54 protein-coding genes (2 of these 54 running past the window's edge) are annotated in these 56084 nt (G+C 73.1%); 32 read left to right on the top strand and 22 right to left on the bottom strand.

The features are described 5' to 3' along the window. Positions 1 to 542, bottom strand: partial view of a Gfo/Idh/MocA family protein gene (locus BS83_RS16235; RefSeq protein ID WP_037609162.1) — the 5' portion only. It extends 469 nt beyond the left edge of the window; 542 of the gene's 1011 nt are visible here — the first part of the coding sequence; it begins with the start codon at positions 540 to 542; its stop codon lies off the left edge, out of view. Positions 543 to 661: 119 nt separating this feature from the next. On the opposite strand from BS83_RS16235, the gene BS83_RS16240 reads away from it, so the two are divergent. Next, entirely contained in the window at positions 662 to 1294 is a 633-nt protein-coding gene (locus BS83_RS16240) for a hypothetical protein (RefSeq protein WP_157597201.1), read from the top strand. Positions 1295 to 1304: 10 nt separating this feature from the next. Here the strand turns inward: BS83_RS16240 and BS83_RS16245 are convergent, their stop codons facing one another. Further along, positions 1305 to 2546, bottom strand: coding sequence for an acyl-CoA dehydrogenase family protein (locus BS83_RS16245; RefSeq protein WP_037604516.1), 1242 nt, complete (start codon positions 2544 to 2546; stop codon positions 1305 to 1307). Between the two features lie 103 nt (positions 2547 to 2649). Here BS83_RS16245 and BS83_RS16250 point away from each other — a divergent pair, with 103 nt between their 5' ends. Then, positions 2650 to 3333, top strand: coding sequence for a TetR family transcriptional regulator (locus BS83_RS16250; RefSeq protein WP_084713565.1), 684 nt, complete (start codon positions 2650 to 2652; stop codon positions 3331 to 3333). Positions 3334 to 3575: 242 nt separating this feature from the next. On the opposite strand, the gene def is transcribed toward BS83_RS16250, so the two are convergent. After that, on the bottom strand, positions 3576 to 4121 hold the full coding sequence (gene def, locus BS83_RS16255) for a peptide deformylase (RefSeq protein ID WP_037604518.1): 546 nt from the start codon (positions 4119 to 4121) through the stop codon (positions 3576 to 3578). A gap of 136 nt (positions 4122 to 4257) precedes the next feature. Between def and BS83_RS16260 the strand changes: the two genes are divergently transcribed. The 5 genes from BS83_RS16260 to BS83_RS16280 all read left to right on the top strand — a co-directional run bounded on the left by BS83_RS16260 (position 4258) and on the right by BS83_RS16280 (position 9634). Next, the gene (locus tag BS83_RS16260; protein ID WP_051943131.1) at positions 4258 to 5514 is read left to right on the top strand and encodes a MurT ligase domain-containing protein; all 1257 of its coding nucleotides are present in this window, start codon (positions 4258 to 4260) and stop codon (positions 5512 to 5514) included. Between the two features lie 34 nt (positions 5515 to 5548). Beyond that, positions 5549 to 6277, top strand: coding sequence for a type 1 glutamine amidotransferase (locus BS83_RS16265; protein WP_037604519.1), 729 nt, complete (start codon positions 5549 to 5551; stop codon positions 6275 to 6277). 204 nt (positions 6278 to 6481) lie between these two features. After that, positions 6482 to 7507 (top strand): 6-phosphofructokinase, encoded by a 1026-nt coding sequence (locus BS83_RS16270; protein WP_037604520.1) that lies wholly within the window; start codon positions 6482 to 6484, stop codon positions 7505 to 7507. Between the two features lie 65 nt (positions 7508 to 7572). Further along, positions 7573 to 8571, top strand: a complete 999-nt coding sequence (locus BS83_RS16275) for a 2-hydroxyacid dehydrogenase (protein WP_037604521.1) — start codon at positions 7573 to 7575, stop codon at positions 8569 to 8571. Between the two features lie 97 nt (positions 8572 to 8668). Further along, positions 8669 to 9634 (top strand): cytochrome c oxidase assembly protein, encoded by a 966-nt coding sequence (locus tag BS83_RS16280; protein ID WP_051943133.1) that lies wholly within the window; start codon positions 8669 to 8671, stop codon positions 9632 to 9634. A gap of 25 nt (positions 9635 to 9659) precedes the next feature. On the opposite strand, the gene BS83_RS16285 is transcribed toward BS83_RS16280, so the two are convergent. Further along, the gene (locus BS83_RS16285) at positions 9660 to 9884 is read right to left on the bottom strand and encodes a hypothetical protein (RefSeq protein ID WP_037604522.1); all 225 of its coding nucleotides are present in this window, start codon (positions 9882 to 9884) and stop codon (positions 9660 to 9662) included. A 95-nt stretch (positions 9885 to 9979) separates the two neighbouring features. Then, positions 9980 to 10702 carry a TetR/AcrR family transcriptional regulator gene (locus BS83_RS16290; RefSeq protein ID WP_037604523.1) on the bottom strand — a complete coding sequence of 241 codons (723 nt, stop codon included), beginning with the start codon at positions 10700 to 10702 and terminating at the stop codon, positions 9980 to 9982. Positions 10703 to 10800: 98 nt separating this feature from the next. On the opposite strand from BS83_RS16290, the gene BS83_RS16295 reads away from it, so the two are divergent. Together BS83_RS16295 and BS83_RS16300 are read left to right on the top strand one after the other, a co-directional pair. Next, complete coding sequence (locus BS83_RS16295; RefSeq protein WP_037604524.1) at positions 10801 to 12258, top strand: MFS transporter; 1458 nt, start codon at positions 10801 to 10803, stop codon at positions 12256 to 12258. 61 nt (positions 12259 to 12319) lie between these two features. Further along, on the top strand, positions 12320 to 13051 hold the full coding sequence (locus tag BS83_RS16300; protein ID WP_051943135.1) for a YoaK family protein: 732 nt from the start codon (positions 12320 to 12322) through the stop codon (positions 13049 to 13051). Between the two features lie 162 nt (positions 13052 to 13213). On the opposite strand, the gene BS83_RS41855 is transcribed toward BS83_RS16300, so the two are convergent. Both BS83_RS41855 and BS83_RS47575 read right to left on the bottom strand, forming a co-directional pair. Next, positions 13214 to 13807, bottom strand: a complete 594-nt coding sequence (locus BS83_RS41855; RefSeq protein WP_051943137.1) for a hypothetical protein — start codon at positions 13805 to 13807, stop codon at positions 13214 to 13216. Further along, positions 13797 to 15140 carry an SAM-dependent methyltransferase gene (locus tag BS83_RS47575; RefSeq protein ID WP_157597202.1) on the bottom strand — a complete coding sequence of 448 codons (1344 nt, stop codon included), beginning with the start codon at positions 15138 to 15140 and terminating at the stop codon, positions 13797 to 13799. Before BS83_RS47575 ends, BS83_RS41855 begins: the two co-directional genes overlap by 11 nt. 532 nt (positions 15141 to 15672) lie before the next feature. Here BS83_RS47575 and BS83_RS16315 point away from each other — a divergent pair. Further along, the gene (locus tag BS83_RS16315) at positions 15673 to 16155 is read left to right on the top strand and encodes a C40 family peptidase (RefSeq protein ID WP_037604525.1); all 483 of its coding nucleotides are present in this window, start codon (positions 15673 to 15675) and stop codon (positions 16153 to 16155) included. On the opposite strand, the gene BS83_RS16320 is transcribed toward BS83_RS16315, so the two are convergent. Together BS83_RS16320 and BS83_RS16330 are read right to left on the bottom strand one after the other, a co-directional pair. Then, positions 16148 to 17134, bottom strand: coding sequence for a Gfo/Idh/MocA family protein (locus BS83_RS16320; protein WP_232248363.1), 987 nt, complete (start codon positions 17132 to 17134; stop codon positions 16148 to 16150). The genes BS83_RS16315 and BS83_RS16320 overlap by 8 nt on opposite strands. A 330-nt stretch (positions 17135 to 17464) precedes the next feature. After that, entirely contained in the window at positions 17465 to 18628 is a 1164-nt protein-coding gene (locus BS83_RS16330; RefSeq protein ID WP_037604528.1) for an 8-amino-7-oxononanoate synthase, read from the bottom strand. 155 nt (positions 18629 to 18783) lie between these two features. Between BS83_RS16330 and BS83_RS16335 the strand changes: the two genes are divergently transcribed. After that, positions 18784 to 19698, top strand: a complete 915-nt coding sequence (locus BS83_RS16335; protein ID WP_037604529.1) for an SDR family oxidoreductase — start codon at positions 18784 to 18786, stop codon at positions 19696 to 19698. Between the two features lie 119 nt (positions 19699 to 19817). On the opposite strand, the gene BS83_RS16340 is transcribed toward BS83_RS16335, so the two are convergent. After that, positions 19818 to 20006, bottom strand: coding sequence for a hypothetical protein (locus BS83_RS16340; protein WP_037609176.1), 189 nt, complete (start codon positions 20004 to 20006; stop codon positions 19818 to 19820). A 5-nt stretch (positions 20007 to 20011) separates the two neighbouring features. Continuing rightward, positions 20012 to 20725, bottom strand: coding sequence for a hypothetical protein (locus BS83_RS16345; RefSeq protein WP_037604530.1), 714 nt, complete (start codon positions 20723 to 20725; stop codon positions 20012 to 20014). Positions 20726 to 20910: 185 nt separating this feature from the next. On the opposite strand from BS83_RS16345, the gene bioB reads away from it, so the two are divergent. Genes bioB through bioD form a run of 3 tightly spaced genes read left to right on the top strand, consistent with a single transcriptional unit; the run spans position 20911 to position 24035 of the window. Next, positions 20911 to 21981, top strand: coding sequence for a biotin synthase BioB (gene bioB, locus BS83_RS16350; protein WP_084713569.1), 1071 nt, complete (start codon positions 20911 to 20913; stop codon positions 21979 to 21981). After that, positions 21978 to 23270 carry an adenosylmethionine--8-amino-7-oxononanoate transaminase gene (locus BS83_RS16355; protein ID WP_037604531.1) on the top strand — a complete coding sequence of 431 codons (1293 nt, stop codon included), beginning with the start codon at positions 21978 to 21980 and terminating at the stop codon, positions 23268 to 23270. The genes bioB and BS83_RS16355 overlap by 4 nt, the downstream gene beginning before the upstream one ends. A gap of 42 nt (positions 23271 to 23312) precedes the next feature. Further along, entirely contained in the window at positions 23313 to 24035 is a 723-nt protein-coding gene (gene bioD, locus BS83_RS16360) for a dethiobiotin synthase (RefSeq protein WP_037604532.1), read from the top strand. A 476-nt stretch (positions 24036 to 24511) separates the two neighbouring features. On the opposite strand, the gene BS83_RS16365 is transcribed toward bioD, so the two are convergent. Next, positions 24512 to 25111, bottom strand: a complete 600-nt coding sequence (locus BS83_RS16365) for a hypothetical protein (protein WP_037604533.1) — start codon at positions 25109 to 25111, stop codon at positions 24512 to 24514. 85 nt (positions 25112 to 25196) lie between these two features. Then, the gene (locus tag BS83_RS16370; RefSeq protein ID WP_037604534.1) at positions 25197 to 25571 is read right to left on the bottom strand and encodes a hypothetical protein; all 375 of its coding nucleotides are present in this window, start codon (positions 25569 to 25571) and stop codon (positions 25197 to 25199) included. A gap of 238 nt (positions 25572 to 25809) precedes the next feature. Between BS83_RS16370 and BS83_RS16375 the strand changes: the two genes are divergently transcribed. Together BS83_RS16375 and BS83_RS16380 are read left to right on the top strand one after the other, a co-directional pair. Further along, entirely contained in the window at positions 25810 to 26592 is a 783-nt protein-coding gene (locus BS83_RS16375) for an ABC transporter ATP-binding protein (protein ID WP_037604535.1), read from the top strand. A gap of 11 nt (positions 26593 to 26603) precedes the next feature. Then, complete coding sequence (locus BS83_RS16380; RefSeq protein WP_037604536.1) at positions 26604 to 29174, top strand: ABC transporter permease; 2571 nt, start codon at positions 26604 to 26606, stop codon at positions 29172 to 29174. On the opposite strand, the gene BS83_RS16385 is transcribed toward BS83_RS16380, so the two are convergent. Continuing rightward, positions 29127 to 29405 (bottom strand): hypothetical protein, encoded by a 279-nt coding sequence (locus tag BS83_RS16385; RefSeq protein WP_037604537.1) that lies wholly within the window; start codon positions 29403 to 29405, stop codon positions 29127 to 29129. The two genes, BS83_RS16380 and BS83_RS16385, sit on opposite strands and share 48 nt — an antisense overlap. Positions 29406 to 29788: 383 nt before the next feature. Beyond that, on the bottom strand, positions 29789 to 30232 hold the full coding sequence (locus BS83_RS16390; RefSeq protein WP_408641009.1) for a GNAT family N-acetyltransferase: 444 nt from the start codon (positions 30230 to 30232) through the stop codon (positions 29789 to 29791). A 197-nt stretch (positions 30233 to 30429) separates the two neighbouring features. Here BS83_RS16390 and BS83_RS16395 point away from each other — a divergent pair, with 197 nt between their 5' ends. The 4 genes from BS83_RS16395 to BS83_RS16410 all read left to right on the top strand — a co-directional run bounded on the left by BS83_RS16395 (position 30430) and on the right by BS83_RS16410 (position 34334). Further along, positions 30430 to 31203, top strand: a complete 774-nt coding sequence (locus BS83_RS16395; RefSeq protein WP_037604539.1) for a class I SAM-dependent methyltransferase — start codon at positions 30430 to 30432, stop codon at positions 31201 to 31203. A 59-nt stretch (positions 31204 to 31262) separates the two neighbouring features. Next, positions 31263 to 32474, top strand: coding sequence for a type ISP restriction/modification enzyme (locus BS83_RS16400; RefSeq protein ID WP_051943140.1), 1212 nt, complete (start codon positions 31263 to 31265; stop codon positions 32472 to 32474). 131 nt (positions 32475 to 32605) lie between these two features. Beyond that, positions 32606 to 33766 carry an ROK family protein gene (locus BS83_RS16405; RefSeq protein ID WP_037604540.1) on the top strand — a complete coding sequence of 387 codons (1161 nt, stop codon included), beginning with the start codon at positions 32606 to 32608 and terminating at the stop codon, positions 33764 to 33766. 25 nt (positions 33767 to 33791) lie between these two features. Next, a complete protein-coding gene (locus BS83_RS16410) occupies positions 33792 to 34334 on the top strand; it encodes a GNAT family N-acetyltransferase (protein ID WP_037604541.1) in 543 nt (180 codons plus the stop codon). Positions 34335 to 34733: 399 nt separating this feature from the next. Here the strand turns inward: BS83_RS16410 and BS83_RS16415 are convergent, their stop codons facing one another. The 3 genes from BS83_RS16415 to BS83_RS16425 form a co-directional block, all read right to left on the bottom strand. After that, positions 34734 to 35453, bottom strand: coding sequence for a GntR family transcriptional regulator (locus BS83_RS16415; RefSeq protein ID WP_037604542.1), 720 nt, complete (start codon positions 35451 to 35453; stop codon positions 34734 to 34736). 110 nt (positions 35454 to 35563) lie between these two features. Beyond that, positions 35564 to 36028 carry an SRPBCC family protein gene (locus BS83_RS16420; RefSeq protein WP_084713573.1) on the bottom strand — a complete coding sequence of 155 codons (465 nt, stop codon included), beginning with the start codon at positions 36026 to 36028 and terminating at the stop codon, positions 35564 to 35566. An 18-nt stretch (positions 36029 to 36046) separates the two neighbouring features. Next, the gene (locus BS83_RS16425; protein ID WP_037604543.1) at positions 36047 to 36484 is read right to left on the bottom strand and encodes a VOC family protein; all 438 of its coding nucleotides are present in this window, start codon (positions 36482 to 36484) and stop codon (positions 36047 to 36049) included. A 101-nt stretch (positions 36485 to 36585) separates the two neighbouring features. Here BS83_RS16425 and BS83_RS16430 point away from each other — a divergent pair, with 101 nt between their 5' ends. The 4 genes from BS83_RS16430 (at position 36586) to helR (ending at position 43147) form a co-directional block, all read left to right on the top strand. After that, entirely contained in the window at positions 36586 to 37131 is a 546-nt protein-coding gene (locus tag BS83_RS16430) for a gamma carbonic anhydrase family protein (RefSeq protein WP_037604544.1), read from the top strand. A 37-nt stretch (positions 37132 to 37168) separates the two neighbouring features. Then, complete coding sequence (locus tag BS83_RS16435; protein ID WP_037604545.1) at positions 37169 to 37594, top strand: OsmC family protein; 426 nt, start codon at positions 37169 to 37171, stop codon at positions 37592 to 37594. Between the two features lie 226 nt (positions 37595 to 37820). Beyond that, a complete protein-coding gene (locus BS83_RS16440; RefSeq protein ID WP_037604546.1) occupies positions 37821 to 40634 on the top strand; it encodes an AfsR/SARP family transcriptional regulator in 2814 nt (937 codons plus the stop codon). Positions 40635 to 40963: 329 nt separating this feature from the next. Further along, complete coding sequence (gene helR, locus BS83_RS16445; protein ID WP_037604547.1) at positions 40964 to 43147, top strand: RNA polymerase recycling motor ATPase HelR; 2184 nt, start codon at positions 40964 to 40966, stop codon at positions 43145 to 43147. 28 nt (positions 43148 to 43175) lie between these two features. Here the strand turns inward: helR and BS83_RS16450 are convergent, their stop codons facing one another. Together BS83_RS16450 and BS83_RS16455 are read right to left on the bottom strand one after the other, a co-directional pair. Then, positions 43176 to 43820: a response regulator transcription factor gene (locus BS83_RS16450; RefSeq protein WP_037604548.1), complete on the bottom strand. Its 645-nt coding sequence runs from the start codon at positions 43818 to 43820 to the stop codon at positions 43176 to 43178. Then, positions 43772 to 45379, bottom strand: coding sequence for a sensor histidine kinase (locus tag BS83_RS16455; RefSeq protein ID WP_084713575.1), 1608 nt, complete (start codon positions 45377 to 45379; stop codon positions 43772 to 43774). The genes BS83_RS16450 and BS83_RS16455 overlap by 49 nt, the downstream gene beginning before the upstream one ends. A 323-nt stretch (positions 45380 to 45702) precedes the next feature. On the opposite strand from BS83_RS16455, the gene BS83_RS16460 reads away from it, so the two are divergent. The 5 genes from BS83_RS16460 to BS83_RS16480 all read left to right on the top strand — a co-directional run bounded on the left by BS83_RS16460 (position 45703) and on the right by BS83_RS16480 (position 52006). Further along, a complete protein-coding gene (locus tag BS83_RS16460; protein ID WP_408641010.1) occupies positions 45703 to 46296 on the top strand; it encodes an ABC transporter ATP-binding protein in 594 nt (197 codons plus the stop codon). A 132-nt stretch (positions 46297 to 46428) separates the two neighbouring features. Continuing rightward, a complete protein-coding gene (locus BS83_RS16465) occupies positions 46429 to 48780 on the top strand; it encodes an ABC transporter permease (RefSeq protein WP_051943141.1) in 2352 nt (783 codons plus the stop codon). A 318-nt stretch (positions 48781 to 49098) separates the two neighbouring features. Beyond that, positions 49099 to 50619: a DUF7405 family protein gene (locus BS83_RS16470; RefSeq protein WP_198035248.1), complete on the top strand. Its 1521-nt coding sequence runs from the start codon at positions 49099 to 49101 to the stop codon at positions 50617 to 50619. A 101-nt stretch (positions 50620 to 50720) separates the two neighbouring features. Next, entirely contained in the window at positions 50721 to 51638 is a 918-nt protein-coding gene (locus tag BS83_RS41860; RefSeq protein WP_051943142.1) for a DoxX family protein, read from the top strand. After that, a complete protein-coding gene (locus tag BS83_RS16480; protein ID WP_051943143.1) occupies positions 51635 to 52006 on the top strand; it encodes a hypothetical protein in 372 nt (123 codons plus the stop codon). Before BS83_RS41860 ends, BS83_RS16480 begins: the two co-directional genes overlap by 4 nt. 111 nt (positions 52007 to 52117) lie before the next feature. Here the strand turns inward: BS83_RS16480 and BS83_RS16485 are convergent, their stop codons facing one another. Continuing rightward, the gene (locus BS83_RS16485) at positions 52118 to 52705 is read right to left on the bottom strand and encodes a hypothetical protein (protein WP_037604549.1); all 588 of its coding nucleotides are present in this window, start codon (positions 52703 to 52705) and stop codon (positions 52118 to 52120) included. Between the two features lie 69 nt (positions 52706 to 52774). On the opposite strand from BS83_RS16485, the gene BS83_RS16490 reads away from it, so the two are divergent. Then, positions 52775 to 53560: an SGNH/GDSL hydrolase family protein gene (locus tag BS83_RS16490; RefSeq protein WP_037604550.1), complete on the top strand. Its 786-nt coding sequence runs from the start codon at positions 52775 to 52777 to the stop codon at positions 53558 to 53560. Positions 53561 to 53587: 27 nt separating this feature from the next. Next, positions 53588 to 54142 (top strand): SMI1/KNR4 family protein, encoded by a 555-nt coding sequence (locus tag BS83_RS16495; RefSeq protein ID WP_051943144.1) that lies wholly within the window; start codon positions 53588 to 53590, stop codon positions 54140 to 54142. 45 nt (positions 54143 to 54187) lie between these two features. On the opposite strand, the gene BS83_RS16500 is transcribed toward BS83_RS16495, so the two are convergent. Then, the gene (locus BS83_RS16500) at positions 54188 to 54562 is read right to left on the bottom strand and encodes a hypothetical protein (protein ID WP_037604551.1); all 375 of its coding nucleotides are present in this window, start codon (positions 54560 to 54562) and stop codon (positions 54188 to 54190) included. Positions 54563 to 54756: 194 nt separating this feature from the next. Here BS83_RS16500 and BS83_RS16505 point away from each other — a divergent pair, with 194 nt between their 5' ends. Further along, positions 54757 to 56084: the 5' portion of a GNAT family N-acetyltransferase gene (locus tag BS83_RS16505; protein WP_051943148.1), read on the top strand. It continues 52 nt past the right edge of the window; the window shows 1328 of its 1380 coding nt (coding positions 1-1328); its start codon is at positions 54757 to 54759; the stop codon falls past the right edge of the window.

Genomic DNA, 56084 nt, shown 5'->3' on the forward strand with positions numbered 1-56084 from the left:
ATGGCCGCCCCGCCCGCGAGCCCGTAGTCGTAGCGGATGTCGCCGAAGCGGGGCAGCGGAAAGCACAGGGCCGTCTCGATCCGGCGGACCTCCCCCAGCTCGCCGCTCGCGACGATCTCCCGCATCCGCTCCGCGAGGGGGTGGTAGCGGTAGTGGAAGGCCTCCATGACGACCAGTCCGCGCTCCGCCCGTGCCGCGTCGGCGGCGTCCGCGACGAGCTCGGCCTCGGCCCGGTTGGCGGTGAACGGCTTCTCGCACAGGACGTGTTTGCCCGCGTCGAGCGCCTTCAGGGTCCATTCGGCGTGCAGGCCGTTGGGCAGCGGCACGTAGACCGCGTCGACGTCCGGGTCGGCGAGCAGCTCGGTGTAGTCCGTGTGGACCGTGGGCACGCCGTGCCGCCTGGCGAACTCGGCGGCACGCACGCGGTCCCTGGCCGCGACGGCCACCACGGAGACCCTCGCGTTCTCCCTGGCGGGTTTGATCAGCGCGCTCGGCGCGATGGCGGCGGCGCCGAGTACGCCGATCCGCAGCATGGTCGACATGCGCGCCACTGTGTCAGACCTGTGCTGCGCCGTCGACGACCGTGTCACGGGTTCGCGCGGGCCCTGTCCCGGCGCGACGGCGGGGTGGGAGCATGTCGCGGCAGTCGAAGGGAGCGGTCGTGCGAAGAGGGGGAGCCGTGTTCCTGGTCGGGGTGGTGCTGTGCGCGCTGATGGGCGCCGAGCTGGGGGCGGTGCTCACCGGGGCGCTGCGGCTGGGCACCGGCGTGGGCGTGGTGCTGTTCGTCGTCGGACTGAACCTGGCCCCGTGGACCGGCCTGGTCGGCGGCGCGCTGCTGGCCGCGGGCTCGCGCCGCGGGAGGCCGGGCGAGGGCCCGGCCGCGTTCCGGACCGCCCCGGCGCGGATCGAGTCGGTCCAGGCGGGCGGCGAGGCGCCGGACCTCACCCTGCGGTTGGACCTCACCGTCGCCCCCGAGGGCGCCCCGGCGTACCGGGTCCACGCACGGACCGTCGTCAACATCATGGACCTGGACGACTTCAAGGCCGGCCGGATCGTCCAGGTCGACCACGACCCCGCCCGCCCCTGGGACGTACGGGTCCGCCGCCGCCCCGACGCGGCGGGGGCGACGCTCATCGCCCTGGCGAAGTTCGACCGCGCCCCCGAGCAGAGCCGGGCCACGCCGCCGCCCAGGACCGGCACGGGCCGCGCCCGCCGGGTGGGCGGGTACGCGGTCCTGGCCGGGTTCCTGGTCTCGCTCTGGCCGCTGCTGACCCTGTGGGGCCCGCAGCTGTGAGGTCAGCCGGTCAACGGATCGGCATGCCCGAGAGGGTGCGGGCGATGACCAGGCGCTGGATCTCGCTGGTGCCCTCGAAGATGGTGTAGATCGCGGCGTCGCGGTGCATCCGCTCGACCGGGTACTCACGGGTGAAGCCGTTGCCGCCGAAGATCTGGATGGCCTGGGCGGTGACCCACTTCGCCGTCTCGCCCGCGTAGAGCTTGGACATCGAGCCCTCGGCCGCGGTGAACGGCTGGCCGTTCGCCGCCATCCACGAGGCGCGCCAGACCAGCAGCCGGGCGGCGTCGATGCGGGTGCGCATGTCGGCGAGCGTGAAGGCGATGCCCTGGTTGTCGATGATCGGGCGGCCGAACTGCTCGCGGGTCTTGGCGTACTCCAGCGACTCCTCGTACGCCGCGCGGGCCAGGCCGATCGCCTGCGCGCCGACGGCCGGACGCGACGCCTCGAAGGTGGCCATGGCGGCGTTCTTGACCTGCTCCACCCGCTCGCCGCGGGCGACGGCGGCCGCGCGCTCCTTGGCCCTGGCCATCCGGTGGTCCAGCGCGTCCTTGCCGCCGAGCAGGCAGTCGCCGGGGACCCGGACGTTGTCGAGGACGACCTCGGCGGTGTGCGAGGCGCGGATGCCGTGCTTCTTGAACTTCTGACCCTGGCTCAGCCCCGGCGTGCCCGGCGGGATGATGAAGGACGCCTGTCCGCGCGCGCCGAGCTCCGGGTCGACCGAGGCGACGACGACGTGGACGTTGGCGATGCCGCCGTTGGTGGCCCAGGTCTTGGTGCCGTTGATGACCCACTCGTCCGACGCCTGGTCGTAGACGGCGCGGGTGCGCATCGCGGCGACGTCGGAGCCCGCGTCGGGCTCGGAGGAGCAGAAGGCCGCGAGCTTGACGTCGCCGGGCGTGCCGAACATCTCCGGCGCCCAGGTGCCGACCTGCTCCGGCGTTCCGTTGGCGACGACCCCGGCGGCGGCCAGCGCGCTGCCGACGATGGCCAGGCCGATGCCCGCGTCGCCCCAGAACAGCTCCTCCATGGCGATCGGGATGCCGAGACCCGTGGGGTCGAACTGCTGCTGGGCGAAGAAGTCCAGCGAGTAGATGCCGACCTTGGAGGCCTCCTGCAGGATCGGCCAGGGCGTCTCCTCCCGCTCGTCCCATTCGGCGGCGGCCGGTCGGATGACATCGCGGGCGAAGCCGTGCAGCCAGTCGCGGACGGCGATCTGGTCGTCGTTGAGGGCGAGGTTGAAGCCGGTCATGGTGATTCTCCCCGGGCGCGACGCGCTGACTGGATGTGAGCTGGAGGTGAGGCGGATCTTGAGCCGCCAGGTGTTACCGTCGGTAACAGAGGCTAGTGGCTCCATGTTGTTACTAGGTAGTAAGGAATGTCAAGGCATCGTGTCCAGTCCCCAGGAAAGACCCGAAAGCCCTGAAAGCCCAGATCGGGATGAGCGGCGCGCGGAGCTGCTGGACGCGGCGGACCGCGTGGTCCGCCGGGAGGGACCGCGCGCGAGCATGAACGCGATCGCGGCCGAGGCGGGCATCACCAAGCCGATCCTCTACCGGCACTTCGGCGACAAGAACGGCCTCTACCGCGCCCTCGCCGACCGCCACAGCGCGGCGCTGCTGGAGCACATCCGTGCCGCGCTGGACGCGCCGCTGGAGCGGCGCGAACGGGTGGAGAACGTCCTCGACACCTACCTCGGCGCGATCGAGTCCGCCCCTCAGGTCTACCGCTTCCTCGCCCACCCCGACCCGGCCGCGGACAGCCTCTCCCCCGCGGGCCCGCTGGCGCCGACGCTGCGGGCGATCGCGGCGGAGCTGAGCCACGCGGTGGCGGTACAGGTGGATCTCGGCCCGGACGGCAACCTCGTGGCCGAGGCCTGGGGCCAGGCGATCACCGGCATGGTCCTCGCGGCCGGCGACTGGTGGCTGGAACACCAGCCCTTCCCCCGCGAACGCATGGTCCAGACCCTCGCCGACCTCCTCTGGGGCCGCCTCGCCGCTGCCGCGGAGAACCCGACCGCCACCAAGAACGGCGAATGAGCCACCCCTCACGGGCCGGTTGCACCACCTCAGGGGCGCGAGGAACTGCGCGGCCCGGCCGCACGGGCGCGACACCTCTCAAGCAAGGTCCGGTTGCACCATCAGGGGCGCGAGGAACTGCGCGACAAGCCACCGGCGTGCGGATGGTCCTCAACGCGCAGGGCCATCCGCCCCGGGTGGTTTCTCGGCCAGTTCCCCGCGCCCCTGAGGTGGTGCAACCGGACCGCCGTCGCGGAGTGGACCTACTCCGGGGCGACGAACCAGGCCGCGCGGCGGGTGGCGCGGAGGGCGCGGGCGCGGCGGAGGCCGGTGAGGGAGTCGAGGAAGACGCCGCCGTCGAGATGCGCGGCCTCGTGCTGGAGGCAGCGGGCGAAGAAGCCGGTCCCCTCGATCTCCAGCGGCACGCCGGTGACGTCCTGGCCGCGCACCACCGCGCGGTCGAAGCGGGGGGTCTGGGCCCGCAGACCCGGCAGGGACAGGCAGCCCTCCTCGCCGGCGACCACCACACCGTCCGCCTCGACCAGGACCGGGTTGACGACATGTCCCAGATGGCGGACATCCTCGTCGTCCGGACAGTCGTACACGAAGACACGGAGACCGACGCCGATCTGATTGGCCGCCAGCCCCACCCCGTCCGCCGCGTACATCGTCGCGAACATGTCCTCGATAAGACGTTCGAGCTGGTCATCGAAGGTGTCGACGGCCCGGCAGGGGGTGCGCAGCACGGCCTTCGCCCAGGGCGTGACGGGGTGCACGGAGCCGGCGCTGCCGGGAATGCGGGAGAGCATGGGACGACTCTATGCGGGCGCCGCCGGGCCCGTGACAAGCGCGGACGTGGACGCCGACGACGGCGGAACCGATCCTGCCGGTAGGCTACGACAGCCTGATGCCCCGCCGGGCCGTCCCGCAGGAGGAGAGCAACCGATGTCCGCGCACCCCGATTCGGCCGCGCCCTCGGCCTCGCTGACCGCACGCGCCAAGCTGGCCGTCACCGCAGGGAAGGCCGCCGCCGCCGTCTCGCGCGCCGCGGGCCGCGGCAGCGGGTCCGTCATCGGCGGACGCGTGGCCCTCAAGCTCGACCCGGACCTGCTGCGCAGCCTCGCCGAGAACCTGGACGTCATCCTGGTCTCCGCCACCAACGGCAAGACCACCACCACCCGTCTGATCGCCGAGGCGCTCCGCGCCGCCGGGCCCGTCGTCTCCAACGCGCTGGGCGCGAACATGCCGGCGGGCATCACCTCCGCGCTGGCCGGCAGCGGGGACGCGCAGTTCGGCGTGATCGAGGTCGACGAGAAGTACCTGGCCGGCGTCGCCCGCGACACCAACCCCAAGGCCATCGCACTGCTCAACCTCTCCCGCGACCAGCTCGACCGTTCCTCCGAGACCCGGATGCTCGCGGAGAAGTGGCGCGAGGGCCTGTCCGGCACCGAGGCCGTCGTCATCGCCAACGCCGACGACCCGCTGGTCACCTGGGCGGCCTCCTCCTGCCGCAAGGTCATCTGGGTCGCGGCCGGCCAGGCCTACCGCGAGGACGCCTGGTCCTGCCCGGCCTGCGGCGGCGTCATGCAGCGGCCGGACGAGGAGTGGTTCTGCCCCGCCTGCGGCTTCCGCCGTCCGCAGCCGCACTGGGCGCTCCAGGGCGAGTTCGTGGTCGACCCGCAGGGGACGCCGTGGCCGATCCGGCTGCAGCTGCCCGGCCGGGCCAACCTCTCCAACGCGGCCAGCACCGCCGCCGTCGCCTCGGTCTTCGGGGTGCACCCGCAGACCGCGCTGCAGCGGATGGAGACGGTCCAGGCCGTCGCCGGGCGCTACGAGTCGGTGCTGGTGAACGGCCGCGAGGTGCGGATGCTGCTGGCGAAGAACCCGGCGGGCTGGCTGGAGACCTTCACCCTGATCGACCCGGCGCCCGCGCCCGTCGTGCTCTCGGTCAACGCCCTGTCCGCCGACGGCACCGACACCTCCTGGCTCTGGGACGTCGACTACGAGCGCCTGGTCGGGCACCCGGTCTTCGTGATGGGACAGCGCAAGCTGGACCTCGCGGTGCGACTGGAGGTCGCCGGCGTGCAGTTCCAGGTCGTCGACTCGATCCAGCAGGCCGTGGCCGCCGCGCCGGCCGGCCGGATCGAGGCGATCGCCAACTACACCGCGTTCCAGCAGCTGCGCCGCGACGTGCAGGGCTGACGGCGTCCGGAACGAAAGAAGAGGACCTCCCGCCATGAGTGACAGCGCCCTTCGGCTGGTCTGGATCTACCCGGACCTGCTCTCCACCTACGGCGACCGCGGCAACGTGCTGGTGGTCGAGCGCCGCGCCCGGCAGCGCGGTCTGGACGTGCAGCGCATCGACGTGCGCTCGGACCAGCCGGTGCCGACCAGCGGCGACATCTACCTCATCGGCGGCGGCGAGGACCGTCCGCAGCGGCTCGCGGGCGAGCGGCTGCGGCAGGACCCGGGTCTGGGCCGTGCCGTGGAGAACGGCGCGATCGTCTTCGGCGTCTGCGCGGGCTACCAGATCATGGGCCACGAGTTCATCGACGACCGCGGCGAGCGGACGCCGGGGCTCGGCCTGCTGGACGTGTGGAGCACGCGCGGTGAGGGCAAGCGCAACGTCGGCGACATCCTCGCCGAGCCCGACCCGCGTCTCGGCCTGCCGACGATGACCGGCTTCGAGAACCACCAGGGCATCACCCACCTGGGACAGGGCGTCTCGCCGCTGGCCCGGGTCACCGTCGGCGGCGGCAACGGCACCGGCGACGGCACCGAGGGCGCCTGGCGGGACACCGTCTTCGGCACCTACCTGCACGGCCCGGTGATGGCGCGCAACCCGCTCATCGCCGACCTGCTGATCAAACTGGCCCTGGACGTCAGCGCACTGCCGCCGGCGGACAACACCTGGTACGACGCGCTGCGTGCGGAGCGCATCGCGGCGGTCCAGGCGCCGGCCTAGCCGGCGGCCCAGTCCACCCTTTACTCACCTCTGGTGAACTTCCCCGCAGGGCGCCGACGGCGCCGCCCTGGCGACCGACTCGGCATGACCGGAAGCCGCTGCTCGGTATCATCGCGATAGGGTTGATTTGTCCGAATTACGGATCTGCGGATCCCCGTTCGGATTTCCGTCCGGTCGCCGGTTCTGCTCGGGAGTAGTCAAACGATGCGTATTGGTGTGCTGACCAGTGGTGGGGACTGCCCAGGTCTGAACGCCGTGATCCGGTCCGTGGTCCACAGAGGCGTGGTGGACCACGGGGACGAGATCATCGGGTTCGTGGACGGCTGGCGCGGTCTGCTGGAAGAGGACTACAAGGAACTGACCCTGGAGTCGGTGTCGGGAATCCTGGCGCAGGGCGGCACGATCCTGGGGTCGACCCGGGTTCAGCCGTCCAAGCTGCGCGAGGGCGTGCCGGCCGCGAAGGCGATGTGTCAGCGGCTGGGCCTGGACGGGATCATCCCGATCGGCGGCGAGGGCACGCTGAAGGCGGCCCGGATGCTGTCGGACGCGGGCCTGCCGATCGTCGGCGTGCCCAAGACCATCGACAACGACATCGCCTGCACCGACGTCACCTTCGGATTCGACACGGCCGTGTCGGTGGCCACCGAGGCGCTGGACCGGCTCAAGACCACCGCCGAGTCGCACCAGCGCGTGATGGTCGTGGAGCTGATGGGCCGCCACACCGGATGGATCGCGCTGAACGCGGGCATGGCCGCCGGTGCGCACGCGATCGTCGTGCCGGAGCGTCCCTTCGACATCGAGAAGCTGACCGAGGTCGTGCGCGAGCGCTTCGAGCGCGGCAAGAAGTTCGCCATCGTGGTGGTCGCCGAGGGCGCCAAGCCGGAGCCCGGCACCATGCCGTGGCAGGAGGGCACCATCGACATCTACGGCCACGAGCGCTTCACCGGCGTGGCCACCCAGCTGTCGGGCGAGCTGGAGCACCGGCTCGGCAAGGAGGCCCGCCCGGTCATCCTCGGCCACGTCCAGCGCGGCGGCACCCCGACCGCCTACGACCGGATCCTGGCCACCCGGTTCGGCTGGCACGCCGTCGAGGCCGTCCACAAGGGCGCGTTCGGCCACCTGACCGCGCTGCAGGGAACCAACATCAACCTGGTCCCGCTGGCCGACGCCGTCGCCGACCTGAAGACGGTCCCCGCCGAGCGCTACGCCGAGGCGGAGACCGTCATCTGACACACCCCCGCGCCACGCCCTCACATCGGGGAGCAGGCGGCGAAATGTCCGGTTAGCGTGGGCGCATGGAGATCCTTGCGTACGGTGTGCAGGCCGACGAGAAGCCACTGCTCGAGGCCGCGTTCGCCGGCCGCCACGCGGTGCGGTGTCTGGAGGTCTTCCTGAACTCCGACACCGCACCGCTGGCGGCCGAGCACGAGGTCGTCAGCACAAGCGTGAACGCCGTGCTCGACGCGTCCACGCTGCGCACGCTCGCCAAGGGCGGCACCCGGATGATCGCGCAGCGCTCCACCGGCTTCAACAACATCGATCTGGACGTGGCCGCGGAGCTCGGCCTGACCGTCGCCCGGGTCTCCTACTACTCCCCCTACTCGGTCGCCGAGTTCGCCTGGACCCTGGCGCTGGCGGTCAACCGCAGGGTCATCAGGGCCGCCAACCGCACCCGCGAGTTCGACTTCAGGCTCGACGGCCTGATGGGCGTCGACGTCCACGGACTGACCGTGGGCGTGGTCGGCACCGGCAAGATCGGCGAGTGCTTCTCCCGGATCGCCCACGGCTTCGGCACCCGGCTGCTCGGCTGGGACGTGGCCGAGAACCAGGTCTGCCGCGAGCAGCTGGGCATGGAGTACACCTCGCTGGAGCGGCTGCTCGCCGAGTCCGACCTCATCTCGCTGCACGTCCCGCTGGTGGCGGAGACGCACCACCTGATCGACGAGACCGCGCTCGGCCGGATGAAGAAGGACGCGATCCTGGTCAACAGCAGCCGCGGCGGGCTGGTCGACACCCAGGCGCTGGTGGAGACGCTGCGCGCGGGCCGGCTGCGCGGCGTGGGCCTGGACGTGTACGAGGAGGAGACCGGGCTGTTCTTCCTCGACAAGTCGCTGGAGGGTGTCGCCGACGACGTCCTCGCCCGGCTGATGACCTTTCCCCAGGTCCTGGTGACCTCGCACCAGGCGTACTTCACCTCCACGGCGGTCGGGCAGATCATCGACACCACCGTCGCCAACGTCGACGACTACCTGGCCGGCCGGCGCACCGGGAACACCCTGGTCCCGCAGGCCTGACCGGCTGCGGCGGACCCGGTGGCCGGGGGCAAACCGGACAGTTCTACCCTGGTGCGGTAGCAGGAGCGCACCGCCACGAGGGAAGCAGGGACCGCCGATGGGCAGCATGCCGGGCATGCCGGGGATGGAGCACGACCTCCCCCCCTTCTCCTTCGGCCGGGCGCTGGCCTTCCACCCCTCGGCGAACTGGGCCTTCCTCGTCCTCAGCGTGGTGCTGCTGGTGCTCTACGCCGCTGGCTGCGTCCGGCTCTGGCGGCGCGGCGACAAGTGGCCGGTGGGCCGGCCGATCGCCTGGGTCCTCGGCCTGGTGACGATGGTGCTGGTCACCTGCACCGGGGTGGGCCAGTACGGCATGGTGCTGCTCAGCGCGCACATGATGCAGCACATGGTGCTGTCCATGCTGACGCCGATCCTGCTGCTGCTCGGCGGTCCGATCACGCTGGCGCTGCGGGCCCTGCGCCCGGCGGCGAAGGGTTCGCACGGGCCGCGCGAGCTGCTGGTGGCACTGCTGCACTCGCGCTACGTCAAGGTGGTCTCGCACCCCGCCTTCACCATCCCGCTCTTCATCGCCAGCCTCTACGGGCTCTACTTCACGCCGATCTTCGACACGCTGATGAAGTCGGAGTTCGGCCACTTCGCGATGATGGTGCACTTCCTCGCCGTCGGCCTGGTCTTCTTCTGGCCGATCATGGGCGTGGACCCGGGCCCGCACCGCCCCGGCTACGTGATGCGGATCCTGGAGCTCTTCGTCGGGATGCCGTTCCACGCCTTCTTCGGCGTGGCGATCATGATGGCCTCCGGCCTGATGGTCGGCACCTTCGCCCACCCGCCGGCCTCGCTCGGCGTCGACCCGCTCTCCGACCAGCACCTGGCCGGCGGCCTGGCCTGGGCGTTCAGCGAGATCCCGACGGCCGTGGTGCTGATCGCGCTGACCTTCCAGTGGGCCAAGTCCGAGGAGCGGCAGTCCCGCCGCAAGGACCGCGCCGCGGAACGCAACGGCGACCAGGAGCTGGAGGCCTACAACGCCTACCTGGCCCGCCTGGAGCAGCGCTCGGCGGGCTAGGCAGGACCGGGTCGGGTCAGGTCGGTCAGGCGGAGATCATGCTGTCGTAGGGGACCTGACGCAGGTAGAGCGCGCCGCAGGTGTGGCAGACCGGTTCGGTCGTGTGGCTCCACTCGTGGTCGGTCAGCGTCGCCGCGTCCTCGGCGAGATCGCGGCCGCAGAGGGCGGTCAGTTTCCCGTCCTTCATCATGTGCCAGGCCCTGACGGTGCCTTCCTGACCGTACTCGGCGCGCATTCCGTAGACGTTCATGGGCGAACCTCCTGGTGCCTCTGGTGCCGTCGGCCCATAGAGACCAGGATGCTCCCGGCGCCGCGTTACCGCGAGCGACGCCGCGACCGGACCGGTCACCCTCCGCGGCGGGCCTGCGCGTCCAGGCCGTCCAGCAGCACGTCGAGGCCGAACTCGAAGCGCTCGTCGCCCACGTTCCTGGTCAGCGCCCCGACCATGGAGACGATCAGCGGATAGCGGTCGACCGGCAGCGAGCCGAAGAACGCCCTGACCCCCTCCAGGTAGGCCTCCGCGTCGGCGGGGTCGTGGCTGCGGACACCGCCCCGGGTGCTCTCCTCGACCGCGGTCGCCACCACGTACAGGCTCAGCGTGTCCACCGCGTAGGAGGCGAGCCGGTCGGAGAGGCCGCCGGCGCGGAGCAGGCCGAGCATGGTCTCGGCCGAGTCGAGGGCGCTGGGCGTGGTCGGGATGTTGACGTCCATCGCCGCACGGGCCAGGTCCCGGTGGGCGACCAGGTTGTCCCTGGCCTGGCGCAGGAAGTCCTTGACCTGCTCGCGCCAGCGGGCCGGGTCGGGCTCGGGGTGGCGCATGTCCGCGTAGACGCGGTCCAGGACCAGGGTGACCAGCTCGTCCTTGTTGGCGACATGGGCGTAGAGCGAGGCCGCGCCGGTGCCGAGCTCCTGGGCGACGCGGCGCATGTTCAGCGCGTCCATGCCCTCCGCGTCGATGACCTTGAGCGCCGTCTCCACGATCAGCTCGCGGCTCAGGGTGCGACGGCGTGGCTTGCGGGCGTCCGCGCCGAAGGCGGGCGGCCAGGTGGGGGAGGGCGCGCTGGTCATGGAGCACAGCCTAGTTGACACGAACGGCGTTCGCCGAGTAGAACAGTGTTCGTTATTACGAACGTCGTTCGTAAAATTCTCGCACCCCGGGGGAAGCCATGTCCGCCACCACCAGAACTCCGCCCGAGGCCGCTCCGGCCACCGAGGCCGGGCATCCACTGCGCTGGGTCGCCCTCGGCGTCGTGCTGCTCGCCGAGATCATGGACCTGCTCGACACCACGATCGTCAACGTCGCCGCCCCTGCCATCCGCGGCGCCTTCGGCGGCGGCACCGCGCAGATCCAGTGGATCAGCGCCGCCTACACCCTCTCCTTCGCCGTCCTGCTGATCACCGGAGCGCGGCTCGGCGACCTCTTCGGCCGCAAGCGGATGTTCGTCCTCGGCTCGCTCGGCTTCACGCTCTGCTCCGCGCTCTGCGCGGGCGCGGTCGACTCCGGCATGCTGATCGGCTCCCGGGCACTGCAGGGCGGCTTCGCCGCGCTGATGATCCCGCAGGGGCTGGGCATCATCCGCAGCGTCTTCTCCGCCGCGGAGGTCGGTGGCGCGTTCGCCGCTTTCGGTCCGGTGATGGGTCTCTCCTCGGTGCTCGGACCGACCCTCGGCGGCTTTCTGGTCACCGCGGACGTCCTCGGCACCGGCTGGCGAATGGTCTTCCTGATCAACCTCCCGCTCGGCCTCGCCGCCGCACTGCTCGGCGCCCGCGTCATCCCCGCCGACCACGGCGTCACCGGCGCCCGCCGCCTGGACCTGCCCGGCGTCGTGCTGCTCAGCGCCGCCGCCGCGCTGCTGGTCTTCCCGCTGGTTCAGGGCCGCGAGCTGGGCTGGCCGCTGTGGACGGTCCTCTCGATGGTCGCCTCGCTGCCGGTCTTCGCCCTCTTCGCCGCCCTCCAGCGCCGCCTCGCCGCCGCCGACCGCTCGCCGCTGGTGGAGCCCTCGCTCTTCCGCGGCCGGGGCTTCCCTTCCTCGGTGGTCGTGGTGGCGGTCTTCTCCGCCGCGATGTCCGGGCTGATGCTGACCTTCACGCTGACGCTCCAGCTCGGCGCGCAGTGGACCCCGCTGCACGCGGGCGCCACGCTGATCCCGCTCTCGCTCGGCATCGTGGCCGGCGCGATCGCCAGCGGCGCGGCGCTCGGACCACGCTTCGGCCGCCGGGTGATCCACGCGGGCGTGCTGGTCATGGCTCTCGGCACGCTGGCGCTCTGGGCGAGCTTCGCGCACTGGGGTCTGCGCGTGAGCAGCTGGGAACTGCTGCCCGCGCTGGTGGTCACCGGCCTCGGCATGGGGCTGCTGATGGGACCGCTCTTCGACATCGCGCTGGCCGGGGTCACCGACGAGCAGTCAGGCTCCGCCTCCGGCGTCCTCAACGCCCTCCAGCAGCTCGGCGGCTCCGTCGGTGTGGCGACGCTGGGCACCGCGTTCTTCTCCTGGAGCGCCACCCGCGGCACGGTCACCGCCACCGGCTGGACCCTCGGCTGCGTCGCCCTCTGCCTGCTCCTCGCGGGCGCGGCGGCCTTCGCGATGCCCCGGATGCCGCGCCAGAGCGCCGGGCACCACTGACGGGGTGATCCGACGTCGGACCGGGCGTGCCGCCGCGCACGCCCGGGTACGGAGCACCGGCATGAGCGTCGACCTCAACCGGGCCGAGATCCGCATCAGCGTCGTCATGCTCTCCCTGACCCTGTCGGCGGGCGCGATCGACGCGATCACCTATCTCGGCCTCGGGCACGCCTTCGCGGCCCTGACGACCGGCAACATGCTGCTGCTCGGCTTCGGGGTGGCGCAGACCGCCGGCACCCCGATCGCCCGCCCGGCCGAGGCCCTGGCGGCGTTCGCCGCCGGGGTCGCCCTGGCGCACACGCTCATCGCCCGGCTCGACCGGCGCGGCCGACGCTGGTTCGTCGCGGGGCTCGCCTTCGAGGTGTTCCTGCTGGCCGCGGCGGGCCTCTACGCGGTCGGCGTCGCCGGGTCGGGACCGCTCGCCGGTCGCGGACAGGCCGTGACCGTGGTCCTGCTGGCCGCAGCCATGGGCTGGCGCCAGCGGGTCATGCTCGAGGCAGGCATCCCCGACATGCCGACCACGGTGCTCCAGATGACCCTCGTCAAGGCGGTCACCGACGTCCTGTCAGGCAGCTTCCCCGGTCCCGCCGGCACCCGTCTGGCGAAGGCGCGCAGGATCGCCACCATCGTCGGCCTCTTCGCCGGCGGCGCGGCCGGCGCCCTCCTCCTTCGCCTCGGCCCCGGCCCTGCGCTGCTCTGCATCGCCGGCTTCGAAGCCTGCGTCGCCGCCCTCTACGCCCACTCCCCCCGCTACCGCCCGCCCACGCCCGCCGCAGGGGCCACGACGGGCTAGGGGAACGTCGCCAAACCCCGCCGGGTCCCCGGCCACGTGACTCGGCCTCGACTCGGCCTTCGGCCAGGAGGCGCCCCTTCCCTGCGTGGTCGGGTCATCCGCCTGGCGTCTTCGTCGCGCCCGGACCCGACGGCCGACCCGACGCGGGACCGCGGAATGGCCCTACGGCCGCTCGGGCCAGTCGGGCGGGGGCAGGAGGCGGCCGTTCTGGACGGTGAAGCCGAGGTCGCGCAGGTACGGGCGGGCCTGTTCCAGGAGCGAGAGGACGCGCAAGCTGGTGCGGAAGCAGAGCGCGGCCAGCGGCAGCTCCACCAGGAGGGCCATCAGCAGCGCCGCCGCCAGCTCGCCGCCCGTGGACGAGAGCATGACGTCGAACCAGGCGTCGGTGACCAGCAGCGCGCCGGCCACCGCCGTCACCAGGGCGCTGCGCGGCGAGAGCCGCAGGATGCGGACCGCGCAGCCGGTGAAGACGACGATCAGTATCGCGTCGAAGCCGCCCCAGGCCACGTCCCAGTGGGCCGCGCGCTCCCGGCCGGGGAGCGTCAGGAACAGGAAGACGGTCCACGGCACCAGCACCAGCGCCGAGCAGAAGTAGATCAGCGCCAGCCGCGGGCGCACCACCCGCTCGCTGTGTTCGCGACCCTCCAGCGCGCTCGCCAGGAACGCGGGCGGCCGGAGGAACCGGGGCAGCCGGCTCTCCCAGCGTTCCCAGTCCCCCTCCTGACGCTCCGACCCGAACTCCCGCTCAGGGGACATCGTCCGGCTCCCGGTCGTTCGGCACATAGCCGAGGTCGATCGGCGCGGCCGGGGGTCCGTCACGGCGCAGGTCGGCCAGGAGCTCGACCAGCTGCGGCGGCCAGAGCACCTCGGGGACCTCGGCGAGCTCCTCGGGGGTGAACCAGCGGCAGCCGAGGATCCCGTCGGCGGCGAAGGAGTCCGTCAGATCCCCGACCGGGTCCCGGCGCGGCGCGGAGGCCAGGAAGATCACCTCGTGCTGGCGGACCAGGCCGGTGTCGCCGCGGTGGTAGTCGTGTTCCCACCGCCACAGCGCCGGTCCGGTGACCACGTCGGTCCACCCGGTCTCCTCGACCGTCTCGCGCACCGCCCCCGCGAGCGGATCCTCGCCCTCGTCGAGGCCGCCACCGGGCAGCACCCAGTGCGGTCCGACCTCGGCGTCGTGGTGCCGCTGGAGGAAGACCGCCCCCTCGGGGTCGAGCACCAGCAGGCGCGCGGCCGGGCGGCGCGGGCGCTCGCCGGGCAGCGGCCGCTCGGCGAGCAGGAAGCCGCCCCCGTGGGCGAGGCGCTCCTCCCCGTAGCGGGCGGCGAGTTCGGACCGGTCGATCTCGTGGACCACCCAGCCGTGCCGACGCAGCCACTGCGCCGAATCCTCCCCCAGGCCGCCGCGCCACAGGCTGGTCGCGGCCGACATGTCCGGGTCGGCCACGGCCTGCCGCAGGACCCCTCGAGTGCTGCTGCCATGGACGAGGGAGAGCCGGCTGCCGGGTGCGGACGCTGCGCCGAGCCGCCGCAGCAGCGCGCCGGCCTCCTTGGCGTCGAGATAGATGAGCAGTCCCTCGACCAGCCAGGCCGTGGGCAGCTCGGGGTCGAAGCCGGCCCCGGTCAGGGCGCCGACCCAGTCCTCCCGCAGATCCGCCGTCAGCACCCGCCGCTCGACGCGCGGCTGCGCGCCCTCCGCGGCCAGGACCCGCTCCTTGAAGGCGACCATGTCCGGCAGGTCGAGCTCGAAGAGCCGTACGCCTTCAGGCCAGTCGAGCCGGAAGGCGCGCGCGTCCAGGCCGGCCGCGAGCAGGACGACCTGCCGGCACCCGCCCTCCCCCACCGCGCCGCGCAGGTAGTCGTCGAAGTAGGCGGTGCGCAGCACCAGGTGCGCCGCCATCGCCGTCCACGCGGGGCGCGGCTCGCGGGGTCCTGGCGGCCGCGCCGGAGCGGCCGCGGCGGCGGCTCGCAGGAAGGCGGCGGCGTAGGGGTCGTCGAAGAGGCGGTCCTCGCGAGCGCTCTCGGCGGCTCGGGCCAGGGCGACGCCGAGCGCCGTCCGGCCCACCCCGTCGGGCAGATGATCGTCAGTCACCCGGCCAATCTAGGCGGCGTGTCGCGCGCGGCGGAACCAGGTTTCCGGACCAGCCGGACGGAGGCCGCCGACCGGCGTGGGGCGAATGGGTGAACCAGATCTTCCGCCTTTGTTGTTCATGCAGGTCATTCCGTATTTCTGGCACAGGAAATCGATTTTCATAACGTCTCTTCGGATACTCCGGAAGGCCCAGGAATTGCCCCTCAAACGCGGCGTGACAAGAATCACAAAGGCCCGGCGGAACGTGAAGATCCCATAAAAACGTGCCAATACTGTCCGCCGAACGAACAAGTCCTCGCCACCCTGGCGGGGCGGTCCGGCCGGACGCCTAGTCTCGCCACCGGTCGGACGCCAGGTGCTCACACACACCTGACAGGCGAGAACGGGAGACCCAGGCAGTACGGAGCGGTGGCGGCAAGCGCCGCTCCTTGGGGTGAAGCCGAATGCACGAATGGTGCGGCCGGCCGGGCAGCTTCTGGAGCCCGAACCCGACAGGGACGACTTTCGTAGGCGGTTCCGGAAGGGCTCCCGCATGTCTGCGTCCCATGATTCTGCGCGCACCCATGCCCACCGGCTGAAGGCCGGGATCACCACCGTCGCCGCCACCGGCGTCCTCCTCGGCGGAACGGCGTTGGCCGCACCCACGGCCCACGCCGCCGCCCTGACGATAGGGCAGAAGGCCCTCGGCATCGCCCAGTCGAAGCACGGCGACCCGTACCGCTGGGGCGGGACCGGCCCCAACTCGTTCGACTGCTCGGGCCTGACGTACTACGCCTTCCGCCACGCCGGCCGGAAGCTCCCCAGGACCGCGCAGGCGCAGTACAACCACGTCCAGCACATCTCGTTCAGGCAACTGCGCCCGGGCGACCTGGTGTTCTTCCACTCCGGCTCGAACGTCTACCACGTGGGCATCTACGCCGGGCACTGGGAGATCTGGCACTCCCCGCACACGGGCAGCTACGTGAAGCTGGAGCGCATCTGGACCAACTCGGTCTGGTTCGGCCGCGTCAACTGACCGACGCCGCGCGGCGGGCCTCGTCGAGGATCTCCATCACCTCGACCGAGGCCTGCCACGGCATCAGCGGACTCTCGGTCAGGCCCTCGCGCAGGCAGCGCATCACCTCTTCGGCCTCGTGCACGAAACCCCTGCCGGTGTAGGGCACATCGAACCGCTCGCCGACGGCGTCCTCCTCGCCGCGGAACAGCGTGAAGTGGTCCGGCCGGAAGAAGACCGGCGGCAGCTCGATCCGGCCGAGCTCGCCCACGATCGACGCCCGGCAGGGCGTCCCGGCCACGATCCCGCAGCTGAGCGCGGCGAGCGCCCCGTCGTCGAGGCCCCCGTCATAGCCGAGCAGCAGCCCGGTGTTGGCGTCGACGCCCTCGGGTGTGCGCGTGGACCAGGCCCGCACCTGGTCCGGCGCGCCGAGCAGCAGGTGCGCGAGGCTGACCGGATAGACCCCGAGGTCCAGCAGCGCGCCGCCGCCGAGCGCGGGGTCCCGCAGCCGGTGACCGGGATCGAAGGGGCCGGCGATGCCGAAATCGGCCTGCACGGTACGGAGTCGGCCGAGCGCGCCGTCGGCGACCAGCGAAACGACCTTCCTGATGGCCGGATTGCAGCGCATCCACATGGCTTCCATCAGGAACACCCCGCGCTTGCGCGCGAGTTCCACCAGGGCGCGGGCCTCGGCGGCGTTCATGGTCACCGGCTTCTCGCAGAGCACGGCCCGACCGGCGTCCAGACAGAGCGATGCGGCGTCATGATGCGCGCTGTGCGGCGTGGCGACGTAGACGACGTCGATCCGCTCGTCCCTGGCCATCGCCTCCCAGCTCCCGTACGCGTGCGGAATCCCGTGCCGCGCGGCGAAGGCGTCCGCGGAGCTCTGACTCCGCGAGGCGACGGCGAACACCTCCGCGCCGGGAACGAGCGCGAGATCCTCGGTGAAGTCGCCGGCGATGGCCCCCGTGGCCAGGATGCCCCACCGTATGGGGCGCATGTTCGCAGTCATGCGCCCCATCCCATCACGCCTACCTGTGCACGTTGCCCTCCCCCGGAGGCGCGAGGAACCGGGCGCCTCCGGCACGCGGGCGGGGCCCTGTCCGCAGGGGTTTCAGTTGCCCCCGGGGGCGCGAGGAACTGCGCGCTCCGGCGCTCCCGCGCGAACCCTCCCCGCAAGGGTGAGTTGCACGACCTCCGGGGGCGCGAGGAACTGCGCGAGAAGCCACCCCGGGCGGACAGGCCTGCTCGTTCGGCGGCCGTCACCCAGGGTGGCTTGTCACGCTCCCAGTTGATCAAGCAGCGCCCCGGGCGCCGAGGCGTTGGCCGGCTACCGCCGCGCGCCCGCCGGGGCGGTCGCGGTGAGGACGGAGACCGCCCAGGCGATCTGGCTGTCGGTCAGGTCGGCGCGAGCCGTGAGGCGGAGGCGGGAGTCGCGGTCGGGGACGGACGGGGGGCGGAAACAGCCGACGCCGAGGCCGCGGGCGCGGGCGTCGAGGGACCAGGCGAGCGCGGCCTCGGGCGAGGGGGCGCGGACGGAGACGACCGCCGCGTCGGGGTCGCTCGCGCGCAGGCCCTCGGCCTGCAGCGCGTCGGCGAGCGAGCGGGCGACCTCGCGGGCGCGGTCCGCGCGGGCCGGGTCGGCGCGGAGCACGCGCAGCGCGCCCAGCGCGGCGCCCACCGCCGACGGGGCCAGGCCGGTGTCGAAGATGAAGGTCCTGGCCGCCTGGACCAGGTGGTCGATCACCCGGCGCGGGCCGAGCACCGCGCCGCCCTGCGAGGCCAGCGACTTCGACAGGGTCACCGTCGTGACGACGTCCGGCGCGCCGGCCAGGCCGGCCGCCGCCGTCGCGCCCGCGCCGCCGGGGCCGAGCACGCCGAGGCCGTGGGCGTCGTCCACGACCAGCGCCGCGCCGTGGTCCCGGCAGACGCGGGCCAGTTCGGCCAGCGGCGCCGCGTCGCCGTCGACGGAGAAGACCGCGTCGCTGACGGCGACGGCCCGTTCCTCGTCGCGTGCGGCGAGTTCGGCGCGGAACGCGCCGGGGTCCTTGTGCGTGGCGCGGGCGATCCTGGCGCGGGAGAGGCGGCAGCCGTCGATCAGCGAGGCGTGGTTGAGCGCGTCGGAGACGATGAGCGCGCCGGGACCGGTCAGCGCGGTGAGCGCGGCCAGGTTGGCCGTGTAGCCGGAGGAGAAGACGAGCGCCGCCTCGGCCCCGCAGAAGTCCGCGAGCTCGGCCTCCAGCTCGCCGTGCAGCTCGGTCGTGCCGGTGACCAGTCGCGAGCCGGTGGACCCGCCGCCCCAGCGGAGCGCGGCGTCCGCGGCGGCGCCGGTGACTCGCGGGTCGTGGGTGAGGCCGAGGTAGTCGTTGCTCGCGAGGTCGAGCAGGTCGCTGTCGGCGCTGCGGTGGCGCAGCGTCCGCTCGAGACCGGCCCTGCGCCGGGTCTCGGCGGCGGTGTCGATCCAGGCGAAGGGGTCCGCGGTGGCGATCGTCATGGGCCGACCCTGCCAGGTCGTCGGCGTCCCGGACAACTCGCCCGGCCTGCGACGTCGATCACCCGAGGGAACGTCGACGGGCTCTCGACCGGACCATCGGCGCCGCCCGTGCTTTAATAAATGAACGTCCGTTTATTAATGCCGAAGGAGCGCCCATGCCGGACACCACGCGACCGCTCGCCGGCCAGGTGGCCCTCGTCGCGGGAGGAACCCGGGGCGGCGGGCGCGGGGTCGCGGTCGAGCTCGGGGCCGCGGGGGCGACCGTCTACGTCACCGGACGGAGCAGCGCCGCCTCCGGCGGGTCGGAGATGGCGCGGCCGGAGACCGTGGAGGAGACCGCCGCGCTGGTCACCGCGGCGGGCGGGGTGGGGATCGCCGTCCGGGTCGACCACTCCCGCCCGGAGGAGGTGCGCGCGCTGGTCGAGCGGATCCGCGCGGACCACGGCGGTCGGCTGGACGTCCTGGTCAACGGCGTCTGGGGCGGAGACCCGCTCACCGACTGGGAGCACCCGCTGTGGGAACAGGACCTCGACACGGGCCTGCGGCTGCTGCACCAGGCCGTCGAGACCCACATCGTCACCAGCCGCTACGCGCTGCCGCTGCTGGTGGACGGGGGCCGGGGTCTGGTCGTGGAGGTGACCGACGGCAACACCGCCCGCTACCGCGGCTCCTTCTTCTACGACCTCGCCAAGTCCTCCGTGATCCGCCTCGCCGTCGGCCAGGCGGCCGAGCTGCGGCCGCACGGCGTCGCCGCCGTCGCACTGACCCCCGGCTTCCTGCGCTCCGAGGCGGTGCTGGACCACTTCGGGGTCACCGAGGCGACCTGGCGCGACGGCGTGGCCCAGGACGAACACTTCGCCTTCTCGGAGACGCCCGCGTTCCTCGGCCGCGCGGTCGTGGCACTGGCGGCCGACCCGCAGGTGCTCCGCCGTTCCGGACGAGCCCTGTCCACCTGGGAGCTGGCCAGGGAGTTCGGCTTCACCGACGCCGACGGCAGCCGCCCTGACTGGGGCGCGCACTGGGCCGAAGCCCTCGAGACCGAGCACGGCCCGCTGGGCGATCCGCTCTAGCCCCGGCCCCGCACCGGGTGCCGCGGGCCGGCCCCGAGGTTTCCGCCGGTCGGGCCCGACCCTCCGACGGACGGCGCCGACCGCCGAGTCCCAGCCGCCGGATGCGCAGCGGGCGGGCGTCAGCCCGAGCAGGCACCGCGTTGGGACTGCTGCCAGGCGCAGCGCGGGCAGAGGGGGAGGCCGGGGGTGTCGGCGGCGTACTCCGTCGGTTCCTGGCAGAGCACGCACGCGGCCACGGCCTCTCCCGGCGCGGCGGGGCGGCACTCGACAGGGGCCGGCGGCGGGCAGGAGTCGCCCTGGTCCGGCATCATGCTCAGCTGTTCCAGATCTCGTCGTCGGCCAGCTGGGCCGACAGGTACCAGACCGGCGTGGCCAGGTCCGCCGTCGGCTGCACCGCGCCACTGGCGTAGGCGGCCTGGACGACCGTCACGAAGCGGCCGACCTGCTCGATCCTGGACTGCGCCGAGGCCTCGGCCGCGGTGACGCCGGGGAGCGCGTCGCCCGGCTCGTGGAAGACGGCGGAGCCGGCCGGGGACAACTGCGGCTTGGCCCGCTTGGCCGTCGCCGCGTCCGGATAGACCAGCACGGTGACCGAGGCGACGAGACTGCGGTCGGTGCTCACGTACGAGGCCGTCAGGTAGTTCTGGCACGCGGCCGTCGCGCTCCGCGGCACCGCCGACGCGAGCGCGTCCGTGCAGCTGAGCCCGGTCGCGATCGCGTAGCGGGTCGCTTGAAGGGCGGTCGGGTTGGTGGAGGTCACCGGCACGTCGGCCGTGGCCGGCAGCACGGTCTGGGCCATCTCCAGCAAAGAGGACGGTGCCGCCTCGGACTGACCGGCGCCCTCCGGCGCCGCGACGGAGTCCTGGGACAGGTCGCCGGCGGCGCTCACGGTACTGGTGCCGCCGCCCGCGTAGTGGACCTCCGCCCAGGTCGCGACCGCCGCGGACACCGCGAGCGCGCCGAGCAGCGCGACGGTGCGGGAGCGACGCGGCCGGTGTGCGGGGGTCGGCTCTCCGCTGGTCGTCATGGTGCAGAGTGTAGGGCGCGGACCTGCCGCCGAACGAGTGGGGTGATCTCCGGGAGCGCGGCCCTGACATGGGACGATTCCGCCCCGAGTTGGAAGATCTATGACAACACGACCAGCTCTGTGTGAGATGTTCTATGCAGTTCCGCACTGGCGGCCCTCGATCCCGGCAGGGCAGGATCGCCCTCATGGATCTGCTCGACACCCTCGTGACCAAGGCGCTCGACCGCGAACTGCCCACCCGTGAGGAGGCACTGGCCGTCCTCGCGACCACCGACGACGAGCTGCTCGACGTCGTCGCCGCCGCGGGCCGGGTACGGCGCGCCTTCTTCGGTCGCCGCGTGAAGCTCAACTACCTGGTCAACCTCAAGAGCGGCCTCTGCCCCGAGGACTGCTCCTACTGCTCACAGCGACTGGGCTCGAAGGCCGAGATCCTCAAGTACACCTGGCTCAAGCCGGACCAGGCCGCCGCCGCGGCGAAGGCCGGCGTGGCGGGCGGCGCGAAGCGCGTCTGCCTGGTGGCCAGCGGACGCGGGCCGACGGACAAGGACGTGGACCGGGTCGCCGACACCATCGCGGCGATCAAGGAGGAGAACGAGCAGGTCGAGATCTGCGCCTGCCTCGGCCTCCTCTCCGACGGCCAGGCCGACCGCCTGCGCGACGCCGGTGTGCACGCCTACAACCACAACCTCAACACCTCCGAGTCCACCTACGAGGACATCTGCTCCACGCACGACTTCGCGGACCGCGTCGACACCGTGCAGAAGGCGCAGGCCGCGGGCCTGTCCGCCTGCTCGGGTCTGATCGCGGGCATGGGCGAGAGCGACAACGACCTGGTCGACGTCGTCTTCGCGCTGCGCGAGCTGGGCTCCGACTCGGTGCCGGTCAACTTCCTGATCCCGTTCGAGGGCACCCCGCTGGCCAAGGAGTGGAACCTCACCCCGCAGCGCTGCCTGCGCATCCTCGCGATGGTCAGGTTCTGCTTTCCCGACATGGAGGTCCGCATCGCCGGTGGCCGCGAGGTGCACCTGCGGACGCTGCAGCCGCTGGCGCTGCACCTGGCCAACTCGATCTTCCTGGGCGACTACCTGACCAGCGAGGGCCAGGCCGGACAGGCCGACCTCGACATGATCGCCGACGCGGGCTTCGTCATCGAGGGCTCGGACGAGGCCACGCTGCCGCGCGACCGCGACCGCGAGCACGCCGCCACGGCCGTCCGCCGCCGCGGCGCCGGCACGGACCTGCCGCCGAACGCGTGAACACCGAGGAACTGCTGTCGCTCGACCGTGCCCACGTCTGGCACCCCTACGGGGCGATGCCGGGCGCGGCCGAGCCCTACCCCGTGGCCTCGGCCAAGGGCGTCCGGCTGCGGATGGCCCGGCCGGTCGAGGGCAGGGACGAGCTGATCGACGGCATGTCGTCGTGGTGGTCGGCGATCCACGGCTACGGCCACCCGGTGCTGGACGAGGCGGTCCGCGAGCAGCTCGGGCGGATGAGCCACGTGATGTTCGGCGGGCTCACCCACGAGCCCGCCGTCCGGCTGGCGGCGAAGCTGGTCGAGCTGACGCCGGAGCCGCTGCAGCACGTGTTCCTGGCGGACTCGGGCTCGGTCTCGGTCGAGGTCGCCGCCAAGATGTGCCTGCAGTACTGGCGTTCGCAGGGCCGACCGGAGAAGCACCGGCTGCTGACCTGGCGCGGCGGCTACCACGGCGACACCTTCCACCCGATGTCGGTCTGCGATCCCGAGGGCGGTATGCACCAGCTCTGGAGCGGCGTGCTGCCGCGCCAGATCTTCGCGGACGCGCCGCCGGACGGCTTCGACGCCCCGCTGGACCCTGCCTACCTCGCCCAGCTGGACGAGCTGCTGTCACGTCACGCCGGGGAGGCGGCGGCCGTGATCGTCGAACCGGTCGTGCAGGGGGCGGGCGGGATGAGGTTCCACTCCCCCGCGTACCTCCAGGCGCTGCGCGAACTCTGCGACACGCACGACGTGCTGCTGGTCTTCGACGAGATCGCCACCGGCTTCGGCCGCACCGGCGCGCTCTTCGCCGCCGACCATGCGGGCGTCTCCCCGGACGTGATGTGCGTCGGCAAGGCGCTCACCGGCGGCTATCTGACCTTGGCCGCGGCACTCTGCACGACCCGGGTGGCCGAGGGGATCAGCCGCGGCGAGGTGCCGGTGCTCGCGCACGGGCCGACCTTCATGGGCAACCCGCTGGCGACGGCGGTCGCGAACGCCTCGATCGAGCTGCTGCTGGCGCAGGACTGGCAGCAGGAGGTCAAGCGGATCTCGGCCGGCCTGTCCGCCGGTCTGGCGCCGGCGGCCGAGCTGCCGGGCGTGCGCGAGGTGCGGGTGCTGGGCGCGATCGGCGTGGTGCAGCTCGACCACGAGGTCGACATGCGCGCCGCGACCGCCGCCGCCGCACGGGAGGGCGTCTGGCTGCGCCCGTTCCGCGACCTCGTCTACACCATGCCGCCGTACGTCACCGGCGACGCCGACCTGGCCGCCCTCTGCGCGGGCGTCCGCGCGGCGGCCCAGGCCGGCTGACGCGCTGACCGGCCCCTTCCACCTCAGGAGAACCCCACCGTCGTGAGCACCATCCTTCTCGTCACCGGCACCGGCACCGAGATCGGCAAGACCGTCACCACCGCCGCCGTCGCCGCCCTCGCCCGCGCGGCGGGGCGCAGCGTCGCGGTGCTGAAGCCCGCGCAGACCGGGATGGCGCCGGGCGAGCCGGGCGACCTGAGCGAGGTGCTGCGGCTGGCGGGCGAGGTGACCGTCAGCGAGCTGGGCCGCTTCCCCGAGCCGCTGGCCCCGGCGACCGCCGCCGCGCGCAGCGGACTGCCGCCGGTGACGCCGCGTCAGACCGCCGCGGAGGCGGCCCGGCTGGCCGAAGGCCACGACCTGGTGCTGGTCGAGGGCGCGGGCGGGCTGCTGGTCCGCTTCGACGCCGCGGGCACGACCCTCGCCGACGTCCCCGCCGAGCTCGCCGCGCTCGGGCACCGGGCGGAGGCGCTGGTCGTGGTCACGGCCGGGCTGGGCACGCTGAACACCGCCGCGCTGACGGCCGAGGCGCTGCGGGCCCGGTCGGTGCCGCTGCACGGCCTGGTCATCGGCGGCTGGCCGGAGGCACCCGACCTCGCCATGCGCTGCAACCTCGACGACCTCCCGGTGGTCGCGGACGCCCCGCTGCTCGGCGCGCTGCCGGAGAACTGCGCGGGTCCGGGCGTCACCGCCGACGCCTTCCTGCCCGTCGCCCGCGCCTCGCTCGCCCCCGCGCTGGGCGGCGTCTGGACCCGCCCGGAGGCCTGAGACCGCGTCGATCACGGTCCGTGCCGCGCCGGTTCGGAGAGCTGGATGCGGCACACCGTCGTGACGGGTGCGGCCGGGCACGGCACCGGGCGGACCGAGGTTGATCACGTCCGTTCGAAGACGTGGTCGAGAACGGGGCCGCTACCGCGCGGACCGGCGCCCCACGGTCGGAATCGGTCGCAGCCAACCGGCCCGACGGCTTCGGGCGGACCGCCGCCGGAGGTGTGCGCACCGAGGAAACGGTCGGCCGTGGGCGCGGTGCGGTACCCACTGGACCGAGACGGTCAGCACCGGTCGCGGACCGCGGGCCCGACGGCCTCGGGCGGACCGCAGTCGACGGCGACCGTTCCCAGGATGCGATCCACCGTGGGCGCGGTGCGGCACCGACCGGACCTGCCCGATCGGAACCGGTCACGGACGAGCGGCGACCGGTCGCCCGGCCGGGTGCCCGAAGCCCGCGGTCGACAGGCAGCGGATCAGAGCAGTCGGAGCCGTTCCAGGACCAGTTGCAGGGTGCTCAGCGGCACCGACAGCGCCGGCTCCGGACGCGGGGAGTCCCCGTCGCCGCGTGCACGTCGCGGCAGTCGGGAGCGGCCGGTGGTCTGCGCGCGTGGCGGCTCCGCCATGAGCAGTCGGGGGAGGTCGAGGGCGAGGCTGCGCAGCCCCATCGCGGCGAGCGCCAGGTTCGCGGTGGAGCGGGCCAGAGTCAGTTGGATGTAGGCCCATTCGCCGCCGGGCAGGGGGGCGGTGCGCAGCAGGGAGAGGTCGAGGAGGCCGGTGACGACCAGTTCCTCGGGAGTCTCGCTCTCCTGCCCGAGACGGCGGGCCATGACGATCGGCGCGCGGCCGCTGCGCCGGGCGAGGTCGGGGTCGACGTCGGGAAGTTCGGCCCAGGCGAGCGGGTCGGGCCGCCCGAGCTCACCGATGGCCACCGCGCGGGCGCCGGGCAGCCGAAGCGCCCGCTGGAGCGCATGGGCCACGGAACCGACCGGCCCCGTGTCCTCCGGGAAGGCGCCGCGGAGCACCACGGCCCCGGGCAGCGCGGAGCTCGGCGTGGCGGCCTCGGCTGGGGTCACTGGTCCTGTCTCCGGTGCGACGGGCGACGGCCCGGGGCGGCTGGGTCTGGTCCAGGGGGCCGCCCCGGCACGGGTTGGTGGTCCGTCAGAGCATGAGCGTGTCCTCGATCTGCCGCAGGCGCATGCGCGCCATCGCGAGGTTCGCCCGCTTCCGGTCGAGCGCCAGGTAGATGAAGTGGCCGTCGCCGCCCTTGCCGGTCAGCGGGCGGATCAGGTGGTACTGGTTGGAGAGGGTGATCAGGATGTCCTCGATCCCCTCGTGGTGGAGGTTCAACATCTCCAGCGTGCGCATCTTCGCGCGGACGACCTCGGTGTTCCCCGCCGAGGCGACGGTGAGGTCGAGCTCCGGGCTGCTGCCCAGCACGCCGAGGGCCATCCCGCTGGTGTAGTCCACGAGAGCGGTGCCGATGGCACCCTCGATCGCCATTGCTTCCTTGAGTGCTACGTCCATAGAAGGCATGTCCGGGACCCTAGGCGTTATGGCTCGGTGTACGCCCCGCATGATCGAAGGCAGTCGGTAGTGACCACCTTCTGATCATATGTTTTCGGCATATGCGGATCCGAAGACGTTTTCGGGGCAGGGACTGCTCAGGGTCGGGGTCAGCCCTGCGGCGGATGCCGGGCGTCGGAGAGCAGGCCTAGGCTCGGAACGGACCCCGCCCCGCGGACGGGGATCCGGTTCTGCGGATGGGGGAGACATGGCGCAGAGGGAGCTCGGGCCTGCCGCCCGGGCGGTCGGGCTCAGCAAGGCCTACGGGAGCGGCGACACCGCCGTCCTGGCACTGGACCGCGTCGACGTCGAGATCGACAGCGGCCGGTTCACCGCGATCATGGGGCCGTCGGGCTCCGGCAAGTCCACGCTGATGCACTGCCTGGCCGGGCTCGACCAGGCCACCTCCGGCGAGGTCTGGATCGGCGACACCGAGCTGACCCGGCTCGGCGACAAGCAGCTGACCAGGCTCCGGCGCGACCGGATCGGCTTCGTCTTCCAGGCCTTCAACCTGCTGCCCACCCTCACCGCGGAGGAGAACATCACCCTCCCCGGCGACATCGCTGGCCGCAGGGCCGACGAGGCGTGGCTGCAGCAGGTCGTCAAGACTCTCGGCCTCGGGGACCGGCTCGGTCACCGGCCCGCGCAGCTCTCGGGCGGCCAGCAGCAGCGCGTCGCGGTGGCCCGGGCGCTCGCCGCCAGGCCGCAACTGATCTTCGCCGACGAGCCCACCGGCAATCTCGACTCCCGCTCGGGCGCCGAGGTCCTCGGCTTCCTGCGGCGCAGCGTCGACGAGCTCGGCCAGACGGTGGTGATGGTCACCCACGACCCGAACGCCGCCTCCTTCGCCGACCTGGTGCTGTTCCTCGCCGACGGCCGGATCGTGGACCGGCTCGCCTCCCCCACCGCCGACGCCGTCCTGGAACGGATGCGGCGCTTCGACGGCCGACCGGGATCGCCGGGCTCACCGAGCGCGCCGGTCGCGGACTGAGGGGGCCGGCGATGCTGAAGGCGACACTGCGCAGCTTCCTGGCCCACAAGGGCAGGCTCGCGCTCTCCCTGCTGGCGGTCGTGCTCTCGGTCGCGTTCGTCGCGGGCACGCTGATGTTCACGGACACCATCGGCAGCACCTTCGACCGGCTGTTCCGCAGCACCTCGGCGGACGTCTCGGTCACCGCTCACGACGACTTCGCCGGGCAGAACGGCCAGAACCTCTCCGGCACGGTGCCGACCGTCCCGGCCTCGCTGACCGGCACGGTCGCGCGGGTCCCCGGGGTGGCGTCGGCCTACGGACGGATCGCGCTGCCGGGCATCGTGCTGACGGACGCGCAGAACAAGAACATCGGATCCATCGGCGGCGCCCCGACCCTGGGCATCAACTGGAGCCCAGAACCGAACTCCCCGGTCGACCTCACCTCGGGCACCGCGCCGACCGGCGACGGCCAGGTACTGGTCGACGCCGACACGGTCCGCAAGCACCACCTCGTCCTGGGCCAGCAGTTGCGTGTCATCTCCGCGACCGGCGGCTTCCCGGTGCGCTTGACCGGCATCGCCACCTTCAACACCACCAATCCCGGCGCCACCCTGGTCTTCTTCGACACCGCGACGGCACAGCGCCGGCTGCTGGGCCAGGAGGGCGTCTTCACCTCGATCGACGCGACGGCCGCCCGCGGTGTCACCCACGAGCAGTTGCAGGCACGGGTCGCCGCCGCGGTCGGCGGCGGCTACGACGTGAAGACGGCCGAGCAGACCGCCAAGGACTCGGCGCAGGCGCTCGGCACCTTCCTCGCCGTCATCAAGGACGCCCTGCTGGGCTTCGCGGGCATCGCCGTGCTGGTGGGCATCTCGCTGATCCTCAACACCTTCTCCATGCTGGTCGCCCAGCGCACCCGCGAGCTCGGGCTCATGCGCGCGCTCGGCGCGAGCCGGGAGCAGGTCAACCGCTCGGTGCTGGTCGAGGCGGTGCTGCTCGGGATCGTCGGTTCGACCCTGGGGCTGTTGCTGGGCGTCGGCCTCGCCCTGGGCCTGATCAAACTGATCGCGGCCGGCGGCATGGTGCTCAAGGGCAGCCAACTGGCGGTCCGCTGGCCCACCGTGGTGAGCGCCTACGCCGTGGGCATCGTCGTCACCGCCGTCTCCGCGTATCTGCCGGCCCGGCGGGCGGCGCGGGTCTCGCCGATGGCGGCGCTGCGGGAGGCGGACACTCCCGAGCGCGGCGCGCCGCTGCGCGTCCGCGCGGTCGCCGGAGTCGTGCTGATGCTTCTGGCGGCAGCGGCGCTGGGCGGAGCGGCGGTGGACAGGAACCTTGGCGTGGCCGGGCTGCTGCTCGGCGCGGGTGTACTGCTCAGCCTGATCGGGCTGGTGGTCGTCGGTCCGCTGCTGGCCAGACCTGTGATCCGGCTGGTCGGCGGCTGGTTCCCGCGCGTCTTCGGGCCGGTCGGCACGCTCAGCCAGCGCAACGCGCTGCGCAATCCGCGCCGCACCAGCGCGACGGCCTCCGCGTTGATGATCGGCATCGCCCTGGTCGCCTCGCTCTCGGTCGTCGGCGCGTCCCTGGCCGCCTCCTTCGACGCCCAGATCGACAAGACCATCGGCGCGGACCTGATCGTGCAGAACACCAACGGGCTGCCCTTCCCGAACGAGGTCGGCGACGCCGTCCAGGCCACCCCCGGCGTCGGACTGGTGGTGCGGGGCCAGGCCTCGCGCGGGGCGCTGGTGGCACCCGACGGCACACAGCGGAAGACGAACGTGGTGGGCACCGGGCCCGGCCTGGACAAGGTGGTCCGCATCCAGATGCGGAACGGCACGGTCGAACAGGGCACGGCGCCGGGCAAGGTGATGCTCGGCTCCGACTACGCGGACGCACACGGCTTCCGGGTCGGCAGCCCGATCTCGATCGTCTTCCAGAACGGCCGCACCGGCGCGCTGACGGTGGGCGCGATCGACGTGACCGACCCCAACCCGGGCGGGCTCGGCGACGAGCCGGTGCTGGGCACGGCCACGCTGCGCGGCTTCCTGCCGGGCGTGCTGGACGACGTGGTCTTCGTCAACGTCGCCCCCGGCGCGGACAAGGCCCAGGTCAAGAGTGCGCTGACGACGGCTCTCGGCAAGGACCCGCAGGTGCAGGTGCGGGACCAGACCGACTACAAGAAGCTGATCCGCGGCCAGATCGACTTCCTGCTGCAGCTCGTCTACGGGCTGCTGGCGCTGGCCATCATCATCGCGATCCTCGGCGTGGTGAACACGCTGGCTCTGTCGGTCATCGAACGGACCAGGGAGATCGGGCTGCTGCGCGCGATCGGTCTGGGGCGGAAGCAACTGCGCCGCATGGTGCGGCTGGAGGCCGTAGTGATCGCGCTGTTCGGCGCCCTGCTGGGGCTCGGCCTCGGGCTGGTCTGGGGGCTGACGGCGCAGCGGCTGCTGGCCGCGAAGGGTCTGCAGGCGCTGTCGATCCCGTGGTCGACGGTGATCGCGGTGGTGATCGGCGCCGCCGTGGTCGGCCTGCTCGCCGCGCTCGGCCCGGCGCTACGCGCCTCCCGGCTCAACGTCCTCGACGCCATCGCGCACGAGTAGCGCCTGTCGGGCCCGGGGCAGATCCAGAGCGAGCTCCCAGAGCTCCTCCACCTCCTCCGGGCCCGGCTCCACACCGTCCAACAGCGGCTGCAGCCGCTCCGCGACCCGCCACCACGCCTCCGGCGCGGGAATCGCACGCTCCCGCAGATCATCGAGCCGAAGCATCAACTCGGCGGCGACGGCCCGCAGTTCGTTCAGTTCCGGGTGCCCACGGGGCAGTTGAGCGACCATGCCTCAACGCTACGCCGCCCCACTGACATCCGCCCCGCGCCGGGGCTGTCGCCGACGCGAACCGCGAAGCAGCGCCGGCGCCGGAGGCCCGAGTTACCCCGCCGCCGTCCCGGCGGGGCCAGGGACTGGCCGCCGGGAGGCGGGCGACCCGGAGCGAGTGAGCCCGCCAGAGCAGTGCCTCGACCGGGCGGGGGCGGCGTCCAGCCGGCCAGCGGCCGAACCCAGCGGCGTCAGAGTCTCGCGGGCGGGAAACAGGCCATGGTGTTGCCGGATGCCCGAGTTGGCCCGCCACTGTCCCGGCGGAGCCGGGGACTGGCCGCCGGGAGGCGGGCGGCCGGGAGCGTCCCCGCTCGAGCAGTGCCTCCGACGGGCCGGGACGGCGTCTAGCCGGACAGGGGCCGGACCCAGCGGCGCCAGTGGTCCTCGCGCTGGTAGCCGGCGGCGGACCAGGCGCTTTGGCCGAGTTCGTTGTCGACCAGGACCATCGCGTCCGTGCGGCGTGCGCCCGCGGCGAGGAAGCGGGTGTGGGCGGCGTCAAGCAGGAGGCGGGAGATGCCCTGGCGGCGGTGGTCGGGGTGGACGGCGAGACGGTAGAGACTGGCCCGCCAGCCGTCCCAGCCCGCGATCACGGAGCCGACGATCCCGCCGTTCCCCGTGTGCTCGGCCAGGATGAGGGCCTCAGGATCCCGTTCGACGAGCCGGGTGACGCCCGCGACGTCGTCGCTGATGCTCGTGCCCTCGGCGGCTTCCTTCCAGAAGGCGAGAACTGCGTCGACGTCGTCGACTCCGGCATGACGTGTGCGAAGTAGTTCCATCCGCCCACCCAACCAGCCCCCGCCCCGTCGTCGCCGGTATTTCCAGTCTGCGAGACACAACGCCAACCTCACTTAGTCGTAAGGATTTTGACGGTTGGTCCTGTATTGCACGAATGCAACAGGGATCCGTTTCGCGGGGCGGAGGCGCATCACTACACTCGGCCCGATTCCTAGATCACGGGGGCCGTCGTCGACAGGGAGACACGGGCGTGACTGCCGAAAGCACTGAGATCATCTCCTACTTGGAGCCGAGCATCGCGGACGACTACCGCAACTGGGACGACTCCGCGTCCTGGCTGCTCGGTTACTCCTTCCTGCCCCTGGCCCTCGGCCTCGACCGCCTGCCGGACACCCGGCTGCTCGACCTCGGCTGCGGCCCCGGCGAGGTCACCCGGTGGCTGGCGGACCGCTGCAACGCGCGGATCACCGCCGTGGACACCTCCCCCACGATGATCGCGCTGGCCGACGAGCACGCCCCGCACGAGCGCGTGGAGTACCGGCTCAGCGAGGACGGCCGCCTGTCGTTCCTCGCCGACGGCGAGATGGACTCGGCGATGGCCTGTTTCCTCTTCACCTGCGTGGACGGCGAGGACCAGATACGCGAGATCATCACCGAGGTCGCCAGAGTGGTCAGACCCGGCGGGAGATTCACCATCCTGGTGCCCAACCCCGACCAGGTCTCGGGCGCGGTCTTCGAGGGCTTCAAGCGCGGCGAGGACGGCGCCCGGTACGAGCCGGGCGAGTTGATGCCGGTCGAGGTCCAGCGGACCGACGGCAGTTGGACCACCATCAAGAACCGCTACTGGAACCGGGACACCTACCGCACCGCGCTGGCCAAGGCCGGCTTCGAGGGCCCCGTGAAGGAGCTGGCACCGGTCCTGGCCGACACCGAGGGCGTCGCCGACCCGGCCCTGCGCGGAGACCGCGCCTGGGAGCGGGAGCGCACCGCCGCGCCCTTCCTGCTGCTGACGGCCACCCGCTGAGGGCACCCGAGGAGAGCGGCCTCCGGTGACCGGCGAGGCCCCGGCACTACGATGGCCCCGTGGCCGATTCGGGTGGGGAGCTTGCGCCGACCGCGCTCGCCGAGCTGATGCCCTGGGCCGTGCGCGGGATCAGGGCCGGGCGCAGCTGGGTGCTGGCCGCGGATCCCGAGGTGCTGGAGGAGCGGTGGAGGCGGCTCGCCGCCGCCGCGCCCGCGCAGCGGGCGGAGCTCTTCGAGACCTCACGTTCGCGCACGCCGGACACCGCCGTCGCCGCCCTGCCCGGTCAGGCCGGCGGCGCCAGCACCCGGCGGCTGTCCCGTGAGCCGGGCCCCAGACCGCCCCTGGTCAGGGTCCGGCACCGCCCCCTCGATCGGGCCTGGCTCCTGGCCGACCAGCGCCTGCTCGACCAGGCCCGCCCCGAACTGTGGCGCGCGGCGGGCCCGCGGCAGCGCTACCTGCTGGTGCAACCGGTCCTCGCCTCGGCCCCGGCCGACGCAGCCGGGCCGGCCGCGACCGTCGCCGGCGAACTGCCCGTCGACCACCGCGTCACGGCACACCCGCTGCACCGAAGGCCCGAAGGCGGGGAACCGAATCTCACCCCGGGTCTCCTCCCCTTCCTCTCGAGCACGTTCGCGACCCGGGTCGGCGCCGAGGACGTCCTCGCCTGGGCCGCCGCCGTCACCACCCGCCCCGACGCGCCGCGGCGTCCGGACGGCAGCCCGCTGGTCCCGCTTCCGCGCTCGGTCGCGACCTGGGAGGAGGGCGTCTCCCTCGGCCATCGCCTGGTCGAGCTGCACACCTTCGCCCGCGCCGGACTGCGGCTGCCCGACGGACGCCGCAGCTTCATCCGGCAGGCCGTCGACCGGCAGCCCGACGGGCTCGACTACGACGCGGAGACCGAGACGCTGCTGCTCGGCGAGGGCCGGCTCGCGCCGGTCTCCCCCGCCGCGGGCCGGTCGCCCGCGCTGCGCGAGTGGTTCGCCGAACGGACCGCCTTCCGCACCGCGCCCAGCGGGACGCTGCAGGCGCTCGGGCTGACCTCCTGGCCGCAGCGGGCCAGCACCGAGCTGATCGAGCTCGCCTCCACCCTCGCCCACCTCGCCGAGCTGCGCCCGCTCCAGGAGGCCCTCGCCGCCGACGGCGGGCCCTGGCTGGGCCGCGAGGAGCTGCACACCGCCGGGGTGCTCCCGGTCCTGCCCGCCGCGCGCCGGCCGGCGTCGGTGTTCGGCGCGTCGGAGGAAGGGCCCGAGGGCCAGTACGCGCTGCTCTGAGCGGACGCACGCGACACCCGCGAGTGTTGCCGTTTGATACCGAAGCCCCGATTGAGCTGCAAAGACGCTCGCCCCTGCCGAGTCGCCCCGGATAGCATCCGGCATACATCGACAGTGGAAGGACTCAAGCGTTGCCCCAGCTCACCGGTGGTGATTCCTCACTGCTGCGGCGGATCAACTCCGCGGTGACGCTGCGTGCTCTCCGCGACGGCGCCGTGCTGACCCTGACCCAGCTGGTCGGCGAGACCGGCCTGTCCCGGCCCACGGTCGAGGGCGTCATCGAGGGTCTGATCGAGTCGGGCCTGGTCGTCGAGGTCGACCCGGCGTCCGCCGGTCCGCCGCACAGCGAGAGCGTGCGCCAGCGGGGCCGTCCGGCCCGCCACTTCCGCTTCCGCGCCGAGGCCGGCCACCTGCTGGGCGTCGAGATCGGCACGCACGGCGCCCGCGCGATCATCTCCGACCTGCGCGGCCGCACGCTCGGCGCGTACGGGCGGCCGATCGACGAGTCCACCGAGGCGGACGAGCGCCTGGCCCTGGTCCGCGGCACGGTGGCGGAACTGCTGCGCCGCGGCGGGATCTCCCGCGACACACTGTGGGCGGTCGGCGTCGGCACCCCCGGCGTGGTCGACTCGGACGGCGTCGTGCAGCTCGGCACCGCGCTGCCCGGCTGGACCGGCCTGGACCTGGCCAACAAGCTGCGCCGTTCGTTCCGCTGCCCGGTCCTGGTCGAGAACGACGCCAACCTGGCGGCGATCGGCGAGCACTGGAAGGGCGCGGCGATCGGCAAGGGCGACGTCGTCTTCGTGCTGGCCGGGCTGAGCCCGGGGGCGGGTTCGCTGATCGGCGGTCGGCTGCACCGCGGTTTCGGCGGCGCGGCGGGCGAGATCGGCTCGCTGCACCTGCTCGGGCAGGAGTCCGAGCCCTCGCAGCTGCTGTCCTCCTCCGTCAGCAAGCTGCGGGACCCGCTGGACGAGGCGGCCGTCGCCCGGGTGCTGAGCCTGGCCCAGGAGGGCGACCACGCGGCGATGCACGTCCGCGACCGCTTCCTGGCCCGGCTGGTGCGCGACGTCGCGGCACTGGTGCTGGCGATCGATCCGCAGATCGTCGTGGTCGGCGGCTGGGCCAGCGGCCTGGACGGCGTGGTCGAACCGCTGCGCGAGCAGCTCAGCCGGCTCTGTCTGCGTCCGCCCGAGGTGCAGATCGCCGCGCTGGGCGACGCGGCGATCGCGATCGGTGCGGTGAAGCTGGCCTTCGACCACGCGGAGCAGCAGCTGTTCGCTGTTGATCAGTAGCCGTTCGATTGCGCATGATGGGCGCGTGACAGTCGAGTTGAAGACCCAGCGGCTGCTGCTGCGCGGCTGGCGGGACGAGGACCTGGACGCGCTCGCGGCGATGGACGGCGACCCCGAGGTGATGCGGTACATCGGCGACGGCTCGGTCCGCGACCGCGCCGGCAGTGCGGCGATGCTGGCGCGCACGCGTGCCTCCTGGTCCGAACGCGGCGTCGGCCTCTTCGCCGCGGAGGACCGGGAGAGCGGCACGCTCCTCGGCTGGGTCGGCTTCGCCGTCCCGACGTTCCTCCCCGAGGTGCTCCCCGCCGTCGAGATCGGCTGGCGTCTGGCCCGCGCCCACTGGGGCCACGGCTACGCGACGGAGGGCGCGCGGGCGGCGCTGCGCTTCGGCTTCGAGGAGGCCGGCCTCGACCGCGTCGTCAGCATCTGCCACCCCGACAACACGGCGTCGGAACGCGTGATGACCAAACTCGGCCTCCACCTCGACCGCGAAACCACGGTCCCCTCCCACGGCGGCCGCGTCCGCGTCCTCGCCCTCACCCGCGACGAGTACGCGGCAAAGGGCTGAGCCTGTCGGCTGCGTCCACACACGGGCGGGCTGCCGGGCAGACTCGGCTCGTCCGGCCGCCCGTCCGGGGCACGGTGGCGGCACTGCCGCGCTACGGCGCGATCTCCCGCGACACGCTGCGGGCGGCTGGCGTCGGCACTCCCGGCAGCGGCGTTGTGCAGCACTGCGCCGCCCGGCCGGACCGGCCTGGCCGGTTGGCAGAGCCGCGGCTCCGCCCACGCACGGCCGGGCCAGGGCGGCGGACTCGGCTCGTCCGGCCCGCGCGAGCGAAGGTCGCGGCGTCGTCGTCCGGTGCGCCGCAGGCGCGAACCCGGGGCCGACATGCCGGCTGGGGCCTCGCGGGGCCACATGAGAGGCCAGGCCCGCCGCAGGCGGGCGGCGGGGCTGACCCTTGGGGGGTCAGGAGGCGGCGCGGACCTCGACGCCTGATTCGCCGAAGGTGAGCTTGCAGGTGTCGGCGCGGTAGGTGGAGACCGCGACGGCCAGGGGGCCCTCTTCGCCGAGGTAGCGGGCGGTGAGGACGAGGACCGGGATGCCCGGGGGGCGCTCCAGGAGGCGGGCCTGCTCCTCCTCGGCCACGCCGAGCTCGACCGCGCGGGACTCGCCCTCGACCGGCAGCATCTGGAACTGCTTCAGGATCGCGCGGGCCCGGCTCGACTCGGCCAGGAAGCCGGGGACGTGCGGCATGACCGCGACCGGGACGAACAGCGTCTCCGTGCCCACGGCCTGACCGGCCATCATCCGCACCCTGCGGACGCTGTGGACCTCCGCGCCGGTCTCGATGCCGAGCGCGTCGGCGACCGTCGCGGAGGCGAAGGCCTGGCCGCAGTCGACGATCCGCCAGGTGTCGCGGCCGGAGGCCTCGACGACGGGGATGCCCATGCGCGGCGCGGCGATCAGCGTGCCGATGCCGCGGCGGCGGACCAGGCGGCCCTCCAGTTCGAGCTGGTCCAGGGCCTGGCGCAGGGTCGCGCGGGCGACGCCGAAGCGGGCGGCCAGGTCACGCTCGTTGGGCAGCACCTCGCCGGTGGAGAACTCCTCGTCGATCGTCCGGACCAGCACCGTGCGCAGGTGCCAGTACTTCGGCTCCGGAGCCGCCTCGGTCGCTGTGGTCCCCACCCTGGCCTCCACTGTGTGCACCCTGCCAGCTGGCGGGGCCGCGATTATGAGCCCTTATTTATTAAAGGACTTTGCAGTAAGCCCGACCATAGGGGCACCACGACCATTGGTCAAGACCAATGGCAAAGGCCCAGATAGTGGCGGAGTCCGGCGTGTCCATGCCGCATCATCCAGGCATGATTCGCCCGGAATGCCGGTCTTCCCGGCACGGCGAAAGCGCGCATCAGCGGCTTGTTGACCTCGACGTCCTCATGGAAGACGGCCACGCTCGCGCCGTCGTCCCTGCTGGTCACGGTCCAGCGGGTGAGGCCCTGGAGGTCGCCGGTGAGACGCGCCTCCAGCACGCCGGCCGCCGGGTCCTGCCGCGACTCGTGCGCGGTCACGCTCAGCTCGTACGGAAGCAGCGAGCGGAATCGCATCCGCCCGCTGGTGTCCGTCAGCTGTCGCACTTCGAGGATCTGCGGCCACCACACCGGGTAGGCGCGCGGGTCGGCCAGCACCCGGTAGACCAGGTGCGGCGGGGCAGGGAGCTCCCAGACGGAGAGGAATCGGTAGCGGTGCATCGCGGCTGCCATGCCGCAAGTGTCGGTCCGTCAGACGGGCAGGTCGAGGCGGCCTTCCTCGGTCAGCTCGAAGCCCGGGTTGTGGCAGAGCTCCCAGAGGTGGCCGTCGGGGTCGGCGAAGTAGCCGCTGTACCCGCCCCACTCCGCGACGGTCGGCGCCTTGACCAGGTCGGCGCCCACGGCGAGGGCCGCAGCCATCGCCGCGTCGACCTCGGCGCGGCTGCCGAGGTTGACCGCGAGGGTGACCCCGCGGAAGGTCGGCTCGCCGTCGTCGGGCACGCCCGCGTCCGCGGCCAGCTCGCCGGTCGGGAAGAGGCCGAGCACGGAGTCGGCCGTGCGGAACCAGACGATGGTGTCGGGCATGGAGGCCTTGGCGAGCTGCCAGCCGAGGGCCTGGTAGAACTCGGTGCTGCGCTTCAGGTCACTGACGCCGAGCGTCACGATGCTGATCCGGGCAGGAAGGCTCATACCGTCAGGCTATGCCGGGGGTCCGACAGATCGCCCGCGCGACATCAGGCAGGATCTCTTCCGGCACGACGGATCCGACCAGCTGCAAGGAGCCACCACCGATGACCGAGCCGAACGCCCAGCCCCGCACCCCGCTGATCGCCGCCGTCGCCGGCCGCACCCCGGACGTCAGCGACGAGGCCTTCGTCGCCGTCAACGCCACGGTGCTGGGCGCCGTGACTCTCGCCCCCGGTGCGAGCGTCTGGTACGGCGCGGTGCTGCGCGGCGACTGCGAGACGATCACCTTCGGCGCCGACAGCAACGTGCAGGACAACTGTTCCGCGCACGCCGACTTCGGCTTCCCCGTCACCGTCGGCGAGCGCGTCTCGGTCGGCCACAACGCGGTGCTGCACGGCTGCACGGTCGAGGACGACTGCCTGATCGGCATGGGCGCGACGGTGCTGAACGGCGCCGTGATCGGCGCCGGCTCGCTCGTCGCGGCGGGCGCGCTGGTCACCCAGGGCACCCAGGTCCCGCCGGGCTCCCTGGTCGCGGGCGTCCCGGCCAAGGTCCGCCGCCCGCTCACGGACGAGGAGCACGCGCACATCAAGCTGAACGCCGAGTGGTACGTCGCCCTGGCGGCGCAGCACCGCGAGGTCGGTCGCTAGCCCCGATCGGTCACGGACGATCGCATAGTGTCGTCCCATGACCGACGACACTCTGCGCTCCGTCCGGATCGACCGCACCGCCGCGGGCCGCTACACCGCGACGAACGTCCGCGGCGGCGAGCTCACCTTCGGCTCCACCGGCGACGCCGACTTCACTCCCGTCGAGCTGCTGCTGGCCGCGATCGGCGGCTGCACGGCGGTCGACGCCGACATCGCGACGAGCCGCCACGAGGAGCCGACCGGCTTCACCGTGACCGTGACCGGCGACAAGATCAGCGACGAGCTCGGCCAGCGGATGACCAACCTGGCGGTCACCTTCACGGTCAGCTTCCCCGAGGGCGAGGCCGGGGACCGCGCCCGCGCGATCCTGCCGCGCGCCGTGAAGACCTCGCACGACCGCCTGTGCACCGTCAGCCGCACGGTCGAGATCGGCACCCCGGTGACCTCGACGGTCGAGGACTGAGCTCCGCCCACCCCGGGTCGCTGGTCCGGGGTCCGCGGAACGTCGTCGCCCGAACGTCGGCCGCCGCGGCCCGCCGACAGCCTCCCCGGTGGGCTGCCCGCAGGCCGCGGCCGCGCCTCGCGTGATCAGCGCGGAACCAGCTTTCCCCGGACCGCCTACACTTCGCCTACATCGCGCCTACATGCACGGACGCGGTGCAAGGGGACGGGGACAGGGACGGGGGGACATGGACTTCGGGCTGCTCGGGACCGTGCGGGCCGGCGACGACGCGGGGGCGGCCTGCCCGGTTCCGCAGGGACGGCTGCGCAACCTGCTGGCGGCGCTGCTCGTCCATGCCGACACCGTGGTGTCGGTCGACGTCCTGGTCTCCAGCGTCTGGGAGGAGAAGCAGGTCCCACGCCGCCCCCGCGAGGCGCTGCAGGTCATGGTGGTGCGGCTGCGCAAGTGTCTCGGCCCCGAGGTGGGGGCGCGGCTCACCAGCATCCGGCCCGGGTACCGGCTGCAGGTACGGCCGGGCGAGCTGGACCTGCACCGCTTCGAGCAGTTGCTGCACCGCGGCTCCGCCGCCCTGGCCACGCAGGACTGGTCGACCGCCCGTGACCTGCTCGGCCGGGCGCTCGCCTGCTGGCGCGGGGATCCGCTCGCCGACGTGGGACCGGGTACCGCGCTGGACCGGACCGTGGACACGCTGGGCGGTCTCCGGCTCCGCGCCCAGCGCCAGCTGGTGGAGGCCAGGCTGCGCCTCGGCGACCACGCCGAGTTGGTGGACGAGATCGCGGCCCTCGTGAACGGGCACCCCTTCGACGAACAACTGCGCGCCCAGCTCATGCTCGCGCTGCACGGCTGCGGCCGGCGCGCCGAGGCCCTGGAGGCCTTCCAGAGCGCCCGTCGCATCTTCGCGGAGGAACTGGGGATCGAACCCGGCGCCGAACTGTGCGAACTGCACCAGGCGTTGCTCGCCGGAGGTCCGCACCTGCCCGAGCGGGGACAGCCGACCGCGTCGGCTCCGGGCCCCCGGCCGACGCAGGGCGTGGGCCCGCACGCCCGTCCCGCCCAGCTTCCCGCCGGCCTGCCCGACTTCACCGGGCGGTCCCACGCCGCCGAACAGCTGGAGGTCCAGCTGGCGAAGGTCACCGGGATCTGGGCCAGGGGGCCGCTGGTGCTCTCGGCGATCGACGGCGCCGGAGGCATCGGCAAGACCTCGCTCGCGGTCCATGTCGCGCACCGGGTGGCGGCCATGTTCCCCGACGGTCAGCTCCATGCCGACCTGCACGGGGCCGGCGGGCGGCCCGCCGAACCCGGCGAGGTGCTCGCGCGGTTCCTGCGCGGTCTGGGCGTACCGCCGGAACAGGTGCCGGGCGACCTGGAGGAACGGGGCGCGCTGTACCGGACCACGCTGGCCACCCGGCGGGTCCTGGTGCTGCTCGACAACGTCAGGGACGCCGCACAGGTGCGCCCGTTGCTGCCCGGCACCGCCACCTGCGCCGTGCTGATCACCAGCCGCAGCTCCCTGCCGGGGCTGGACGGCGCGTTCCGGCTCACTCTCGACTTCCTCGGCCCCGACGAGGCGCGGGAGCTGTTCACCCACATCGTGGGCGCGGACGTCGTGGCGGCCGAGCCCGACGCCACCCGCGAGGTGCTGCGGATCTGCTCCGGCCTCCCGCTCGCCGTCAGGATCGCCGCGGGCCGCCTCGGCACCCGACCCGGCGGGACCGTCGGCGAGCTGGCCAGGCGCCTGGCCGACGCCCGGCTGCGGCTGGACGAACTCGCCGTCGAGGACCGGGCGATCCGCGCGACCTTCGCGGTCAGCTACCACGATCTGCCGGACGACCAGGCGCGGGCCTTCCGCCTGCTGAGCGTCGACGCGGCCCCGTCCATCACCACCCCGGCAGCGGCCGCGCTGCTCGGCGTGCCGGTGGGCGAGGCGAGACGGATCCTGGACGCCCTCCTCGGCATCCACCTGCTGCAGTCCCCGGAGCGGGACCGCTACCGGTTCCACGACCTGCTGCGCCTCTTCGCGGCCGAGTGCGCGCAGGCGGACGAGACGTCGGCGGAACGGGACGCCGCGCTGCACCGACTGCTCCGCTGGTACCTGCACCGCAGCGCGGCCGCGTCCCGCAGTCTCAACCCGGTGCGCCGTCACGTGACGCTCGACGCGCCCGCGTCCGGGTGGGAGCCGCTGGACTTCGACGACTCCGAGCAGGCCCTCGGCTGGCTGGAGGCGGAGCGGCCGAACCTGGTCACCGCCGTCTCCCAGGCCACGCAGGGCGGCCTGCACGAGATCGGCTGGAAGCTGCCGATCGTCCTGTGGGACCTGTTCAGCCTGCGCAGCTGGCAGGACGACGGCGTCGAGTGCAACGAGAACGCCTTGGTCAGCGCCGAGCGACTGGGCGACCGCGAGGCCACGGCCTGGGTGCTGAACAGCCTCTCCAGCGCCTACCAGGGAGTGGGGCGGCTGACCGACGCGGTCGACTGCCTCGCCCGCGCGCTGGAGATCCGCGTCGAGAGCGGGGACCTGCGCGGGCAGGGATCCTGTCTGATCAATCTCGGCTACGTCTACACCGAGATGGGCCGCCCGGCGGAAGCCATCGCGCTGCTGGACCGGGCGCTGGTCATCTTCGAGGAGATGGGACTGACCCACGCGGTCGGCGCCGTGCTGACCAACCTCGCCTTCGCGCACCAGCGGCACGGGGACGACCGCACCGCCCTCCGGCACCACGAACGGGCCCTGGCCATCCATCAGGACACCTCCAACGACTACTCGGTCGGCAGGGAGGTCGCGAACATGGCGGGAGCCCTGTTCCGCCTCGGTCGGTTGGACGAGGCTGCCGACTACGCCGCACGCGGCGTCGAGACGAACCGGGTCACCGGCAACCAGGCCGACGAGGGGTTCGCCCTGGACGTGCTGGGCCAGGTCCACGCCGCCCGCGGGCACCACTCCCTGGCCCGCCGTCACTGGCAGGACGCCTGCGCCGTCCTCGACGCGGTCGGCCACCCGCACGCCGCAGAGATCAGAACCCGCCTGGCCACCACCCTCTGACGCGCCCCCGCCCGCGCCGCGGGCACCGGGCTGATCCTCGCCGCGGGGCCGGGTACGCGCCCGGGCCCAGTCGCTCGACATACCCGCCCCGCCCGGCCAGGGCGCGTCTTCGCGCATCACGCGGTCGGCACGACCCACCCACCGAACGCTGCCAGGGTCGCCCCACCACCGACCGGGCGGCCACCGCGCGCGCCCAAATGAAAAGCGGCAGGGGAGAAAACCCATCCCTTGCCACTTCTAAGCTATATCGCACCCCCGGGCTTGCCGCAAGGCCCCGTCCATGCCGCAAAATCGCAGCTCAGACCCGGAACTGCGGTATGGGGAGATGCATGACGCACGCGGCCACGAGCGCCTTCGAACTGCCCGACCACCTCGCCCCGAAGGCCGACCCGGCCCTCATCGCCGCGGACGAGGCGCACTTCGCAGCGATCGAGGAGAGCCTCGCGCAGGCGATCGCCGAACTGGAGGGCCGGCTCGACGCCGAGCGGCGCGCGCCAGGGGGCAAGGGCCGGGAGGCGATGGACAGGGACGTCGAGATCCACCGACTGACCGCGCGGCTGCGCGCCCTGCGGCGCTTCGGGCTCGACCTCTGCCTGGGCCACTTCGTCGGCGCCGAGGACGGCCGGCCCGTCCACATCGGGCGGCTCGGGCTGACGGACAGCGACGGACGCCGGCTGCTGCTGGACTGGCGTTCGCCCGCGGCCGAGCCGTTCTTCGCGGCGACGCACGCCAACCCCATGGGCCTGGCCAGCCGCCGCCGCTACCGGTGGACCAGGGGACGGATCAGCGACTACTGGGACGAGGTGTTCACCGCCGACGGGCTGGAGGGACGGGCCGCCCTGGACGACCAGTCCGCCTTCATCGCCAGTCTGGGCAGCACCCGTTCGGCGCGGATGCGGGACGTGCTCGCCACCATCCAGTCGGACCAGGACGCCGTGATCCGCGCCGGATCGCGCGGTGCGCTCGTGGTCGACGGCGGTCCGGGGACCGGAAAGACCGTGGTCGCGCTGCACCGGTCCGCCTACCTGCTCTACGCCGACCCGCGCCTGGGTCACCGGCGCGGCGGCGTGCTGTTCGTCGGGCCGCACCAGCCGTACCTCGCCTACGTCGCCGACGTGCTCCCCAGCCTCGGCGAGGAGGGGGTACAGACCTGCACCCTGCGGGACCTCGTCGCCGAGGGCGCCGGCGCGGGGGTGGAGCCGGACCCGGAGGTCGCCCGCCTCAAGTCGTCGGCGCGGATGGTGCAGGCGATCGAGAAGGCCGTCGGGATCTACGAGGAGCCGCCGACCGAGGGGATGACCGTCTCCACGCACTGGGCCGACCTGCGGCTGAGCGCCCAGGACTGGGCCGACGCGTTCAGTGCCCCTGACCCCGGCACCCCGCACAACGAGGCGCGCGAGCAGATCTGGGAGGAGCTGGTCACGATCCTCATGGACCGGATGGGCCTCGACGAGGACGATCCGGACGACCCGGACCGCGAGGACCGTCCCGTCTCCCCCGAGCTGTTCCGGCGTTCGCTGCGCCAGGACGAGGAGCTGACCGCGACGCTGAACCGCGCCTGGCCGCTGCTCGAAGCGGCCGACGTGGTCGGCGACCTCTGGACGGTCCCCGCCTACCTGCGCCTGTGCGCCCCCTGGCTGGACCGCGAGGAGATCCGCCGGCTCCAGCGCGCCGACGCCCAGGCCTGGACCAGCTCCGACCTGCCGCTGCTCGACGCGGCGCGGCGGCGGCTCGGCGACCCGAAGGCGGCCCTGCGCAGGCGTCGCCACGACGCGGCGGTCGCCGCCGAACGCGCGCGGATGGCCGACGTGATCGGCGACATCCTGGAGGCGGACGAGGACGGCGAGGGCGCGGTGACGATGCTGCGCGGACGCGACCTCCAGGACACCCTGGTCGACGGCTCCGCCCTGCCCGCCACCGACCCGGACCGGCTGGCCGGTCCGTTCGCGCACGTCGTGGTGGACGAGGCGCAGGAACTCACCGACGCGGAGTGGCAGATGCTGCTGCAGCGCTGCCCGTCGCGCAGTCTCACCATCGTGGGCGACCGCGCCCAGGCCAGGCACGGCTTCGCCGAGTCCTGGCAGGATCGGCTCGAACGGGTCGGTCTCGACCGGATCGAGGTGGCCTCGCTGACGGTCAACTACCGCACCCCGCAGGAGGTCATGGCCGAGGCCGAGCCGGTCGTCAGGGCCGCGCTGCCGGACGCCAACGTGCCGATCTCGATCCGCAGCAGCGGCGTTCCCGTCCACCACGGCTCGCGCGCCGAACGCGACGCGGTCCTGGACGCCTGGCTGGCCGCGAACGCCGAGGGCGTGGCCTGCGTCATCGGCGATCCGGGGTTCACGGAGCGGGACCGGGTGCGCTCACTGACCCCGGAGCTGTCGAAGGGGCTGGAGTTCGACCTGGTCGTGCTGGTCGCTCCGGAGGCCTTCGGCACCGGCGTCGCGGGGGCCGTCGACCGCTATGTCGCGATGACCCGCGCGACGCGACAGCTCGTCGTGCTCACCGGCTGACCGGCCCCTTCGGCGGACCGGCGGCGGATCAGCCGTTGAGGTAGGCGAGCACGGCGAGCACCCTGCGGTTGTCGTCGTCCGAGGGCTGCAGGTCCAGGCGGACGAAGATGGACGCGGTGTGCTTCGCCACGGCCCGCTCGGTGATCACCATCTGCTGGGCGATCGCCGCGTTGGAGCGGCCCTCGGCCATCAACGCCAGCACCTCGCGCTCCCGGGGGGTCAGCGCGGCGACCGGTCCGGCGGCGGAGTTGTGGGTGAGCAGGCGGCCGATGACCTCAGGGTCCATCGCCGTCCCGCCCGCCGCCACGCGCCGGACCGCGTCGACGAACTGGGTGCCGTCCAGGACGCGGTCCTTGAGCAGGTAGCCGATGCCACCGCTGCCGTCGGCCAGCAACTCCCTTGCGTAGAGCTGCTCCACGTACTGGGAGAGCACCAGCACCGGGAGACCTGGCAGCTCCTGACGGGCCGCCAGGGCGGCCCTGAGGCCCTCGTCGGTGAAGGTCGGCGGCAGCCGGACGTCGACGACGGCGACGTCCGGCCGGTCCTTGCGCAGCGCCTCCAGCAGTTCGTCGCCGCTCTCGACCGCCGCGGTCACCTCCATGCCGTGGGCCTCGAGCAGCCGGGTCAGGCCGTCCCTGAGGAGGAAGAGGTCTTCGGCGATGGCGACGCGCAAGGGATCTCCAGGTTCGCGATGGTGGGTCCGCCCGGCGGGCTGCTGACCGCGAGGACGCCGTCGAAGGCGGCCAGCCGCCGCTCGATGCCCGCCAGGCCGGTGCCGCCGGCGGGGTCGGCCCCGCCCCGGCCGTCGTCGGTGACGCCGATCCGCAGCATGTCGCCAGTATGGCCGATCTCGATCCACACCCGCCCCGCCTCGGCGTGCTTGACCGTGTTGGCCAGCAGTTCGCTCACCGCGAAGAAGGCCGCCGACTCCACCGCCGCGGGCGGCCGTGCGTCCAGGCCGCCGCTCACCTCGACCTGCAGCGGCAGGTCCAGGACCAGCGCCCGGACCGCGTCCGCGAGGCCGCGGTCGGCCAGCACCGGCGGATGGATGCCGCGGACCAGGTCGCGCAGCTCGCCCAGGGCCTTGGCCGAGGACTGCTTCGCCTCGACCACCAGCGCCCTGGCCGCCGCCGGATCGGCGTCGAAGAGCTGCTCGGCGGCGTTGAGCGCCATGCCGAGGGCCACCAGACGCGCCTGCGCGCCGTCGTGCAGGTCCCGTTCGATCCGGCGCAGCTCCGCGGCACCGTGGTCGATGGTGTCGGCGCGGGTCAGCGCCAGGTGCTCGACGCGGTCGGCCAGTTGCCGCTCCCTGGTCGGCCCGAGCAGGGCCCGCGCGCCGCGGGCGTGCAGGGTCAGCACCACCGGGGAACCCCAGAGCAGCAGCAGCGGGGAGAGCCAGAAGGCCAGCAGGTAGAGCGGACCTAGGTGGGAGAAGCCGTTGCCGGGCCCGAGCTGGTTCAGCAGCCAGGGCGCCGCCAGCAGCAGCGTCAGCGCCGCCGTCACCAGCACGCCGGCGAGCAGGGTCCAGGCCGTGTCCCGCCAGGTCGCCGGGTCGGTCAGCCGGGCGAGGACCGCCCGGCTCAGCCGGGCGCCCCACGGCCCTGACTCCTGGTCCGGCGCCGGACGGTAGGGCGAGCCCACCGGTGTCCCGGTCCAGCGCTCCAGCAGTCGGCGGTTCTCCGCGGCCACCCAGCGGGCGGCCAGCAGCCCGAGCGGGAACAGCAGGACGGCCGCCCAGGCCGCGCCGTGACCGCCCGGCGCCAGATCCCGGACCGACGGCGGGCGCGGGGCCAGGGGCGGCACCGCGAGCCCGCCGGTGGCGTGCCCGGTTCCCGCGCCGTTGCCGTGGCCGCCGCCCGCATACGGTCCACCGGACAGGATCAGGGCGGCGACGGTCAGCACTCCCGGCAGCAGCAGCGCGGCCCCCGCCGCGCGTCCGCCCCCGCCGGTGGCCCAGCCCGCGACCCACACGACACCGGGCACGACGGCGACGATCAGCCCCAGGTAGAGGTGGTCGTGCGCGCCCCCGCCGCCCAACGCGCCGTCCCCGGCGCCGAGCAGGGCCGCCACCACGAGCACCGGACCGGCGAGCAGCGCCGTGCCGCCGCCGATCGCCAGCGCGGCCAGGTACACCGCACGGAACGGGGCGAGCAGGGTGCGGCGCAGTCGCTCCTCGCGCGGCGGGCGCTGCGGCTGTGCGTGCAACGGCTCCGGGCCCGGCACAGAGCTCATCGGTCGGCCTCCTGGACGGTCGGTGGATCTGGATCGACGCGCCCAGTCTGCCCAGCAGGGTCCGGGCGGCGCGCTGGGCGTGGACACCCGGTCCGGGGTGTACCTGGATACACCCCGCTGAGGCCACCCAGACCCATGTCGGCGGGGGTTCCCGGCTTCGTAGCGTCGTTCCCCGTCAGCACCGCCATCGTGCCCCAACGGAGGAACCGTGACCGCGCCGATCATCCGGCTCAGCGAAGTGAGCAAGTCGTACGACCTGTCCGAAGCCGCGCGGCCGGCGCTGGCGGACCTCCCTGGAGGTCGAGGCGGGCGAGTGCCTGGCCGTGCTGGGGCGTTCCGGCAGCGGCAAGTCGACGCTGCTGAACCTGGTCGCGGGACTGGACCGGCCGTCCAGGGGCAGCGTGCAGGTGGGCGGCGTCGCCGTGCACGCGCTGAGCGAGACGGCGCTGGCCGGCTTCCGCCGGGAGCGGATCGGCATGGTCTTCCAGTTCTTCAACCTGCTGGACGACCTCAATGTGCTGGACAACGTGCTGCTGCCCGCCCAACTCGCGGGCATGGGACGGGAGAAGGCGCGGACTCAGGCCACCGGGCTGCTGGACCGACTGGGCGTCGCCCGGCACGCGCGCACCTACCCCGGCCTGCCCTCCGGCGGCGAGCGCCAACGCGTGGCCGTGGCCCGCGCACTGATGAACCGTCCGCCGCTGCTGCTGGCGGACGAGCCGACCGGCGCCCTGGACAGCACGTCCGCGGCCGACGTCCGCGCGCTGCTCACCTCGCTCAACGCCGAGGGCCAGACCGTCCTGCTGGTCACCCACGACACGGCGCTGGCCGCGGCCTGCGCGACCCGCACCATCGAACTCGTCGACGGCCGCCTGCACAGCGACGTCCGCAACGCGCCCCTGGCGGTGGCGCGATGAGCGCGCGGCCGAGGTGCGGCGCAGCCTGGGGGCCGCGCGGCGGGAGACGCGCGAAGCGGCCACCCTCCCGCGGCCCTCGACCGGGGAGACCCCGTCGGAGCGGAACCGAAGCGAAACGCGAAAGGACGAGCGATGAGTGCGCTGGGCAAGGTGGTCAGGTCGGGCGTGGGCCGCAAGCGCGTGCAGACGCTGGTGATGGTGCTGACCACGATGACGGCCGTCACGGCCTGCCTGCTGGCGGGCGGCCTGCTGGTGGCCTCGCAGGCTCCGTTCGACCGGGCCTTCGCCGCGCAGCGCGGCGCGCATCTCACGGTCGGCGTCGAGGGCGCGAAGGCCGACGCCGCGCTCGCGGCCACCGCCCACCTGCCCGGGGTCACCGCGACGGCAGGTCCCTACCCGGAGCTGACGCTCCACCCCGCCGTCGGCAAGGACGCGTTCATGCCGGTCGGCGACCAGCTGCCGCCGACCACGCTGGTGGCCAGGCCGGTCGACGGGCCGCTGGACGACCTGCGGGTCACCCTCGGTCACTGGCTCACCGGCCCCGGGCAGATCGTGCTGCCCGACGGCAACTCGCCGCTGGCGGTCGGCGACACCATGACCTTCCCGACGCTGCCCGGCCGTCCCACCCTGACCGTGGTGGGCCTCGCCGCATCGATGACCCGCAGCGCCGACGGCTGGGTCTCCTCCGAGGAGCTGCGGAAGCTGACCGCGCCGGGCGTCACGCCGGACCTGCAGCTGGACTACCGCTTCGCCGAGGCCGACACCGGTGCCGAGATCGACAGCGCGCGGGCGGCCGTCGCCGCCTCGCTGCCGGCCGGGGCACTGCTCAGCACCTCCTCCTACCTGGACGCGCGGCAGGCCGCTGACCGGACCTCGGCGACCTTCGTGCCGTTCCTGGTCGCCTTCGGCGCGCTGGGGCTCGGCATGTCGGTGCTGATCATCGGGGTGGTCGTCAGCGGCGCGGTGACCTCGGGCCGGAGGCGGATCGGGATCCTCAAATCCGTCGGCTTCTCCCCCGAACAGGTCGTCCGCGCGTATCTGGGGCAGGCGCTGATCCCCGCGTCCGTCGGCACCGCGCTCGGCCTGCTCCTCGGCAACGCGCTGGCGGTTCCGCTGCTCGGGATCACCAACCGCGCGCTGCAGAGCGTGACTTCCGGCGTCCCGCTGTGGATCGACGTCGCCGTCGCGGCCGGCACGCTCGCCGCCGTCGCCGGGGCCGCTTTCGCTCCCGCACTGCGCGCCGGCCGGCTGCGGACCGTCGAGGCGCTGACGACCGGGCACGGTACGCGCAGCAGCCAGACGGGGCGCGCGGCACAGGCCCGGCTGGCCAGGCTGCCGTTGCCGCGCGCGCTCACCCTCGGGCTGGCCGCTCCGTTCGCCCGCCCGGGGCGGTCGCTGACGACGGTGGCGGCCGTGCTGCTGGGCACCGTCGGTGTCACCTTCGGTGCGGGGCTGGCGATCTCCCTCAACAAGGTCCAGGACGGGATCAGCCGGGACAGCGCCGGAGCGGTGCTGGTCCTGCCGTTCCCGGCACCGGGCTCCGGCCACCCCCAGCTGGTCACCCCGGCGGACTTCACCGCCGCCGCCACGGTGATCGGCGCGCAGTCCGGCACCCGGGCCTGGTTCAGCGCCACGCCGACCTCGCTGATCCTGGCCGGCAGTTCCGCACGCGCCGACGTGGTGGCCTACCAGGGGGATTCGTCCTTCGCCGGCTACCAGACGGTGTCCGGCTCCTGGTTCCGCGGGGCGGGACAGGCCGTGGCGCCCAAGAGCTTCCTGAACCGGACCGGCCTCCACGTCGGCGACACGGTCACCCTCGCCCACGCCGGGCGCACGGCGAGCGTCCGCATCGTCGGCGAGATCCTCTCGCTCCACGACGCGCTGCTCACCGACCGAGCCTCGATCGCCTCGCTCGACCCCGCCTACGTCCCCGACATGACGCAGTTCGACGTCGACCTCAGGCCGGGGACCGATCAGACGGTGTACCTCGCCGCGCTCAACCGGGCGCTGGCCCCGGAGGGGATGTCGGCCGTGCCGAACGCCCCGCACGCGGGCCTGGTCGTGCTGGCGATGGACACCCTGGCCTTCCTGCTGACCCTGATGCTGGTGACCGTCGCGGGGCTCGGCGTGCTGAACACCGTGCTGCTGGACACCCGGGAACGCGTCCGCGACCTCGGCGTCATGAAGGCCCTGGGGATGGCGCCGCGGCAGACCGTGGCCATGGTGCTCACCTCGGTCGCCGCGAGCGGACTGGCCGCGGGGCTGGTCGGCGTCCCGCTGGGCGTCGCCCTGCACCATCTCGTCCTCCCGGCGATGGCCGGCGCGGCAGGCACCGACGTGCCCTCCGTCGACCTGACCGTCTTCCACCTGCCGGTGCTGCTTCCGCTCGTCGCCGGCGGCCTGCTGCTGGCCACGCTCGGCGCTCTGCCCCCGGCCGCCTGGGCCGCGCGCACCCGCACGGCCACGGCGCTGCGGACGGAGTAGCCGGTCGGTCCGGAGCCGCGTCCCTTCCTTCTCCGCCTCCCACCACCACAACCCACCACCGCGGCCCGGCGGCGCGGGACCTCCTCGGCGAGGTCCCGCGCCGCCGGGTCGCCGCATGAACGGGGCATGACGAATTTGTGGCCGGGACTCTTGCCGCCCCCGCGACCTCGCACTACGTTGCTGGCACCGCATCAGGTCATGCCGCCCCCGATCGAGGCGGCTTCCGGCCATGTCATGTTCCAGGCATCCGCACGCACCGCGCCTCCATGACGCGACCCCTCCCCGGTCCACGTCCGTGCGCCCCAGAAGGACACCTCCATGGACGAGTTCCCGCGCACCCCGCTGCCTCCCTCGGCCGCGGTGCGCCAGCCCCACCCGGGCAGACGTCAGGTCCTCCACGCCGGCGGCCTCGCCGCCGCCATCGCCGCTCTGGAACTGGTCAAGCACTCGTCGACGATCCCGACCAGAGTCCCCCTCGCCGTCACCGACGGCGCCTCCTCCTCCCTGCCGGACATCCAGTTCGACATCGGCTCCTACCTCGCGCCCGTCCAGACCATCGACGGCGTGCAGGTCCAGTTCGGCCCGGTGCACACCGTCTTCGCCACCGCCCGGCTGCTGCGCACACCCACCCGCGCCGACCAGCGGACCCTGCGTCAGGCACTGGCCGCGATCGAAACCGCCTACCCGTTCACCCCGGCCGGGCTGTTCACCTTCGTCGCCTACGGGCTGCCCTACTTCCGCCGCCTGCCCGGCGGTCTCACCGGACCGCAGGTCTTCGTCACCATGCCGCGGCTGATCAGCGACGTCCGCCGCTACGTGCTGGAGGAGGCCGTCCCCGGACCCACCGACGTCTCCCCCGCCAATCCCGGCATCACCAAGCAACGCTTCGACGTCCCGGTGGTCATCGAGGGCAACGACCTGCTCTTCACCTTCCGCAGCGACAACGCGGGCAACATCCAGGACGTGCTCGCCTGGCTGTCCGGCAGCAACTCGCTGGCCGGGACGCCGGTGCCCTCCCCGGCGCTGAGCCGGTTGCTCACCTTCACCTCGAGCCGGGCGATGTTCGCCCAGCGGGGCCTGCCGCGCAAGGTCGCCGACGACAACGGGCTCGTGTTCGCGTTCATGGTCAACCCCGACTCGCCCATGTGGATGGGCTTCGTCGACCAGCAGACCGCCGGTAGCAGCGCCGCCGCGCCGATCACCTTCCAGGGAACCGAGTTGACCACCGCCCTGCCCGGCGACTACTTCGACAACGGCTCGGTGCAGCACCTCTCCCACGTCATCATGGATCTGCAGCAGTTCTACGACGTGGACGACAACGGCGTCCCCGGCAGCGACGCGGACTACACCGAGCGCGTGCAGTACATGTTCCGCTCCACCCCGCCGCCGTCCCTCGGCTATCCGGACCAGTTCACCGACGGCGGCGGCCCCGCCTTCCTGCAGAACACCTTCCAGGGCACCTCGGACGCGCTCGCCGGCGCCCGCGGCGTGGGCACCCCGGGCGGCGAGCACCGACTGGGACACCTCTCCACCCTCCAGCGCTCCTCCCGTGACCGCAACGGCAAACCGCTGCACCTGCGCATGGACGGCCCCGGCTTCGACGCGATGGACGTCCCCGACGGCAGCAACCAGCCCAAGCTGCAGTTCACCGCCTTCGTCCCGACCGCCGACTTCTTCACCACGATGCGCCGCAACCAGGCCTCCCTCGACCTGGCCCAGGCCAACAACGTCCCCGCGAGCGACAACGGCCTGGAACGCTTCATGACGGCGACCCGCCGCCAGAACTTCCTCGTCCCGCCCCGCCGCCACCGCGCCTTCCCGCTCATCGAGCTGACCTGACCGGGCGACCCGGACCGGCTCCCCGCGGAGCCGGTCCGGCGCCGACCCGCGTCGGCCCGCGTCCGCCGCTCGATGGAAGGCCCGATGGAAGGTAGGCCGGAATGGGCGAACTGCTGAGACGAGTGAGCGACTGGATCCGGCAACCGGCCCGCCCGCCGACCTCGGCGGCGTTGCGGCTGCTGCGGGTCTCCCTCGGGATCGTCTACCTCTGGTTCGGCGCGCTCAAGTTCGTGCCCGGCCTCAGCCCGGCCGAGGCACTGGCGGTGCGCACCATGGACGTGCTCACCCGCCACCAGGTGCCGCACGACGTCTCGCTCCCCCTGCTGGGACTCATGGAGAGCCTCATCGGGGCGGGCCTGCTGACCTCCCGGTTCCTGCGGCCCGCCGTGGCGCTGATGGCGGTGCAGATGACCGGCACGTTCCTGCCCCTGGCCCTCTTCCCGCGCGAGACGTGGGAGCTCGCCCCGATCGCGCCCAGCTTCGCCGGCCAGTACATCCTCAAGAACCTGGTGCTGGCCAGCGCGGCGCTGGCGGTGGCGGCCACCCACAGTCCGACGTCCTTCGACGGACCCGACCAGGAGCCCCCGGACGGGCAGGCCGTCGCCGGGCCGGACACCGATGGGGCGCAGCTCGCCCGTCGACGCGCGCACCACGGCGCGTGCTGGGTGCTGCGCCACGGCCGACCGGGTATGTGCCGGATCGCCGGCGGTCTCCGTCCGCACGCCCGGCGCTCGCGCACCCGACGCCACGGCCGCCGCGAGGCGGCCGGGAGCAGGAGGGATCAGGAGGGCGCCGGGCAAGGAGGCCGACGGTCCGGGCGGCGTGCCCGCGGTCCGCCGCGGGCCGCCGTCCGGTCCGCAGCAGCTCCCGCCCGCCGTCCTTCCGACCGAGGAGAAAGCCGTCCGTGGAATCGCACCCGTCCTCAACTCTCCCGGAAACCGCCGTCGTTGCGGACTCCGGCTGGCACCCGCGCCACGCCCGCTGGGCCGCCGCGATCTGCCTCACGGCGGCCGCAGTGATCATCACGTACTGGGCGGTGTGGTTCACCTGGCGCGGGGCCCTGGCCAGCAGCGGCGACCGCGGCTACCTGGACTTCGAGAACGCCTTCCCCGCGGCGGACGGCTGGCTGACGCTGTGCCTGCTCCTGGCCGCCCGGGCCTGCCTGACGCGGCGTGAGGCCGCCGCGGCGCCCTGGCTGACCGCCGCGGCCGCCGCCGGCCTTTACCTGTTCGCCATGGACGTCCTGTATGACATCGAGCACCGCGTCTGGTTCACCGGCGGCGGCGCCGGCGTGACGGAGGCGGTCGTCAACGTCCTCACGCTGGGCATGTGCGTGATGTTGTGGCTGCTTTCACCACGACGGACCTCGCGCCCGGCCCGGAGATGAGGGCGACAGCACGTGAAGATTCCGTATTTGTCGTGCACATGTCGTATGATCGAACGCGTCCCGGCGCCGAACGGCGGGTGGGCCCTTCGGCGCCGGGCTCACAGGCACCCTTCAGCGTGCGGACTGCGGCCTGGCCCACAGGCTGAGGTCGCTGCTGGTCGCGACGGCGAGCGTGCGGCCGGAGGGCGAGAATCCGGCCGCCCGCAGGGTGGAGCGGGCGGAGTGGAAGACGTGCCACCAGGCGGTACCGGGCTCGCCCCGGTGGAAGCCGCCGTCGGTCGAGAGCAGGACGCGCTCGTGCGGCCACTCCGGAGCCACCACGTCGAGCGACCATCCGTCGCCCGAGGTGCTGTGGAGCCCTCCGCCGAAGAGGCCCGCGATCCGGACCCGGGTACCGGAGAGCGGCCCGAGACCGGGGCAGCTGAGGTCGCGGGTGTCGTCCAGGGTGCTGGAATCGGGGTCGGGATCGCGGTCGCGGGCGATCTTCGCCCCGGTCGCGGCGTCGAAGAGACCGTGCCCGTCGGACGACACCACCATGACCAGGTCGTGGCCGTTGTCCGGGTGGACGCCGAAGCCGATGCCGAGCAGGCCGCCGATGGGGGTCCTGGCGTCCAGCACCGGTGTCCAGGGCGCGGGCGGTGCCGTGACGGGCGCGGCGAGGAGCCGGTCGCGGAGGTCGCGCTGGTAGTCGGTGAGCACACAGCCGACCGTACTCCGCGGGCCACCGCGTGCCGCGGGCGGCGCGGCGCCCTCTAGAATCGTTGCACTATGAACCAGACTCCCCGCTTCCGCAGCATGGTCGCGCTCGGCGACTCCTTCACCGAAGGCATGTGCGACGACACGGCGCCGGACGGCCACTACGTCGGCTGGGCCGACCGCGTCGCCGCACGGCTGGCCGAGGAGGCCGACGGGGAGTTCCGCTACGCCAACCTGGCGGTGCGCGGCAAGCTGATCGGCCAGATCGCGGAGGAGCAGGGCGACGCGGCCCTCGCCCTGGACGGCGAGCTGGTCACCCTGGCCGGCGGGCTCAACGACGTCATGCGCCCCGGCTGCGACGTCGACCACGTCGAGCGCACCCTGGGCGCGCTCGCCGGGCGGATCGCCGGACAGGCCCGTCAGGTCGTGATGTTCTACAGCGTCGACCCGAGCCGGCGGATGCGCAGCAGCGGCCGGATCATGCCGCAGATCCTGCGCCTGCAGGGCTTCGTCCGCGACTTCGCCGCCCGCCACGACAACATCGCGGTCGTGGACCTCTTCCACGTCCCGGCCTTCGACGACCCGCGGATGTGGGCGGAGGACCGGCTCCACTTCTCCGCCGAGGGCCACCGCCGGGTCGCCGAGGCGGTGCTCCAGGCACTGGGGTTCGCCCCCTCGTTCGACTGGCGCGAACCCCTCCCTACGGCGGCTCCGATCCCCCGGCTCACCAGGCTCCGCGCCGACCTGCGCTGGATCCGCCTCCACGTCCTCCCCTGGATCGGCCGCCGCCTCACCGGCCGCTCCAGCGGCGACGGCCGCCCCGCCAAGCGCCCCGCCCTGGAGCCCTACCCGGGCTGAGCAGCAGCCCGCGCTAGGATCCCCGTCGTGATCACCGTCGACGACCTGCTCCGCCTGGCACCGCCCCCCTCCGCACCGGTGTGGGCGACCGGGGACTGGGAGGCCGTCGAGGCCGCGCTGGGGCTGGGCATCCCGGCGGACTTCAAGGCGCTGATCTCGCACTACGGCTACGGCCTGTTCGTCGACTTCATCGCGCCGCTGACCCCGTTCGGCGAGCGGGACCTGCTGCGCGCGGAGGCGGAGCGCCTGCTCGGCCGGGAGGCCTCCTTCCGCCGGGAGCATCCCGAGAAGTGCCCCTACCCGTTCCATCCGGAGCCCGGCGGACTGCTGCCCTGGGCCGGTCTCGACAACGGCGCCCGGTTCTGCTGGCTCACCGTGGGAGAGCCCGACGACTGGACCGTCGTCGCCTGGAATCCGCGCAGTTGGTTCTATGAGCACCACGCCATGGGCGCAGTCGAGTTCCTGCACGGGCTGCTGAGCCGTCAGGTCGTGACGGAGACGTGCGGTCTCTTCGACGACGAGGACGACGACGACCCTGACGAGGCCGGCACACCGGTGTTCGCGCCCGCCTGGGTTCCGTAGCCTCGACGGGCCGGACCGGGCCGAGTTGACGCAGCGTCACGCACGTCACCGGCCGACGGGCGTGGCGAAGGCGTTCACGATCGCCGCCAGTGCCAGGAGCACCGGCAGCGCGCCGAGCAGGATCCGCATCGGCCTGCCGACCCAGTAGGCGGGCAGCCACTGGAAGCCGCAGCTCAGCGCGGCCGCACAGAGAAGCAGCCAACTGCGGCCGACGGCCGCGAAGGTGTGCGGGCAGTCGGCCGCCGCGTTGCAGGGATCCGCCGCCATCGCCGAGAGCCCGGCCGCGCCGACGGCGAGCGCGATCAGCGGCAGGGCCGCGAGCGTGGCCAGCAGCGGAAGGCCCCACCAGCGGTCCAGCAGCCGGGGACGGGAGACCGGCGGTGGGCCGGGCGGGAACGGAACGGGCCACTGCGGCGTCATACCTCATGGTGGCCGCGCCCACGACGGTCGCGCCATCCGTGGGATCACTCAGATTCTCCGACGATTCGGGCACGTTCCCGCTTCAGGCACGGCGCCAAATCAGACGAACGGTACATTCCGTTTCAAATCAAGACTTTACTTCGTAGTCATGATCGGTTCGTGGTCCAGAAACACTGCTTCGGCACCATGAGGACATGAAGAGCTCTCACACCCCGCAGTCCGCAACCACCCACTCCCGCAAGCACCGTTGGCGCAGGGACACGGTCGAACTCTCCGCCGTGTTCGTGGCCGTCGCGGTCGCGGACCTCGTCGCGAACATCGTGGTGCACGGTCATGACGGACCGGTGCTGCTGATCGTCTCCGCACTCGCGCTCGGCGCCACGGCCCTGTGGCACAGCTGGTGGACGCATCGTCATACCCACGCCCCACCGGGGGCCATCACCTCCGCGTCCGGCGACGACGGCGGCGAGCTCACCGCTCCGGCCTCGTCCGCGCCGCCGGAGCAGGTGGCGCTGTGGCGGATCAGGGCGACGGTCGCCGACGCGCCCGGCAGCCTGGCGGCCCTCTGCCGGGCAATGGCGGACATCCCCGTCAACATCGTGTCCATGCAGGCGCACCCGCTCGCCGAGGAGACGGTCGACGAGTTCGTCGTCCGCGCCGCGCCGGGCCTCGCCCCGCAGGAGCTGAGCCGGGCCGTCGTCGCCGCCGGCGGCACCGAGGTGTGGCTGGAGCGCGCCGACACCCACGACCTGGTCGACGTCCCGACCCGGGTGCTCACCATGGCCACCCGCACCGCCCAGGACGCCGCCGAGCTGCCGCTCGCCCTGCGTCAGCTCTTCGGACGCTGCCGGATCCGCTCCCTGCCCGGCGAGCGGATCGAGGAGGACGTGCTCGACGGAGCCGTCATGCGGCTGCGCGACCCGGTCGGCGGAGTGCTGGAACTGACGCGTGAGCAGCCGCCGTTCACCCCCACCGAGTTCGCCCGCGCCCGCGCCCTGGTCGAGCTGGACGCCCAGCTGGGTCCGCGTGTGCCGGACACGAGGGACACCCTGCGGCTGGCCGGTGACCGGCCGCAGGAGATCGCCGTCCGCCGCGCCGAGCCCGGCGACCGCGCCGCCGCGATGGCCATGCACGAGCGCTGCGGCCCGCAGACCCTGCGGCAGCGCTACCACGGCCCGGTCGGGGACGCCGACCGCTACCTCGGCCATCTGCTCGACCCCCGGCACGGGCAGACCCTCGCCGTCGAGACCGAGGACGGCCGGATCGCCGCCCTCGCCCACCTGCTCTGGGACGACGACACCGCCGAGATCGCGGTGCTGGTCGAGGACGCCTGGCAGCGGCGCGGGATCGGCGGCGCCCTGGTCCGTCGGCTCACCGAGCTGGCCCGGCAGGCCGGCGTCGACTCCGTCTACGCGGTGACGACCGCGGCCAACACCGGCATGATCGCGACCCTGCGCACGCTCGGCGTGCCGCTGGACTACCAGGTGGAGGAGGGCACGCTGGTGATCACCGCGCACCTCTC

Source organism: Streptacidiphilus rugosus AM-16 (assembly GCF_000744655.1).
In the GTDB taxonomy this organism is placed as follows: Bacteria; Actinomycetota; Actinomycetes; order Streptomycetales; family Streptomycetaceae; genus Streptacidiphilus; species Streptacidiphilus rugosus.

Excerpts from the sequence above, each read along its gene's own strand:
- BS83_RS16500 (WP_037604551.1), bottom strand. The coding sequence starts at position 54,562 with ATGACGCCGCAGTGGCCCGTTCCGTTCCCGCCCGGCCCACCGCCGGTC.
- BS83_RS16470 (WP_198035248.1), top strand. The coding sequence starts at position 49,099 with ATGGACGAGTTCCCGCGCACCCCGCTGCCTCCCTCGGCCGCGGTGCGC.
- BS83_RS16370 (WP_037604534.1), bottom strand. The coding sequence starts at position 25,571 with ATGCCTTCTATGGACGTAGCACTCAAGGAAGCAATGGCGATCGAGGGT.
- helR (WP_037604547.1), top strand. The coding sequence starts at position 40,964 with ATGACGCACGCGGCCACGAGCGCCTTCGAACTGCCCGACCACCTCGCC.
- BS83_RS16420 (WP_084713573.1), bottom strand. The coding sequence starts at position 36,028 with ATGGCAGCCGCGATGCACCGCTACCGATTCCTCTCCGTCTGGGAGCTC.
- BS83_RS16465 (WP_051943141.1), top strand. The coding sequence starts at position 46,429 with ATGAGTGCGCTGGGCAAGGTGGTCAGGTCGGGCGTGGGCCGCAAGCGC.
- BS83_RS16320 (WP_232248363.1), bottom strand. The coding sequence starts at position 17,134 with ATGCGCCCCATACGGTGGGGCATCCTGGCCACGGGGGCCATCGCCGGC.
- BS83_RS16335 (WP_037604529.1), top strand. The coding sequence starts at position 18,784 with ATGCCGGACACCACGCGACCGCTCGCCGGCCAGGTGGCCCTCGTCGCG.
- BS83_RS16435 (WP_037604545.1), top strand. The coding sequence starts at position 37,169 with ATGACCGACGACACTCTGCGCTCCGTCCGGATCGACCGCACCGCCGCG.
- BS83_RS41855 (WP_051943137.1), bottom strand. The coding sequence starts at position 13,807 with ATGTCCCCTGAGCGGGAGTTCGGGTCGGAGCGTCAGGAGGGGGACTGG.
- BS83_RS16275 (WP_037604521.1), top strand. The coding sequence starts at position 7,573 with ATGGAGATCCTTGCGTACGGTGTGCAGGCCGACGAGAAGCCACTGCTC.
- BS83_RS16330 (WP_037604528.1), bottom strand. The coding sequence starts at position 18,628 with ATGACGATCGCCACCGCGGACCCCTTCGCCTGGATCGACACCGCCGCC.
- BS83_RS16250 (WP_084713565.1), top strand. The coding sequence starts at position 2,650 with ATGTTGTTACTAGGTAGTAAGGAATGTCAAGGCATCGTGTCCAGTCCC.
- BS83_RS16295 (WP_037604524.1), top strand. The coding sequence starts at position 10,801 with ATGTCCGCCACCACCAGAACTCCGCCCGAGGCCGCTCCGGCCACCGAG.
- BS83_RS16290 (WP_037604523.1), bottom strand. The coding sequence starts at position 10,702 with ATGACCAGCGCGCCCTCCCCCACCTGGCCGCCCGCCTTCGGCGCGGAC.
- BS83_RS16455 (WP_084713575.1), bottom strand. The coding sequence starts at position 45,379 with ATGAGCTCTGTGCCGGGCCCGGAGCCGTTGCACGCACAGCCGCAGCGC.
- BS83_RS16340 (WP_037609176.1), bottom strand. The coding sequence starts at position 20,006 with ATGCCGGACCAGGGCGACTCCTGCCCGCCGCCGGCCCCTGTCGAGTGC.
- bioB (WP_084713569.1), top strand. The coding sequence starts at position 20,911 with ATGGATCTGCTCGACACCCTCGTGACCAAGGCGCTCGACCGCGAACTG.
- BS83_RS16285 (WP_037604522.1), bottom strand. The coding sequence starts at position 9,884 with ATGAACGTCTACGGAATGCGCGCCGAGTACGGTCAGGAAGGCACCGTC.
- BS83_RS16270 (WP_037604520.1), top strand. The coding sequence starts at position 6,482 with ATGCGTATTGGTGTGCTGACCAGTGGTGGGGACTGCCCAGGTCTGAAC.
- BS83_RS16375 (WP_037604535.1), top strand. The coding sequence starts at position 25,810 with ATGGCGCAGAGGGAGCTCGGGCCTGCCGCCCGGGCGGTCGGGCTCAGC.
- BS83_RS16440 (WP_037604546.1), top strand. The coding sequence starts at position 37,821 with ATGGACTTCGGGCTGCTCGGGACCGTGCGGGCCGGCGACGACGCGGGG.
- BS83_RS16245 (WP_037604516.1), bottom strand. The coding sequence starts at position 2,546 with ATGACCGGCTTCAACCTCGCCCTCAACGACGACCAGATCGCCGTCCGC.
- BS83_RS16300 (WP_051943135.1), top strand. The coding sequence starts at position 12,320 with ATGAGCGTCGACCTCAACCGGGCCGAGATCCGCATCAGCGTCGTCATG.
- def (WP_037604518.1), bottom strand. The coding sequence starts at position 4,121 with ATGCTCTCCCGCATTCCCGGCAGCGCCGGCTCCGTGCACCCCGTCACG.
- BS83_RS41860 (WP_051943142.1), top strand. The coding sequence starts at position 50,721 with ATGGGCGAACTGCTGAGACGAGTGAGCGACTGGATCCGGCAACCGGCC.
- BS83_RS16425 (WP_037604543.1), bottom strand. The coding sequence starts at position 36,484 with ATGAGCCTTCCTGCCCGGATCAGCATCGTGACGCTCGGCGTCAGTGAC.
- BS83_RS16260 (WP_051943131.1), top strand. The coding sequence starts at position 4,258 with ATGTCCGCGCACCCCGATTCGGCCGCGCCCTCGGCCTCGCTGACCGCA.
- BS83_RS16380 (WP_037604536.1), top strand. The coding sequence starts at position 26,604 with ATGCTGAAGGCGACACTGCGCAGCTTCCTGGCCCACAAGGGCAGGCTC.
- BS83_RS16315 (WP_037604525.1), top strand. The coding sequence starts at position 15,673 with ATGTCTGCGTCCCATGATTCTGCGCGCACCCATGCCCACCGGCTGAAG.
- BS83_RS16345 (WP_037604530.1), bottom strand. The coding sequence starts at position 20,725 with ATGACGACCAGCGGAGAGCCGACCCCCGCACACCGGCCGCGTCGCTCC.
- BS83_RS16385 (WP_037604537.1), bottom strand. The coding sequence starts at position 29,405 with ATGGTCGCTCAACTGCCCCGTGGGCACCCGGAACTGAACGAACTGCGG.
- BS83_RS16430 (WP_037604544.1), top strand. The coding sequence starts at position 36,586 with ATGACCGAGCCGAACGCCCAGCCCCGCACCCCGCTGATCGCCGCCGTC.
- BS83_RS16265 (WP_037604519.1), top strand. The coding sequence starts at position 5,549 with ATGAGTGACAGCGCCCTTCGGCTGGTCTGGATCTACCCGGACCTGCTC.
- BS83_RS16490 (WP_037604550.1), top strand. The coding sequence starts at position 52,775 with ATGAACCAGACTCCCCGCTTCCGCAGCATGGTCGCGCTCGGCGACTCC.
- BS83_RS16280 (WP_051943133.1), top strand. The coding sequence starts at position 8,669 with ATGGGCAGCATGCCGGGCATGCCGGGGATGGAGCACGACCTCCCCCCC.